The organism is Streptomyces sp. NPDC007929, assembly GCF_042959065.1.
GTDB lineage: Bacteria > Actinomycetota > Actinomycetes > Streptomycetales > Streptomycetaceae > Streptomyces.
Window position 1 is genome coordinate 112781 of record NZ_JBIBKD010000010.1, and the last position, 56477, is coordinate 169257.

Here is a 56477-nt window from a genome sequence, read left to right on the forward strand (position 1 = left end):
CGCGGCCGTCGCTGACCAGGAACGCGGCGTCCGTGCCGCCCGAGAGGTGATATCCCGTCATCAGATGCGCGAGGTGGTGCGGGACCCGGACCAGTTTGCCGGGGTCCAGGCGGTGGCCGGTGTGCTCCAGGAAGTCGGCCTCGGTCGCGGCCTCGCTGAACATCGCGTCGTGGGTTTCCGCGAGACGCCGCAGGCGCGCGAACTTCTGCTCGACGGACGCCGTGCGGTCCTCGGTGATCTCGGCGATCATCTTGTTCAGCACGTCCTGTGAGAACTGCCAGGAAAACGCGAAGGTGTCGACGTCGTCGAAGGTGATCCCGGCCGAATCCAGGCACCAGCGCATCGCGTTGACCGGGAAACTCGAGGTCTTCTTCTCCCGGTTGAGCCGCTCCTCCTCGACGGCGGCGACCAGCTTCCCGTCGATCACGAGCGCGGCCGACGAGTCATGGCCGTACAGCAGGTGACGGTCGATGCCGGTGGCGCGAAAGAGGCGTCCGAAGATTTCCGCGGACTTGCCGAATCCGTTGTAGCCCAGAACGATCATGAGGAGCTCCTTTCGCTATGGCCAGATCGTGAGGTAGTCCGAGATCACGGTGGATCGCAGGAAGCCCGCGTCGAGCTCCGCGCCGGTCAGGTCGGCGCCGCTGAGGTCCGCGCCGTCGAGGTTCGCGCCCACGAGGCGGCAGCCGTTCAGCTCGGCCAGGATGAGGTACGCCTCGCACAGATCGGCGCCTTCGAGGTTCGCGCCCCTGAGGTCCGCGGAGATCAGATACGACTCGGTCAGCACGGCGTCGGTGAAGTCCGCGTCGGCGAGTTCGGCGCCCTGGAGGTCGGCGCCGTGCAGCATCGCCTTGCGCAGATCGGGACGGAAGGGGCCCTGCGCCCGGCGCCGGCGGGCGTGCTCGTTCCAGCGCCGGGGGCCCTGGAGCAGTACGGTCTCGTCCTCGGTGGGCATGTCTCGACCTCGCGTCTACAGGGTGGTGAGCGCGGTGAGCGCCCGCTTCTCGACGTCCATCGCGGACCGTGCCGTGTCCGCCACGGCGTCCACCAGCGTCTTGAGGTCGTCGCGGGCGGGGGCGGCCCCCGCGCCCAGCAGTGCGGATCCCAGGTTCGACCAGAGCCGTCCGCTGTCGTGGAACCGGTCGGCCGCCTCTGCGTAGCGCGCTTCGCCGGTGCTGTCGGCGACCCGCGTCAGATAGCGGCCGATCATCGGGCGGAACAGCCCGCCGCCGGTGCCGAAGGACTCGATCTGCCGGCCCAGGTGCAGCAGTTGACGCGCCAGGGCGTCGGTGCGCACCACGCGGCCGGACAGGTCCACGTCCTCGACCTCGCCGTGCTTGGTCTGCGGCCAGGACGCCGCAGTCGTGGCCAGCAGTCTCATCCCGGGGATGCCCAGGTTGCGGCTGCCCGGCTTGAGGACCTCCCGGCACAGGGTGCGCACCGCCACCGGCCCCACACGCTCCAGTTGGGGAGTGCGCCGCGGCATGCCGAGGACGTAGACCTTCCAGTCCGGGTTGAGCGGCGGCGAGTTGCGGCTGGACCGGGCCGCCTGCAGCTCGGCCGCGCTCACGCGTACGAGGTCGTCGAACGCCGGATCCGACACCTCGAAGGCGTCGGTGCCGAGCGGGCGGACGACGTTGACGAAGTAGCCCCCGAAGGAGGTGCGGCCCTCGAGATTCCAGTACGGAAGCAGGCCGAGGTCGACCCGGGTCAGGACGGCGGGTGCCGCTGCGAGCAGCTCGGCGAGGCCGTCGGCGGACTTCGGCGTGTGCGCGGCGACCTCCACGCCCATCAGCCGGGCCGCTCGCAGCGGCATGATCGTCTGTTTGCCGACGACGATGTCCGGGGCGGCGCCGTTCGCCGGGAAGAACGAGAAGCCGAAACCTCCGTCCAGCCCGAACACGATCTCCTCGTCGACGTCGTAGCCGCCGGCCGCGAGGACGGCGCGTTGGCAGGCCGACTCGCAGTGGGTGCCCCGCCGGTGGGCGTAGCGGCCGGTGTCGTTCATCGCGTCACCCCTGTCCCAGTTCCATCAAGGACCGGCGCAGTGGCGGGTCCATCTTCTCCACCGCGTACCGGAACGTGTCGCGGGGCATCTCGCTGTGCCAGGTGCGCAGGAACGCGGCCACCTCGTCGGGATGGACCTCGGCGGTGACCTTGAGCAGCCAGCCCGAGCCCTTCCGCACATAGGTGTCGTCGTCGTGCATCAGCCGGACGCAGTTGTCGAGGACGTGCGTCAGCGGCAGTTCGAAGACCGTCCGGCCCACCGTGCGCCGGACGAACTTCACGACGGCCACGTTGGCGGCGCGTCTGGCCCACGGGGAGGCGGACTCGGTCCAGCTCCGGGTCCGCGGGATCAGCTCCAGGTGCCCGAGGAAGAACGGGTACAGCAGCTTCAGGCACATGTCGTCGCACTGCGCCCAGTTGGACACATAGGTCTCCAGCCAGTGCCGGCAGCGGTCCAGGAACTCCTCGCCGAGTCCGGTCCTGGCGACCTTGTGCAGGACCGCGAAGCCCAGGAGCACCTCCTCGTGGTACTCGGCGCGGGCCAGCAGTTCCTCCGCGAGGAGCAGCCGTGTCGCCGCGGGTGTGTCGCGCCGGTCCCGGAAGTAGTCGGTGGCGATCTTCGCGACCTCGGCGTTGCCGACGCCGAGGGCCCGGATCTCGTGCGGGAAGTAGCGCTGTGTGCGCACCGCGAAGTCCGGGTCGGCCCGGGCCGCGAGGGTCTTGGACAGTTCGTGCGCGGCGGTTGGAACATTGATCACTTGGTGCCGATCGTGAGTTTGAGCGGCTGGGCGGGCAGCGGCTTCGGTGCGCGTTCCAGCCGGGGCTTGCCTTGCATGACGTACTCGTACTCCTGGTGCATGTCGGCGACGGCCTGGACGGTCTCCCTCGAACGGTCCGTCAGGTTCTGCCCGCCCAGGCCCCACCACAGGTACCAGTTCTTGTGGCTGAGGTAGGCGTCACGGACGAAGTCGAGCGTGTCCCGGTCGGCGAGGATCGCCGGCTCCACGTAGAAGGCGGGGACGAACGTGCCCTGGCCCTCACTCAGGATCCCGGCCTTGACGGCCTGGCGCTGAAGCTTGGTGCCGCTGAGGATGCGGATGCCGAGGTTGGCGTAGATCTGGGCCGGGTTCAGATACTTCTCGGTGAAGCGGATCGACTCCCTCAGCGCCTCGGGCGTCTCCCCCGGCCCGCCGAGGAAGATGCAGTGGGTGTGCTCGATGGGGCTGGCGGTGAAGAGGCGGTCGATCTCCAGGACCCTGGCCATGTCGAAGCCCTTCATCAGGTCCGCCAGAGCCTCGTCGGTGAGGGCGTCGGTGCCGAGGTCCACCCGGATGCAGCCGGCCGCGTGCAGCAGTTTCACGAACTCCGGTGTGACCGCGTTGGGCGTCAGCTGGCAGTACCAGGGCACGTCGAGCTTGGCGCGGATCATCTCCTCGCACACCTCGGCGGCGTACTCCATGGGGTAGTTGAAGGTCGCGTCGACGATCTCGAACTCCCGCACGGCCGGGTTCTCCGCCATGGCCCGCTGGATCTCGCCGACGACCTCCGCCGGTTCCTTGAAGCGGTCGCCCTTGCCCTCGGTCTTGCGGATGATGCAGTAGGAGCAGAACAGCTTGCAGCCCCGTTTGGTCTGCAGGGTCTCGATGGCCGGCTGGTGGTCACGGGTGAGGTCGGAGGCCGCCGAGACGCCCTCCTCGAAGTACCGGGGGTCGTAGACGGACCGGTCGGGTTCGAGGGCGCCCAGGTCGAACGCCTGACTGGACTGGTTCTGGCAGAATTTGCCGTTGTCGTCGAGGTAGCAGAGCCCCGATATCGACTCCCGCCGTCCGCCGGACTCCAGGTAGTCCAGCAGCTGCACGACTCCGGCCTCGCCCTCACCCGCGATGCCGTAGTCGGGCTGGGCGTACTCGAAGAACGACAGCGGCTCGACCGAGAATCCGGAGCCGCCGAGGACGACGGTGGCGCTGGTGTACTTGCGCACGCACTGGACGATCTTCTCGGTCATCGGCCCGAAGAAGACCGGGTCGATGAACGTCAGGTTGTCCAGGTTGCGCACGGCGATGCCGACCACGTCGTAGGTCGCGGTGGTCAGTTTCTCCCGGACGGCCTTGAGCTCCCGGGACTCCCAGAGCAGGTCGAGGACGTCGACCTGGTGTCCGGCGTGCTTGAGCGCGGCGCTGATGTAGGCCATGCCGATGGGCAGCGCCGGCCGCGGTACCCGGATCTTGTTGGTGGAGATGAGCAGTACGCGCATGGGCCTTCACTCTCGTCAGGACTGCCAGTACGTCGCCGGCTGCAGATCGCCGCTCAGGGTGGCTTTGGCGCGGTAGCGGCGCATACGGTCCAGGTCGATCTCGACGACGCCGACGCCGGGCTCCTTGCCGAGGTCCACCATCCGTTCGTCGCCGTCGACGAAGTCGAATCGTTCGGCCTCCAGGAACAGCGGGTCCGCCAGGACCTGGCTGCGCCCCATGTAGCCGAACCCGGCGTACAGGTTGTTTCCGATGCCGGACGCGAACGCCACGACGCACTCGGCGTCCACGGCCCGGACCGGCAGGCGCATGTTCGCCACGTACGCGAACATCTCGGGTACCAGCGCGGAGCACACGATGATGTCGACCCCGCGGCGGCAGTACTCCCGCGCGACTTCGGGGAAGTTGATGTCGTAGCCCTGCATCAGGCCGATGCGCCCGAACCCGACGTCGAAGACGGGGTACTCGGACCCTCCGCTGAGGTAGCGGGCCTCCAGTTCGTGGCAGTGCACGCGCCGGTAGTGGCCGAGCAGGGTGCCCTCGGGGCCGCACAGCACCGACGTGCTGTAGTACTTGCCGTCACCGCCGCGCTCCAGCAGCCCGGCCACGATGTGCACGCCGGCCTGCCGCGCCTGCTCGCGCAGGAAGTCGGTCTCGGGCCCCGGGATGGTCACCGACACGTCCGAGACCTCCAGGATGTTGCCGGAGGTGGAGAACGCCTCGGGCAGGCAGATCAGGTCCGCTCCCTGCGCGACGGCCTCGCCGATGTAGTGCTCGGCGCGGCGCAGGTTCTGCGCCGGCTTGCCGAGCTTGGACTCCATCTGGACAACCGCGATCTTCGTCCCGGGCATCAGGTGCTCACCGGTTCGAGGGGACGTGAGGAGATCACCAGGCCGAGGTCCTCCTCGACGACCTGCCAGTCCGCAAGACCGGCTTCCTGGAGCAGTTCGGCCGCCTCGTCCCGGGTGTAGGCGGCCTGCAACGAACGCATGAACTCGTCGCCGCCCTCCTTCACGAACTGCAGGATGAAGGTGATGTGGCCCTCTTCGGCGTGCCGGTTCATGTCCTCGATGATCACGACGCCGTCGGGCTTGCAGATGCGGGCGCATTCCTTCAGCGTCTCGACCGGCCGGCGCCAGCGGTGCAGCGAGGAGAAGGAGAACACGATGTCGGCGGAGTCGTCCGGGAAGGGCATACGGCTCAGCTTGGCCATCTCGAACTCGACGTCGCCCGCGCTGTTGGCCCACACGGCCAGCGTCAGGTTGTCCTCGGCGACGTCGACGAGGTTCTGGTTCTCCTCCACGCCGGACACGGCCAGGTCCGGCAGTTTGCCGGCCACGTGGAGGGAGAGCAGGCCGGTGTTGAAGCCGACCTCGACGAGGTCGGTCATCCCCTCGCGGACGTTGGCCAGGATGCGGTCGCTGGGCCGCTTGTACGCCATCAGGGCGGAGCGGCGCATGCCGAGGTCGTAGAAGCGGACCTTGTCGATGTCGTCGTGCGGGGAGGGCTGCGGCACCCGGTCGGTCAGGTTCAGCAGTCGGGCCTCAGTGGTGGTCACAGCCGGCCTCCTCGTCCTTGGGCCGCGTGGTGAGCTGCAGGGGGATCGGCTGGCTGGAGATGAAGTTGGAGATGTCCGCTCCCAGGTGCTGCGGGTAGCGCCGGAACTCCGGCGAGTAGAACGCCTTGGAGATGTTGTCCAGGTAGTACCAGCCCTTCGGGCCGGTCACCTCGATGCCGTTCTCGTCGGCGGTGATGAGTTCCTTCTCGATGAGGTCGTCGATCTCGGCGCGGAACATCTCCATGAAGTCGACGCCGTGGATCCGGCGGAAGCGCTCCCGGTTGACCCGCCCGGCCTTGACGCCCAGCACCATCGACCGCCGGATCGACTCCGACTTGGTGATGTGCTTGCCCATGGAGATCGGCAGCCGTCCCTCCATCACCGTCTGGATGTAGCGGCCGATGTCGGGCTCGTTGAAGTACCAGTGATCGCGCAGGTGGCCGGTGGCGGTGGGGCCGAGCGGGATGATGGGGATGTCCTCGCTCCACGACGTCTCGCCGTACTTGGGCTGGAAGCCGGGCTTGGCGAAGCAGTCGCCGTAGTAGCCCAGGAAGCCGGCCTTGGAGAGCTTCTCCGCGGCGAACAGGAACATGTCGTCGACCACGGCCTTCTCCGGGACCGGCGGCAGCTTCCGGCGCTTGGTGGAGATCTGCGCGAACTCCATGTACGTGTAGAACGAGATGCAGGTGACCCCGAGTTCGATGGCGACATCGAGGCTGTGCTCCCAGCTCTCCATCGTCTGCCCGTTGATGCCGTGCATCAGGTCGATGTTGATGTTCTCGAAACCGCACCGCCGCAGCAGCCGGATGCTCTCCTTGAGCATCTCCGGGTCATTCGGGCGGCCGATGTTCTTCAGTTCCTCGGGGACGAAGGTCTGCACCCCGAGGCTGATGCGCCGTATGCCGCGCTCCAGCAGGACGGTGGCCTTGCGCTCGCTGATGTCGACCGGGGTGGTCTCGATGGAGAAGTCCGCGCCCTCCTCGACGTCGAAGCTGCTGAACATGTGGCCCAGCAGATCGTCGAGTTGGGGGGCGGTGAGCGCGGTCGGGGTGCCGCCGCCGATGTAGCCGAGGGTGATGACGTGGTCCTGGATGTAGGGCCGCTCGGCGTAGTTGGTGATCTCGGCCTTCAGCGCGTCGAGATAGGTGCGGGTCAGGTCCCGGTCGGTCTGGTGCTTGATGTACGGGCAGCTGAAGCAGAGCCGGTTGCAGAAGGGGATGTGGACGTACACGCCCATGGGTTTGCGTGTGAACACCTCCTCCTCGTTGACCGGTACGTGCTTGGTGGGGTACTGCCGCACCCACTCGCTGTCGCGCTCCGGGTACTCCTTCCAGAACGGCATGCTCGTGGTCGTGGTGGTGATGCTCATGCGATGTCCTCCGGTTCGACTTGGTCGACGATGGAACGGACGACGTCCGCCAGAGTGGGCTGGAAGTAGGAAGCGGAGCGCAGGGCGAGGCCGGCGGCGTGGGCCCGGGCGACCACCTCGGCCAGCGTGCCCTGGTGGTCGCCGTCGGTCAGGTCGAGCCGCACGCCCTGGTCGATGGTGCGGACGGCGCGGACCGCGCGGCCGGCCTGTGCCTGCTGCCCGGCCCAGTCGTGCAGCGGCGCGAGGTGCGCGTCGGTGAAGGCCTCCAGGATCAGGCTGGAGCGCTCGCCCCACCGGGTGACGGCGTCGAGCGAGGCGTCCTTGATCTGACGGCCCTGGTGGAGCACCACGACCGAGTCGGCCAGCGCGAGGAGTTCGTCGCGGTGGTGGCTGGCGAACAGCACGCCCACGCCGTCCTTCTTCAGGCTGCCCAGCAGTTCCAGCAGCGTCTCGCGCGCCGTCGGGTCCAGGCCGGTGGTCGGCTCGTCGAGGATCAGCAGGTCGGGGCGGTGCGCGACGGCACAGATGACGTGCAGCTTGCGCTGGCTGCCGCCGGAGAGGCTGCGCACGTACTGGTGGCGGTACCGCTCCAGGTCGGCCAGGGCGATCAGCTCCTCGTAGCGGCCGGGGTCGGCGCGCCGGAGCTTGAGCTGGTGCTTGACGTACGTCTCCACGCTGACGCCGTCCGGGAGGTCCTTGGCCTGCTGGACGTAGCCGATGTGGCGGCCGACCTGGCCCCAGCGGCGGGGCGGGGTGCCGCAGATGCGCACCTCGCCGCCCGAGGGGCGCAGCAGCCCGGCGACGAGCCGGATCAGCGTGGTCTTGCCTGCGCCGTTGGTGCCGATGATGGCCACGCCCTCGCCGGCGCCGACCGAGAAGGTGAGGGAGCGCAGGGCGAAGTCGGGGCTCACGCGGTGGTCGAGCCGGGTGACCGACAGGACCGGTGCCGTGGTGCTCGGGGTGTCAGCCATGGCCGATCCTCCTGCGGAAGGCCCAGGCGGCGATGGAGAGGGCCAGGAACGAGTAGGCCACCGCCAGCACGGACGCCCCGGTGGCGGAGACGTCGGGTGAGGTGGCGGCGCGGAAGATGTCGACGTGCACCGAGAGGGGGAGCCTTTCGAAGACCTCGCCCAGCTTGCCGAGGTTGTCGAGCGGGAAGAAGATCCCGGCGAAGTACATGAGCGGGATGACGATGATGTTCACGACGGCCGGGAAGGAGATCTCGTTGGTGTACGTGGCGATGAGGATGCCGAGCCCGGCGAAGGCCGTGCAGGCGGTGAAGAAGCCCAGGACGAACAGCGGCACCGACTCGATGCGGGCGTCGAAGACCCCGACGCCGAGCAGCAGCACCAGCACGAACTGGAACAGGCACTTGAGCACGACCCCGACGATCCGGGCGAGCAGGAACCCGGAGTACGACAGGGGCGAGAGGATCAGGTCCTCGATCGTGCGGCGGTTGCGGTCGATGATGACCGTGTAGCCGACGGTGTAGGTGCAGCTGAACATGATGCCGGCGCCGATGATGCCGGGGAAGACGAAGCCGAAGTAGTTGGCGGCGGTCGGTGCCGGACTCACCATCTGGTCCGTCGCCGCGCCGAACGCCAGCACCATCGACACCGACGTCAGCAGCGTCGACACCGCGAACAGGCGGTTGTCGAAGAACTGCCGCATGTCCATCACGACCAGCCCGAGCACGTCGCCGAGCCAGCCGGACTCCGGCTGCATACGTGTTGCCCTCATCAGGCGGGCCCCCCGTGGATCGTGGTCCAGGTCGAGCGCAGGTCGTCGTGGAAGGGCAGCCCGGCGCGGGTCTTGCGCCGCTGCCGCCAGTGGACGTCCGCGTGGATCACGGCCTCCTGGCCGCCCGGTCCGGCCTCGGCGAGGATGTCCGCGTCCTGGTCCTCGCGGGCGTCCTGCACCAGGCCGTCGACGATCATGCTGCGGCCGAGGTAGGTCATGTTCGCGAAGCGGTTCTCCCCCACGCCGCTGGCGAAGACCAGCGCGCACTCGTTGTCGGCGGCCCGGGCGCGGCACAGGGAGCGCAGGGGGTGGGAGAACGGCCCGAAGAGGTTGGCCACGCAGACGACGAGGTCGGCGTCCTGGGCGAGGTACTGCCGGCTCGCCTCGGGGAAGCGCAGGTCGTAGCTGACTTGCAGGCCGATCCGTCCGACCGGGGTGTCGATCACCTCGCCGGGCGAGCCGGTGGAGATGTACTCGGACTCGCCCGCCCACACACAGGCGCGGTGGTACCAGCCGAGCGGGTCGCCGCCGGGGCCGACGAGCACGGCCGCGTCGAAGACGTCCCGCCCGCTCGACAGCAGCACACCCGCGGCGACGTGCATCCCGAGGGTGCGGGCCTGCTCGGCGAGGAACTCGACGACCGGTCCGTCCTCGGTGGTGGCGTCGGTGCGCAGCGTCGGGAAGTTCAGGCCGGTGGCGAACGTCGCCGGCAGGCACGCCAGGTCGGTCTCGCGTTCGCGTGCGGTGGACAGCAGTTTGGCGGCCCGGGCCAGGTTCTCGTCCCGCTGTCCGGGCTCGATCCGCAGCTGGAGGGCGGCGAGCCGGGTGCGGGCGCCGCGGAATAGGCTCATCGGGGCGCCGCCTCGGCCGTGGCTTCCTTGCACGCCGCTTCCAGCACCGGCAGGAACTCGTCCACCATCGCGGGTGTCACATGCCGGGTGACGACCAGCCGCAGGGTTTCGCCGAACCGCTTCGACGTGGAGACGATCCAGCCCTTGGTCTCCAGCAGCTGTGAGATGCGGACCGCGTGCTCCATCCTGACGACCACGATGTTCAGCTGCGGTTCGGCGAACAGCTCGTGTCCGGCTGCGCGCAATCGGTCCGCCAGGTATTTCGTCACCTCGTAGTTGGTGCGGGTGAGGTCGAGGAAGCCGTCCCGTCCGAGGTGCTCGAGCACCGCGTAGGTGGACACGGCGGCGGCGCCCGGCCGGGTGCCGAGCAGGGTGTTGTGCACCGGCGTGTCGATGAAGAAGGAGTCGACGGCGAATCGTCCGGCGTCCTGTGCGCCGCGGAACAGGATGGCCCCGGCCGGGACGTTGGCCAGGCCGTACTTGTGCGGGTCGATGGTGATCGAGTCGACGCCGTCGACGGTGAAGTCGAACTGGGGCAGGTCGTGGCCGAGTTCACGGGCGAAGGGGATGATGAAGCCGCCGGTGGCCGCGTCCACGTGCAGGTGGACATCGCGTCCCGACACCACCGGCCCGATCTCGTCGACCGCGTCGACCACGCCGAACTCGCTGCTGCCCGCGGTCGCGACGACCGCGACGGTGTGCTCGCCGAGGTGCCGGGCCACCTCGGCGGCCGGCAGCCGCAGGGAGTCGTCGACCGGCACGACCACCGGGGTCAGTCCCAGCAGGCCGAAGACCTTGGTGAACGAGAAGTGCACGGTGCTGCTGACGACGACTTCGGGCCGGTCGGTCAGTCGTCCCCGGGCACGCGCCGACTCACGGGCCACGAGCATCGCGATGAGGTTCGCCTCGGTGCCACCGGACACCAGGCTCCCCGACCCGCCGGGGTTGCCCAGCAGGTCGAGCAGCAGCTCGACGACCTTGCGCTCGATCCGTTTGGTGCCGCGGAAGATGCGCACGTCGCCGAGGTTGGTGTGGGCCGCGGCGGTCGCCATCTCGACGCCGAGGGGGTGGGGGTCGGTGCAGATGGAGTTGAGCACCCTGCTCCAGGGCACGTCGTCGGCCATCTCCGTGGCGATCCGCCGCCGGACGTCGGCGGCGGAGGCACCGGTGTCGCGCATCTCAACTCACCTGCGCCGTCAGGTCGGTGTACAGCTCCGTGCGGCGCGCCCACAGCCCGAACCAGAGGGTCTGCTGGAAGCGCAGGTCGGGTTCGCGCAGGTGCCGGATCCTCTCGACGTCCCAGGGCGCCTCGATGACACCCTCGTCGGTGCCCGCCTCGGCGACGAAGCCCTCGGGCGCGGCCACGGCGCTGCCCCCGCCGCAGCGCTCGCTCAGCGAGCCGGCGAAGGCGACCGCGACGGTGTTGAGGGTCGCGATGCCCCACACCGCCGCGCGCTGCGAGGCCTGTTGCCTGCCGTCGAGGGACCCGGCGACCAGCAGCAGCTCGGCGCCGGCCAGGCAGGCGATGCGCGGCGGTTCGACCAGCCAGAAGTCGGGGCCGAGGAGGATCCCGACCCGGCCGAACGGCGTCTCGACGACGGGGAAGTCGTCCCCGGTGCCGGTCGTCCCGTCGGGCAGGACGGGGCGCTCCACACGGGCGCGTTCCGCGCCGGTCGGATCCAGGAGCCTGGTCACCTGCGTCAGCCCGCCGCCCGGCCGGGTCTCCGCCCACGAGCCGGTGAGCACGTAGGTGCCGCGGGTCCGGGCCAGTGCCGTCAGGCGGTCCAGGCACCGCTCGCGCAGGTGCCGGGGCAGCTCCCGGACGTCGCCGCCGCTGGTGAACGCGTTCTCGGGCAGGACGACGAACGACGCCTCGTCGGTCACCCGGCTGTCGAGGTCGTCGAGTACGGCGGAGGCCGTCGCCTCGGGGGTCGCCCGGCGGGGGTGCTGCGCTACGAAGATGGTCACGAACGAGTCCCCTCATGTGTGCTGGTAGCGGCGGCGGGCCTGCCCCGGTCCGGGCCGCCGCCCCCGGTCAGGCTGGCCCGCAGCTCGGCGGCGAGGTCCCGGTCCGCTCCGGCGTACGGGGTGAGCAGCGCCTGGTAGGCGTGGGGCCTGCGCAGTTGCTGCCAGCGGCGGCCGTCGCCGTCCGCGGGCTCCTCGATGTCGACGACGAGGGTCTCCGGCTCGTCGCTGCCGGCCTGCGCGAGCACGCCCTCGGGGCTGGCGACCAGGCTGGTTCCGGCGAAGTGGATCTCCACGATCCGGTCGCCGCGTTTGCCGCGGACGACGCCGACCGAGCTGGCGTAGACGATGTTGACGTCGTTCAGGTACGCCGCCGTGCGCAGGGCGTTGACCATGAGCGGCTGGTTCTGGCCCAGTGTGCCGCCCGGTACGAAGATCGTGCGTGCACCGGCCAGCGCCAGCATCCGGACGACCTCGGGGATCCAGAAGTCGGAGCACACGGCGATGCCGATCTGCCCGAACTCGGTCGACAGCACGCCGAGCGCGTCGGTCTGGCGGCACACCACCATCTCGTTGCCGAAGGGGTGTGCCTTGACGGCGCGTCCGGTGATGACGCCCTGCCGGCCGATGAGCAGGGACGTGTTGCGGTACATGCCGTCCTGGAGGTCCTCGACCAGCGAGCCCAGCAGGATGTGGGTGTTGAGCTTGCGGGCCAGGGACTGGAAGCCGTCGACGATCGGCCCCGGTATCGGGGTGTCGGTGAGTCCCTTCAGCCCGTCCTGCCCGGGCATGTACCACGGCGGGCCGAGCAGGAACTCGGGAAAGCACACCAGGTCGATGTCGCCGGCCGCGCAGGCGTCCTCGATCGCCTGGTAGGCGTTGCGCAGGCCGTCTTCGTGATCGTCGACCCACTGGGTCTGTACTACCGCTACCCTCATGCGTCTTGTCTCCTCGGGGTGCCACCGGGTGGATGGGCCGCGGCGATCGCGTGCCGCGGCGGGGTGCGGGTCATGACGGTGCGGTACTCCAGTCCGGTACGCCGACGATCGTGACCTCGGCCCGGACGCCGAGCGCCTCGTCGATGCCGCCGCGGATCGCGCGCCGCATCGCGTCCGTGTCCACCGCGTCGGAGTCGGCCACGGCGCAGGTCACGTGGAAGGCGCCGGCCCGGACGGCGCAGGCGAAGGGCGGTGCGAGCCTGCGGTGGCCGAACACGATCCGCTCCACGTCCAGCGCCGTGACCAGCCCGTCCGGTCCGCGTACCGCCGAGGCCATGCCGCCGAGCGGCACCATGACCCGGCTCGGGGAACCGCAGTCGCAGCGGCGGTCCGCCGGCCACAGCTCGACGGCCTCACCGGTGGGTGAGCCGTCCAGGATCAGCTCGCCGCGCGGCCCGCCGCGGACCTCCGCCCGCAGCCGGTGGTCGCACAGATGCAGTGCGCCCAGATCGCAGGCGACGGCGACCGTCGGTGTCGACGGCGTCCCGTACAGCGCGGAGGTCCTCGCCGCCCAGGCGGCGCCGATGCGGTCGAGGCGCTCGGCGGAGCAGGCCTCCCCCACGCTGACGATGGTCCGGACCGTGGAGTCCGCCGGGCGCTTGCCCAGGGACGCCGCGAGACCCGCGAGCTCCGCGGCGAAGCTCGGCGAGCACACCAGGGCGGTCACCTCGTACTGCTCGATCAGCCCGAGCAGCCGCGGCATCGGGCAGATGGTCCCGCTGGTCCCGACGCTGATCACCGAGGCGCCGACCATCTCGATCACGCGGTCCACCTCGGCGCCGATGAACGACAGTTCGTACGGCACGGCCGAGACGACGACGTCGTCCTCGGTCAGCAGCCGGCCCAGTGCCAGGGTCAGGTCGATCTGGTTGCGGATCCACTCCTCACGGGTCAGCACGATCGGCTGTGATCCGCCGGAGGGGTCGGCCCGCTCGCCGTACCGCGCAGGCGGGGCGTCGCGGCCGTCCACCGTGGTGCGGGGGTCCCGGGTGAGCAGTTCCAGGAACTGTTCGTAGTGCGTCGCGAGGGGTGTGGTCGTGGTCACCTGGCCTCCGCTTCCCGGGCGAACCGGCGCCACCCGTATTCGTCGAGAGCGCTGTCGCCCCGTTCGGCCCGCAGCAGGGGCCGGCGGTCGGTGCCGCCCTCCATGTCGACGCTGACGACCGTCGCCAGGACGAACTCGTGGTCGCCGATCCGGTACGTCGACTTCAGGCTGCAGTCGATGGTGCCCACGGCGCCGGAGAGGCGCGGGCAGCCGTTGGTGGAGGGCGTCCACGCCAGGGCGTCGAAGCGGTTGTCCGGCCGGCCCTGTGAGAAGGCGTCGGACACCTCGTGCTGGTCCTCGCCGAGGATGTTGACGCAGAACCGGCCGGTCTCGGCGATGGCGTTCCAGCTGGTGCTGCCCGAGCGCACCAGGAAGCCGATCAGGGCGAGTTCGTCGGAGACGACGGTCAGGGAGCCGATCACCAGTCCGTACGGTGTCGGCCCGTTCCGTTCGGACTGCCGTGCCGTACCGGCGACCACCGTGACGGCCCTCGGCAGCAGCTCGCCGATGATCCCGAGGTCCGGTGCCGTACTCGGCCGAGCGGGTGCGGCGGGTTCGGGCAGGGGTGTCGCCGCGGCGGGTTCGTCGCGCAGCCGGCGCAGGAACCGGCCGGTGACGCTCTCCGTGTTGTCCGCGAGGTCCTCCGGTGTCCCGCTGTGCACCACCCGGCCGCCCTCGCCGCCGGCGCCGGGGCCCAGGTCGATCACCCAGTCGGCGATGCTGATCACCTTCAGGTCGTGCTCGATGACCACGATGGTGTTGCCGGTGGAGATCAGGCGCTCGAAGAGGGCCAGGAGGTGGCGGATGTCGGCGGCGTGCAGGCCGCGCGTCGGCTCGTCGAAGATGAACAGCGTGCGGCTGCGGCGCTGTTTGAGCAGTTCGCCGGCCAGGTTGAGCCGCTGCGCCTCGCCGCCGGACAGGGTGGTCGTCGAGCAGCCGAGTTGCAGATAGCCGAGGCCGAACTCGTGGAGCACGCCGAGTGCTTGTACGACCTTGGGGCTGCTGGTGGCGTCGAACCAGTCGAGTGCGTCCTCGACGGTCATCGACAGCACGTCGTGGATGTTCTTGCCGCCGAGGCGCACTTCGAGGACGTGCTCCTGGAACCGCCGGCCCTCGCACTCGGGGCAGACGATGAACTCGCTCTTGAACAGGGTCATCTCGATCTCGGCCAGCCCGAGCCCCTTGCAGGCCTCGCACCGTCCACCGGCGACGTTCGGGCTGAACTCGCCTCGTCCGAGGCCCCGTTCGACCGCGTCGGCGCCGGCCGCGAAGGCGTCGCGGATGTGGTCGCTGATGCCGATGTAGGTGACGAGGGTGCTGCGGCTGGAGCGGCCGATCGGCCGCTGCTCGACGTAGATGACGTCGTCCAGGGCGTCGGCTCCCCGGATGCCGGTGCTCGTGTCCGTCGCGCCCGCCGCCCGCTGGGCGATGGCCCGGGAGACCGCCGTGTGGATGCCGGCCACCAGGGAGCTCTTGCCCGCGCCGGACACACCGGAGACGCAGGTGAGCCCGCCGAGCGGGAAGGTCGCGGTCTGGTCGACCACGTTGTTGCGGGTGATGCCGCGCACGTCGAGCCAGGTGGCGTCGGCGAGTGCGGCCCGCGCCCGGGTCGGCCCGCCGGAGCGCATCGCGGTCGCCGTCGGTGAGTCGCCGGAGTTCAGCAGGTCGGCGAAGCGGCCCTCGAAGACGAGCTCGCCACCGCGTGAACCGGCCCCGGGTCCCAGTTCGACGATCCAGTCGGCGGCACGGATCACCGACTCGTCGTGCTCGATGACGATGACGGTGTTCCCGAGATCGCGCAGCCGCCGCAGCGAGGTGAGGATCTTGCCGGTGTCGGCCTCGTGCAGACCGGCGGTCGGTTCGTCCAGGACGTACATGACGCCGGTCAGGTCGCTGGCCAGGTGCTGCGCGAGCAGCAGCCGTTGCAGTTCGCCGCCGGAGAGGGTGACGACCGGCCGTCGCAGTTGCAGGTGCCCGAGGCCGACGTCGTCGATGTTCGCGCTCTGTTTGACGATCGCGGAGGCGAGTTCACGCACCTGCGCGGGCACGGCGCCGGAGGCGAGTCCGTCGCGCAACCGGGTGATGGAGCCCGACAGTTCGTCGCTCTGGAAGTCGTGGAAGGTGTGCCCGGCCACGGTCGCCCTGAGCGACTCGGGGCGCAGCCGTCCGCCGCCGCAGCCGGGGCAGACTTCCCGCCCGAGGTAGTTGGTGAAGGCGTTCTTGCGGGCGGCCGACGACGCGTTGCGGTAGGCGCGCTCCAGGAAGCCCAGGATGCCCTCGAAGCGGAAGTCGTTGGTGACCTTGCGGATCTTGAGCGTGTAGATCGTGTCCGAGCCGTGCAGCACGCGTTCGGTCTGCTCCGGGCTGAGCTTCTCGAACGGCAGGGAGAGGTCCAGGCCGATGTCCGCGGCCATCGCCTCGAAGGCCTTGCGCACGTTGGGGACGGCGAAGGTCCCCGGGTCGGCTCCGTCCCAGATCTCGGTGAGCGTCTTCGACCGGTCCGGGATGATCTTGTCCAGTGCGAAGCCGACGAGTTCGCCGATGCCGTCGCACTGGAGGCACTTGCCCTCCTTACGGTTCGGGCTGAAGTGTTTCGCGGAGTGCGGTTCGGCGAAGCAGCCGCAGTCGTCGCAGAACAGGTCCGGGCCGGTCGGGCCGAGACAGGCCGGGCACACCGGCCGCGAACCGGCGCCGAACAGCAGCCGGTACAGCCCGTCGAGGCCGGTGAGGGTGCCGACGGTCGAGCGGGGGTTGGAGTAGCCGCCGTCGCGCTGGCGCAGGGCCACCGGTGGCTGGGTCCCGGCGATCCGGTCGAACTGGTAGTCGCCGTCACCCATGTCGAGGGACTTGCTGGACAGGGCGCCCAGGTAGAGCGTCTTGGAGTGTTCGAAGAGGGTGTCGATGACCAGGGACGACTTGCCCGACCCCGAGACGCCCGCGGCGACGACCAGCTTGCCCTTGGGGAAGGAGACGTCGACCGACTTGAGGTTGTGGGTCGTGACGCCTTCGAGCCGGATGCTGTCGAGACTCATGGGGTGTCGTTCCGCCCTTCGGCCAGGTCGCGGGCCTGGGTTTCGCAGCGTCGCAGGTCGGGATAGCGGGCATAGAGCATCGAGCGGACCCGGGCGGGGTCGCCGCGGTTCCACGTCTCGTAGAGCTCCTGGCGCATCCCGAAGCGGTCGACGGCGAGATCGGCGGCCAGACGGAAGATCCGGGACTTCTCGTCCACGCTCGTCTCGCGCCCGCACATGTAGGTGTCCAGCACCGCGCGCAGCTCGGAGGTGCCCAGATCGGCCTCCGAGGGCTGCATGATCAGGCCCGAGGCGCCGATCTGCCGGATGATCTCCGAGCCCCGCGTCGAGAAGCGTCCGGCGACCGCGTCGAGCGCCGCCGTCGAGCCGGGGGCGAGCAGGCCCGAGGAGGTGGGCCGGCTCTCGGCGTCGATCGCGGCCAGGCCGAGCCGGACGATCTCGACGTACGAGGTGAGCTCGCCGAGGAGGTCGGTGACCTGCCGGAACGTGTCTACGCCGATCGCCTGGGCGAGCAGTGACGCGACCCCGAGCATGGTGCGCAGCCGGTGGTAGTAGCGCACCTGGCCGGTGTAGAGCGACCATTTGTTCAGCTCGCCGAATCCGCGGACGGCGGCCTGGGAGTCGTCGAGCAGGAAGACCCGGTCCATCGGGATGAACACGTCGTCGAACACCAGCATGGCGTCCTGCTCGTCGTAGCGCGAGGCGAGGCCGCCGGAGCCCTCGGCGTACGACGTGCGGCACAGGACGCGCAGGCCCGGCGTGGCGAGCGGAGCGGCGAACCAGCAGACGTAACTGGGGTCCTCGCGCAGGTAGTTGGCGGGTGAGAGGTAGATGAGCACCTCGTGCGCGTACGGCGCCAGGGTGGCGATCTGTTTGGCTCCCCGCACGACGATGCCGTCGGCGCCGCGCCGCACCACCCGCAGGCCCAGTTCCGGCCGGTCGGCGGGGGTGGCGGAGCGGTCGATCTGCGGGTCGCCCAGCCCGTGGGTCAGCGTGAGGTCGTTCTCCCGGCAGTAGTGGTAGTAGTTCTCCGCGTTGCGCCCGAACTCGGGGTCGACCTCGGCCAGTTGGAAGCGGTAGTCGTACAGGCCGACCACGACGTTCGACATGAAGTCGGGTATCCGGGAGAGCTGGCCGTAGGAGGCCTCGGCCCATCGGTGGGAGTTGGCCCATTTGCGGGCGAGGTCGTCCCGGTCGGCCGGTGCCAGGTACGACAGGCTGACGTGCCGGCCGGAGGTGTCCGACCGGTGGAGCATCTCGGCCACGCGGTCGGGCCGGTGCTGGGCGTCGTAAAGGCCGGCCAGCGTGGACAGCATGGGCCGGAACCCCGGGTCGCCGGTCACGTCGACCCGGCGTCCCTCGCACCAGACCTCCCGCTCGTCCTTGAGGCTGGAGATGTACTCGTCCCCTCGCCAGGCGCCGCCGGAGGTGCCCGGCAGGAGGGCCGTGTCGTCGGTGGGCTTGTCCGAGGCTGTGGATCCTGTGGTGGTCACCGTCCGCGCTCCTACGGGTTCCGCTCGGCCGCACCGGACCGGAACGGCTGGTAGCTCTGCTCTTGCACCTGGGGGAAGTACTCGCGTGTCGCCTCGCCGACGACCCGCATCAGCTCGGAGTCCAGGGAGCTGGGGTCGGTGATGAGCTTGACCATGGGCGAGTCCGGCACGGCGTTCGTCAGGGGCGTGCGGCGTGCCCGGTGGATCGTGGCCAGGGAGTGCTGGGCGTTGGCCGCGTCGCGCATCTTGTAGACCGCCTGCGGCCCGTCCGGGATGCCGATCATGGATTTGGTGCCGCCGCTGCCCAGGCAGTTGCGGGGCATGTGCAGATGCTCGTGGCGCCACTGCTGGTGGGCGGAGTGCAGCTTGAACGCCTGGTCGACCACGGTGTGCCGGAGCCAGCCTTCCGGGTCGTCGTGGCGGCGTGTGTCGATGTCCCGGACGGTCTCCTCCAGCGATGCCCCGCCGAGCGAGTCCAGCCAGGCTTCGAGGTCGTTCCACATGTGCTTGAACAGGTCCCGGAACATGTGCTGCTTGATCGACAGCGAGTGCGTACCGCTCGCGGGGCCCAGATTGGTCCGGAACTCGTGGTACTCCCCGGTGGCCAGGTGTTCGGCCATCACCCGCTGTGCGTCGACCACCGGGTCGAGCAGTTCCCGGCAGGCCGCGAGGTGCTGTGCCGCCCGGCTCAGCTCCGAGGCGCGGATGGCCCGGATCGCCACCTCCAGGTGGTCGTTCGCCTCGGCGCAGAGGATCTCCGGGACCTGGTGGAGGGCGACGAACTCGCCGTGCAGGGTGTCCGCGTTCAGCTCGGTCGCGGCGACCGCGCGTGCCAGTGTCTCCGCGGAGATCAGCTCGTCGGTGCTCCGGCTCACCCCGATGGGCACGGCGGTGAGGTCGCTCTCCCACTTGGTGGCGTCGTGGCAGCCGACCCGGATGCCGTGCAGCAGGCGGTAGAGCGAGTCGTCGATGCTCCGGGTGGCGATGGTGGTCCGGGTCAGCTCGGGTGCGCCGGCCAGCAGCGAGCCCTTGGCGACGTCCTCGAGGCCGCGGAGCGCGTCGACATAGGCCGCGTAACCGGCGGACTCGGAGATGCTCACGGCCGTGGCCCCCGCGGACACGCCGGCTCCGTAGATGCCGCGGGCACCGAACATCACCGTGCCGAGCCCGCGCAGCAGCCGGTGGAACCCGACGGCCCACTGGACGTAGCGGGAGGCGGTGGGGATGTCGTCGGCCAGCAGGCGGGCCTGGGTCCGGTTCGCCAGCCGTGCCAGGTTGAGCAGACACACCTCGGAGGCCTGGAGGACGGCGCACACGGTCGAGTCGTACGTGCCCTCCTCGACTCCTCGTGCGGCTCGCGCCTCGCCGAGCAGGTCGATGCGGTGCAACTGGTCGTAGCTCTCGGCCACCGGCCCCAGTGCGGTCATCTGCCGTCGGCCGGCGCACATGTCGGTTGTTACTGGATCGTCCAGGCTTGACATTGCGCCATCACTCCCCGCTGGGTGCCGCTGAGTACCGGATCGATTCGGTGGGGCAGGATTCGAATGCGTCGAGGACCCGTTCCAGCTCGTCGGGTGTCTCGGGCTGTTTGCACACGTAGTGGACGTCGTTGTCGAGGTCCGCGTCGAAGTTGTCGGGTGCCAGGTCGTTGCAGAGCTTGCAGTCGATGCAGGTGTCGTCGATCTCGAAGCGCCCGTCGATCGGAATGCGCGTGGGAAGCGGCAGTTCAACCCTCACCGGCGGCCCCTCCTCCCCCGTAGGCACTGAAGTTGCGCATCGTCGGTTTGGCGGAGGTTCGCAGCGCCGTCTCGAACCGTTCGGTGTCCAGGACGCGGAACCGGGTGGGTGCGCCGAGGCGGTCACGGACCGCCGCCTCGATCGATTTCCGCGTCGCGTCGTCGGAGCCGGACGGCGGCAGGGCGATCTCCAGGGCGTCGCCCTCGATGTCGAAGGCGAAGTAGTACGGCTCGGTGGTCATGGCGCCCAGGACGATGTCCTCGACCTCAAGTTGGGAGGTCCAGCGCTTCCCGAGCGGGATCCGGTCGCCGATCCGGCCGCGGTGCTGCAACCGGCGCAGCGGGGAGCCGCAGGCGCACGGCGCCGCCTCGATCCGGCACACGTCGCCGGTGCGGTAGCGCAGCAGCGGCATGGCCCGGGCGGCCAGCGTCGTCACGGCCAGCTCGCCGACGGTGCCGTCCGGCAGCCGCTCGCCGGTTCCGGGGTCGACCACCTCGAAGAACGTCCGGGTCTCGACCAGGTGCAGTTCCCGCTCACGGCAGAACATGGCCAGGGTGTTGGTCTCGGTCATGCCGAACATCGAGTACGCGACGGCGTCCCACTGGTCGGCCAGGCGCCGCTTCTTGGCCGGTGAGGCGCCCTCCCCCGCTGTGAGGATCTTCGAGACGGCGAGGTCGCGCCGCGGGTCGATGCCGCGACGGCGGGCGATCTCGCCGAGGAACAGGGCGCGCGTGCCGGAGCACACCAGGGTGGTGGCGCCGGACCGCAGCAGGGCGTCGACCATCCGGTCCGGGGTGCAGGAGGGCGAGGCCGCGCCGAGCGGCACGATGGTGCAGCCGAGGACCTCGATGGCGCGGTCCAGGTCCTGGCCCACCCCGGCGAGTTCGTAGGGGACGGCGATGGCCGCGACGTCCCGCTCGTCCAGGACGGCGGCGAGCAGCCCGGCGACGGTGAGGTTGTTCTCCAGCCAGTCCGCCATCGTGAAGAACGCGGCGATGGGGCGCCCGTTGCCGGTGCCGGAGCTCTCGTCGAACCGGATCACCTCCCGCCGGGGCACGGCGAGCATGCCGAGCGGGTACGCGGCGGCGAGGTGTTCACGCGTCGTGAACGGAAGGGCCTCGAAGGCGTGCGGGCGGCCCTGCGCGACGGCTCGGGCGGCCGCGGCCGGGACGTGGGCGGCGTAGAAGGGTGAGTTGCGGCAGGCGTGCTCCACGGTCGCTGCGAGCGCCTCCGCGGCCCAGGCGTCGAGCGCCTGCCGGTCCAGTGAGGTGACGGCGGCGACCTTGCGCGCGAGGTCGACGCGGGAGGCGAGGGTGTCGCGCAGTGTGCCGCGCGGGTCGTGGCCGGTGGGCCGGGCGAGGGTGGTCATCGGGACGCCTCCTCCAGCCTCGCCATGGCCGTCCGCTCCTCGGCCGCCAGGGCGCTGACGATGGCGGCGGCGTCCTCGAGTGCGCGTGGGGCGCCGGCCTCGTCGGCGTCGCGCAGCAGGTTCGCCACGTCCGTCCAGCGCTTGGCGATACGGCGGTACTCGACGGCGAGTTCGTCGTAGGCCGCGACGCCGGTCAGTTCGTGCGCTTCCTCCAGGAACTGCGCCCACAGTGTCCGGAAGAGCCCGCCGCCGGTGCCGCCCTCCTCCATGCTGGTGCCGACGGCGCTCATCGCCGCCACGGGACGGTCGAGCTTGTCGTGCCACCCGCGCATCAGGGAGCCGGCCTTGGCGATCCCCTTGAAGCCCATGTTGGTGATGGGCGGGCTCAGGAAGTCCTGTGCGGCGGCCAGGATCGAGGCCCTGCATGCCTTGGCGAGGATCGACTCGTCGTATCCGCCGGGGTCGACCCGGACCGACAGGTGGCGTGAGGACATCGGCCCCTTGGCGGCGCGGGCCCGGGCCATGCTCTCCCGTGATGTCGACTGCACGCCGAGCGCGCGGGTCTCGACGACGACGAACCTGTCGTCCTCGTAGCCGATGCAGGCGACGTAGTGTGCGGCGAAGTGGTGGTTCTCCCGCGCGTAGTCGAGGTGGTAGCGGTCGAGTTTGAGGCCCACCACGTCGCCGTCGTCGAGCGCCTCGATCAGTGTGGCCTCGGCCTTCGCCGGTGAGGACGTCTCCTGGGCCCGCAGCTCCAGGGAGAGGGCGTCCGCCACGTTGCGCATGAGGTGGTCGGGTTTGACCCGGCCGGCGAGGAACGGGCTCGGCATCTGCTTCGAGTGCCAGTACAGGAACGACAGCCCTTGTCCCAGCCCGAAGATCAGCGGCTCGCTCAGCTCGATGTCGTGGTTGCGGAGCATGTTGAGCAGTGCCGTGGATTCGCAGTGTTCGCCGGAGTGCGGCGAGATCTCAATGACCGCCATCGCCGTGCCCCGTTCCGCCGCGCGGTGCCTCGTAGACGATCTCGAGCACGGATCCGCTGTCGTTGTTGCGCAGGTGCCCGTAGGTGTGGCCGAGTTCGTCCGCCTCGGTGAACGCGATGTTCTCGAGGTGGTCGACGTCCCGGTCGAGGACGTCCAGGAGGTAGCGGACGTCGGTGTCGGTGTGGACGTCGATGGCGACGTGCGACATGAGCCGTCCGCGCTCGCCGGCCGGGCGGTCCGCCCAGGGGCCGAAGCGGCGGCAGGCGAACATCTCGATGACCCGTCCGTCGGCGAGGGTGATCGAGTTCCACCATCCCGGAGTGCCGTACTGCCGGGGCGAGATGTACGACGGTCCCATCTCGACGGCTGTGATCTCGCCGGACGCCCGCAGGTCGTGCAGGTGGGCGTTCCACCCGAAGACCTCGTCGTCGTTGTCGTAGTCGCCCATGTAGACGCCGACGTGGTTGACCCCGGCGAACTTCTCGGTGACGTGGCCGGGCGCGTAGCCGCACCAGGCCGACAGGTACTGCCCGCAGTCGAGGTCCCGCCAGGTGCTCGATGTCGTGAGGAGCTCCTCCCAGGCCCGGCCGAAGGCGGCGCGGTCGGGGAAGCGCCCGTCGCGCGTGGCGGTGATGGCCGGAGAACTTCCCGCGAGTGCGTTCATGGCGCTTCCTTCCTGCCCGTGATGACGATCCCCATCTGCACTTCCGTCACGACGGCCGTGTCGAGCGCGGTGCCGCGCAGCAGTTCCTCGATCTCGCCCTTGACGTACGAGGACCGGATCGAGGTGCGAAAGCCCGGGCGCATGTCGGCCGCGATGTTCGCCTTCATGAACTGGAACGTCGTCCGGTCCACGTCCCGGCGCAGATCGGAGACGCAGTACCGGCCGCCCGGCTTGAGCACGCGGTGCATCTCCGACAGGGCGGTCGCCGGGTCCGCCCATTCGTGCAGTGAGGACGCGCTGATGACGTGGTCGAAGCGGCCGTCCTCGAACGGCAGGGCCAGGACGGTGCCGCATTCGTAGGCGCATCGCCCGGCGACGCCGTAGCCGCTCGCGTTGCTGCCGGCCCGGCGGAGCATCGCCGGTGAGATGTCGAGGCCGACGAGCCGGGCGGAGTCCTCGGCCTGGGTGAGCCATTCCAGGCCCAGGTAGCCGGGGCCGCATCCCAGTTCCAGGACCTCGCCGGAGGTGATCTCCGCCGCGAGGATGTCGTCGATCTTCTCCTGGAGCCAGCCGTTGTCCCGGATGTGGCGCTGCATCTCGTCGTATTTGAGGGCCAGTTCGTCGCCCTGGAGGCCCTCGTCGGTCTCCGGCACCCGGGCGGCGACGGTGCCTCGCGCGCTAGCCACGGTCCGGCCCCAGCCGCCGTATTCCCACTGCTACACCTCTCATCGTCGCGCTCCCCATGTGCACGTCGGAACGGTCGTTGCCCGTCAGGAGATTGACCGAGGATCTGAGCGATTCGTCGATCGAGGACTCGCCCGGATACCACCAGCCGGCGTCCGCCATCACGACGTTCGGTGCGACGGAGTCGGAGATCTTGACCGTCATGCGCACCCCGCGCGCGGCGGCCCGCGTGAAGAGGTCCACCTCGTCCCCGTCGCGCAGCCCTTCCCGCTCGGCGGTGTCCGGATGGACGGTCACCCGCGCCGTGCTCTGGCTGCGCGCGGTGGTCGGGAGTTGGTGGAACTCGGTGTTGTAGAACTGCCGCGGATGGGCGCTGGTCATCAGGTACGGCAGGGCCGGGTCCGGCTCCGGCGGCTGCCGGTGGACCGGGAACGGCTCGTAGCCCATGGCCCGCAGCCCGTGGTTCATCAGGTTCACGCGTCCGGACCGGGTGCCGAATCCGCCGTCGCGGTACTTGCGGTACCGCTTGTCGTTGCGGATGTAGCCGATCTTCGTGAACTGTTCCCAGGTGAGGTCGATGCCGGCGAGCTTGGCGTCGAGGGCGGCTTCCAGCGAGGGGTAGAAGTGCTCGCCCAGGCCCAGCCGTTCGGCGAGCTGGAGGATGATCTCTTCGTCGGAGCGGCAGCCGTCGACCGTGGCGAGCTTCTGCCGGGCCGCGATGTAGGAGTTGAACTCGACGATCTGGTCCCGCTCCAGCCAGCTCGACGTCGGCAGGACGATGTCGGCGTGGCGGGCGGTCGGCGTCATGAACAGGTCGCACACGACGAGCAGGTCCAGCTTGCTCAGCGCCTCGCGGACCAGCGCGGTGTTCTCGTGCGAGGCGAGCATGTTGCTGCCGAAGACCAGCATCGAGGTGATCGGGTACGGCGACCCGGTCACGATGGCCTCGTGCAGGTCTCCCGGCGCGACCCAGCCGGACATCGAAAGGATCTTGTGCTGTGCGCCGCCGATCCGCTTCCTGGCCTGTTCCTCGGGGAGCAGGTCCGAGCGGGGGAAGGCGCGCCGGCCCTCGATCGGCATCGGCTCCCAGATCACGTCGCCGCCGGGGGCGTCGATGTTGCCGCAGATCGCGGCGAGGATGGCGATGGCGCGGTGGGTGTCGAAGGAGTTCTCGTTCTGCGACAGACCGGTGCCGGCCTCGATGCACGCGCGTGAGGCGAGGGCGTAGGAGCGGGTGGCCTCGTGGATGAGGTCGGGGGTGAGTCCGGTGATCCGCGCGACCCGCTCGAGGTCGTACGCCTTCACATGGGCGGCGAGTTCGTCGAATCCGGAGGTGTGCGCGGTGACGAAGTCGTGGTCGTACCAGCCCTCGTCGATGACGGTCTTGATCATGCCGAGGGCCAGTGCGCAGTCGGTGCCGGGCTGGATCGGCAGGTGCAGGGCGGAGCGGGCGGCGGTCCGGGTGCGGCGGGGGTCGACGGTGATGACGCGGCTGCCGCGTTCGACGGCTCGCAGCAGCTTCACGCCGATCACGCCGTCGGAGTGGGTGCTGGGCTTGTTGCTGCCCCAGAGCAGCACGACTTCGGGGTCGCCCTCGTAGTCGCAGAAGGTGAAGGCGCCGTAGGTCATGATCGACGCCATGACCCGTGGGTAGAAGCACACATGGGCCGGGCCGGTCACGTTCGGCGTCCCGATGGCGTTGGCGAGCCGGAACACCCATTCCTGGTAGTTGCGGTCGGTGCCCTGGCCGAGGACGACGGACTCGGGTCCGTGCCGGCGGATCGTCGCGGTGAGTTCACCGGCGATCCGGTCGAGGGCGGCGTCCCAGCCGATCGGCTCGAACGTCCCCGAGCCGCGTGGGCCGGTGCGTACCAGCGGCGTCGTCAGCCGGTCCGGGCTGCGCAGCAGGTCGAGTGAGGCCTTGCCCTTGATGCAGAAGTAGCCCTCGCTCGTGGGATTGTCCGGGTCCCCGTGGATGTCGGTGGGGACGCCGTCCGTGAGTTCGACGATGGCGCCGCATCCGCCGTGGCACATACGGCAGACGGACCTGGCCCTGGTGATCGTCAAGCCGGCTCACCCGCCCGTTTGGCTGCCGGGACGAGCAGCCCTTCGAAGGCGGCCTGCTCGGCGTCGGCGATCGCGTCCATCAGGGTTGCCAGGGCTTGCAGTTGCCGTCGCCCGCCGTGCGGCCCCGGGTAGGCCATCAGCAGTTCGATGGCCTGGTCCCACTGGCGTCGGACCGCGGTGAAGTCCTCGACGAACGGGTCGAGTTCGGGGTCGTCGCAGCGCTGCCGGGCCTCCCGCAGGAACTCCCCGTAGAGGGTGCGGAAGTTCGCTCCGCCGGTTCCCGCGAAGCGCCAGAAGCGCCCGACGCCCGGCACCGTCTCGTCGGGGGCGGCGAGGGTGTCGCTCCACTCGGCGATCTCGGAGGCGGCCCGCCGCATGGCGCGTAGACCGTATCGGGGTCCGCGGTCCTCGGTCATCCGCTGTGCGGTGAGCCGGATGGCGTTCCAGATCTGTTCACGCAGGACCGCGTCGGGGTCCGTGGTCAGACGCTCCGGCAGATCCTCGACGTAGAGGTGCAGGTGGGGCGACGGCATGAAGCCCTCGTCGGAGGCGCGGGCCCGGCGCAGCGACTCCGCCGGAAGGGTCTGCGCCCCTCCTTGCTGGTCGGTGTCGACGACGTGGGCGAGGGAGTCGTCGAGCCCGTACACCGCGATGTAGTGCGAGGCGAAGTGGCTGCGGGACGAGAAGTAGTCGAGGTGGAAGATGTCGACGGACACTCCCACGACGTGTCCCGCGGCCAGCAGTCGCGTCGCCTCGGCGGAAGCGGTTTCGGGGTCGGGTGAGCGCGCTTCGCGCAAGGTCACGCCCAGGGCGGCGCAGGCGTTGCGGGACAGCTGGGCGGGCTCGATCCGGCCGGTGAGCATCGGCGCGCCGCGACCGGGCTCGGGGGCGTCCCAGTACTGGAAGTCGATCCCTTGGCCGAGGCCGAACAGCATGGCTTCGGAAATGCCGGCGCCGGCATGATGGAGCATGTTGCGCAGGGTGGTCGTCTCGCAATGAACGCCGAGCTGGGGCTGAAATGTCGCCAAGCGCATATGGCTTCCCAATCGCATGGTGCGAAGATGCCGTGAACGAGGGTGCGGCTATGCGTCGAGCAGGACTTCGTTGTATCCCTGCAGATCGAGGAATCCGGAGCCGCTGGCCAGGACCACGATCACCGGTTCGGCGTTCTCCGCGTCGGCCTTCGCCACGACGTCCAGGGCCGCGGCGACCGCGTGCGCGGCCTCGGGGGCGAGCAGCAGGCCTTCGGTCCGCAGCAGCAGCCTGCCGGCCTCCAGCGCTGTCCGCTGGTCGAAGGCGACGGCGTCCAGGACGCCCTTGTGCCGCAACAGGCTGACCAGGGCGGAGCTGTGGTGGTTGCGCAGGCCGCCGACGTGGTTGGGCGGCGGGATGAAGCTCTCGCCCATCGTGTAGCCGAGCACCTCGGGCGTGTAGCCGCCCAGGTCGGTGCGGCCGTACTCGTAGACGCCCTGGGTGAGACGGGGTGCCGCCGTGGATTCCGCGGCGAGGAAGCGGAGGTCGGCACCGTCGGCTTTGGCCCGCAGGTGCGGGCCGATGAGACCGCAGAGGTTGCTGCCGCCACCGGAGCACGCGATGAGGTGGTCGCCGCGCCCGTCGACGCCCAGGTCTTCGCCGTGGACTTCCCTGAGCTGCTGTGCGACCTCGAGTCCGAGCAGCGTCTGGTGGAGGTAGACGTGGGGCATTCCGCTGCCGGCGAGGTAGGCGGCGGAGGGGTTGTCCAGGGTGTGCTCGATCGCGTCGCTGATCGCGGTGCCGAGGCTGCCGGGGTGGTCCGGCCGCTCGCCGAGGATCCTGCGTCCGATCGCCGTGTGGTTCGACGGCGAGGGCCGGACGGTGGCCCCCAGGAGTTCCATGTAGTGGCGCCGGTAGGGCTTCTGCTCCAGCGAGCACCTGACCATGAAGATCTCGGCCCGCAGGCCGAACATCTTCGCCGCGAGCGCGACGCTCATCCCCCACTGCCCCGCCCCGGTCTCGGTGACGAGGGTGGTGCGCCCCTCCTCGGCCGCGTAGTACGCCTGGGCGATGGCGGTGTTCAGCTTGAAACTGCCGGTGGGGAGGACGTCTTCACGCTTGAGGTAGATCCTCGCGCCGGTGCCGAGGTGCTTCTCGAGCTGGTGCGCCCGGTGCAGCGGGGTCGGCCGGCCGCATTGCCGCAGCCGTTCCGCGACCGGTTCCGGTATGGCGATCCATTGTTCGTCCGAACTGTTCTGCTCGATGAGGACGCGCGGCCTGATGCCGACCGCTATTTCCGCGGCCGTGGGGCTTCCGGAATCCCTGACTTCGGGCATGGGGCCCGGCAGATCCGTCAGGAAGTTGTACCAATGGGTCGGCATACCCGGTAATGATGAACCGTCACCGGCAATACGTCGAGGCACGGGTGAATTCTCGCGCCCGACTTGGCCTGGACTATACGAAGTCACGTTCCCCCCGCACCCCGCTTCAAAATTGTGTGAGCCAGCGTACAAACCGTTCGAGCACCGCGCAACCGTTTGAAACCAAGTCGCACATTCAACAAATATCGCGGACTTCAGAAAGGCTTTTCTCACGGGCAGGCCGCGAAATACACGAGATGATCTCGGCGGAATCAAGCGGAGGCGACGAATCCGAGCCATCGCCAACGGTGTTCGGCGAAGCGGCCGGACAGCTATGCGTCAGCTTCCCGGGAATTGATCCGTTCCGTCAATGATTCCGCCAGGAGCTGCCAGCTCTCGGCATGGTGCCGCGCCAGCTCGGCGATCAGAGGTGCGCAGTGGATCGGGATGCTGCCGGCCATCGCCGCCCAGTCGTGCGGCTGCGTGGCCGAGGGGTCCAGGGTACGCAGCAGTTTCCGGCCGACCTCGGTGAACCGGAGGGAGGGGTCGGCGCGCAGACGCCGGACGGCCAGCGACAGGTCCGCGTTCGGGTTCGCGTTCCCGGCCTTGGGGCGTCTCACGAGCCCGGGGTGGCCGGCTCCGGCCCCCGCCCTGTTCGCGGTTTCGGCGCACGCCTCGGCCCTGACCCCGGCCTCCCGGGCCGGCCCGGCGCCCGGCCGGTCCTTCGGCGGTGGCTCTTCCGGCCGTGCCGGCAGCGCGCCGCGCGCCCGCTTGCGCGCGTCCTTCGCCGTGGTGAGTGAGATGCCCGCGGCACGGGCGACCTCCTGCGCGGAGGCGCCGGGGTGCGTGGCGAGGTACTCCAGCGCGCGACGGCGCCCTTCGGCCGCCGCGAGGGGGTAGGCCACCCCGTCACGCCCGACGCGCATCGCGGTCGGGTGCGGAAGTTCCGCACCCGACCGGCGCCTGAGCGCCGCGATGGTCTTGTCCGACAGGCCCACTACGCCCGCCAGCCGCCGATTGGACCACTCCGGGAAGTCGGCGAGCATGTGCAGGGCCGCGGCTTTGCGGTCGGCGAGGGAGAGCGGCAGTCCGTGATTGCTGTTCAGCTTGACCGCCAGCACAAAGGCCTCGCGCTCGTCTCCGTTGAAGAGCACGGCACTGATGTGTGTGGCGCCGCTGTTCTCCACCGCCCGGAGCCGGTGCACTCCGTCGATGACGGTCATCGTCTTCCGGTGGATGACGATCGGCGGCAGTTCGGAGCACACTTCGGCGAGTGCGTTGATGTGCCGTGGATCCTCCCCGACGGTGCGGAGTGAGCCCACGACCATGATGCTGCTGATGGGTACGCGGGTGATCTCCGATAAACGTCCGCCCAGATGCGGATCGGGGCGGTGTAAGTGCTGTTGTACCGGCCTCTGCACCGATGTGGAGATGTGGTCCATCACTCTTCCCCTTCAGGCAGCGCGGCGTATCGCGGGCCGAGGAGAGGAGCAGCCTTCATGGTCCATCGGAAACGTGAACAACATCGAGTCTCCCCCGTGACGCAATGCCCAGAACCGACTCCCGAACCCTGTCAGGAGGATCGGATCGGTGCAAGACTTCTGTCACGCCGTCCTGTTGACGAAGCGTGGCCCTTTCTTGATCGCCGATCGGGCGGCGACCGGAGTGCAAAGCTCCTCCGGCGCGGAATGATCGGCTCCTCGCGAGCGGACGGAATTGTCCGCGCAGCTTGACGCATGATCTGCCTTCTTCTTGCCCAGGAGGCAACCGGTTTGCTTGGCCTGCGTGAAGCGCAAAGAAGAGATCATGGAAAACAAGTTCAAAATTCGACCATTACTCGGCCCACTTGTGGCTCTCCGGGTGAATTCACATACCACGGGGGCTGACGACAAGTACCGGGGCGTCGTACCCGGACCGAGCACCCGTGCGCCCTGTCGGCGCCCTCCCGTTTCGGTACGGGAGGGCGCACGGTCGAGCGTATGGGGGTCGGCTGGGAAGCGTGTGAGGGTCGCGGGGACGGCACGGACTGCCCGAACGGGGAGGTGCTCGACGCGGAGGCCGAGGGCCCCGGTGCGAGGAGTGCCGTCACCACTGGGAGTTGGACGCGACGGAGCCGGAACGCAGAGGGGTGGCGGACGAGGGGCCTACGCGGCCGCTGGGCACGCCCGGCGAGGCCGGTCATGGCAGCGCCGCGTAGAGCCGCCCGTCACCACCGTGCGCTCCCGGCACGGTCGCCGGTCAGTGGTCGGAGTAGCTGAAGTCCCCCACGGTCCAGGCACTGATGTCCTCGATCGCGACGCGGAACATGCCGCCGGTCTCCGGGATTCCCACGGTGCCCTGCAGGATCCGCGCGACATGGAAGTGCAGATGTGTGGGCGGCCCGTCCTTCTTCTTGGGGCTGTGGAAGGCGGCGGAGAACTCACTCAGGCGGGCGGAGTCGGTCAGCACCTCCGACACCCGCTGCCGCCACATGGCTTCGGGAGCCAGTCGACCGGTGATGACGGCACCACCGGTGACCACGGTCAGCGACATCTGGCTGCTCTGCCCGGACTCCACGCGGGCGGCGATGTCAACGATCAGCTCGTCAGGCTTCGACATGAGAGCGAATTCTATGCGCCGGGCCACCGGGGTGACTCGGGTGGTGGCCCCGACGGGCCGGAAGGGGGCTTTTCCGGTGATCTTCTCTCGGTGCCGCACGTCCCGCCTGCCGCGGCGGGTACGTCGTCTGCGCACAGGAACACCCTGCGCACAGGACCACGTCGAGAAACAGGAGGCAGCCGATGTACGCGGTGATGCGACGGTACGAGGAAGTGACCGACCCCGCCGAGGCCGGGCGCCGGGTGAACGAGGAGTTCCTGCCTCTGGTGCGCCAGGTCCCGGGGTTCGTGGCCTACTACTGGGTCGATGCCGGGGGCGGGGTGATGGTGTCGACGAGCGTCTTCCAGGACCGGTCCGGCGCCGAGGAGTCGACCGCCAGAGCGAAGGACTTCGTCCGGGACCGCCTCGCCGCGCTGCTGCCCCAGCCGCCTCAGGTCACCGCAGGCGAGGTCGTGGCCGCGTCGTAGGGGCCGCGTTGCCGGGACTGAGGCGGGGGCGCGTCAGCTCGTGGTGAGCATGCCCTCGCGCAGCCGGGCCAGGCAGCGCGAGAGCAGGCGGGAGACGTGCATCTGGGAGACGCCGAGGCGTTCGCCGATCTGAGCCTGGGTCAGTTCTTCCACGAAGCGCATCTGAATGATCTGCCGGTCGCGTTCGTCGAGCGCCGCGATCATCGGGGCGAGGGCGTGGAAGTCCTCCACGAGTTCCAGGGCCCGGTCGTCGGCGCCGATGAAGTCCGCCAGGGCCGTCTCGCCGTCCTCACTGCCGCCGATGGCCGCGTCCAGGGACGTGGAGTTGTAGCCGTTGGAGGCCAGACGGGCCTCCCTGACCTCGTCCTCGGGCAGGCTCATCAGCTCCGACAGTTCCTTCACCGTCGGCGTGCGCCCCAGGCGGCTGCGGAGTTCCTCGGTGGCGCGGGCGAGCTGGACGCGGGCCTCCTGCAGTCGGCGCGGGACGTGCACCGCCCACGTGGTGTCGCGGAAGAACCGCTTGATCTCGCCGACGATGTAGGGGATGGCGAAGGAGGTGAACTCCACCTCCCGGGTCAGCTCGAACCGGTCGATGGCCTTGATCAGGCCGATCATGCCGACCTGGACGATGTCCTCCATCTCCTCCGGCCCACGGCTGCGGAAGCGCCCCGCGGCGAAGCGGACCAGGGACATGTTCATCTCGATCAGCGTGTTCCGCGCGTACTGGTACTCGTGCGTGCCCTCCTCCAGCGTCGCGAGCTGGTCGAAGAACAGACGCGTCAGCTGCCGGGCGTCCTTCGGCGCCACTCGCGTCGGATCGGCGACCTCCGGCAGGCCGTCCACGCTCATGTCCGTCTTCGCCGCGGTCACTGTCGCCACGATGCTTCCCTCCCCTGTCACTGCACGGTGCCGGCCTCCCGTGGGCTGACGAACCCGCGTGTACCCCGGCATGGGCGCACCATGCCCCCGCCGCACGATCCGGAGTGAAGTCACCTACTTGTGGTCAGCCGACGATCTGTGCGCCGCAGCCCCTTCCCTTGTCATGCACTCGTCTGAGATCTTGCGTCGACCCATTCGACCCACGGCCCGGCGGGCAGCACCCCTTGCCCCGGGCTCTCGGAGGATGCTGTGACAACCCCCCGCATGTCCCCCCGCACATCCCGTCGCCGTCTCAGACGGTCGCTGCTGTCCGTCGCCGCCGCCGGAGCGGCCCTCGCGCTCGCCACGCCCGCCGGAGCGACCGACGCCGACACCGGCCTTCCGCCCGGCTCGGCCGCGGGCCGCGCCACCGCACCCGCCAAGACCTCCGCCGTGCCCGCCGAGACGGCCGCCGGGTGGGTGGCGGGAACCCGCTCCTACCTCGTCATCACCGCCCCCGGCGACACCTCCGCCGCTCGCAGCGCCGTCGCGGCGAACGGCGGTTCGGTCTTCGCCCACTACGACGCGATCGGCGTCGTGGTCGCCCACTCCTCGTCGGCCGGCTTCGCCACCGCGATGCGCTCCGTCGCGGGCGTGCAGAAGGTGGGTGCGACCCGCACCTCGGACGTGCCCGCCGACGCCTACTCCCCCACCCTGCCGAGCGCTCCCGGGCAGTCGTCCACCACGCTGACCGAGACCGCGCGGTGGGACATGACCCGGATCAAAGCCGACAAGGCCTGGGCCGTCAGCACCGGCTCGCCGTCCGTCACGGTGGGCGTCCTCGACACCGGTGTGGACGACCGGCACCAGGACATCGCGCCCAACTTCGACGCCGCGGACTCCGTCTCCTGCGCCTACGGCAAGGCCGACACCCGGGCCGGCGCCTGGCGCGACGTCGGCAGTCACGGCACACACGTCGCGGGCACCATCGCCGCCGCCAAGAACGGCAAGGGCGTGGTCGGGGTCGCGCCCGGCGTGAAGATCGCCTCCGTGCGCGTGGCGGAGCCGAGTACGAGCCTGTTCTTCGCCGAGAACACCATCTGCGGATTCATGTGGGCCGGTGACCACGGCTTCGACGTCACCAACAACAGCTATTACACGGACCCCTGGATGTTCAACTGCCCCGACGACCCGGACCAGGCGGCCATCATCGAGGGTGTGCGCCGGGCGCAGGAGTACGCGGAGGGCAAGGGCTCGCTCCAGGTCGCGGCGGCGGGCAACTCCAACTACGACCTGGCCAACAAGCGCAGCGACAGCTCCAGCCCGAACGACTCCACCCCCGTCAACCGCACCATCACCAACGCCTGCATCGACATCCCGACGGAGCTGCCGGGCGTGGTGACCGTCGCGGCGATGGGCAACGGGAACATCAAGGCGTCGTACTCCAACCTCGGCCGGGACATCATCGACGTCGCGGCGCCTGGCGGCGACGGGGCGTACGGCGTCTACTCCACCCTCCCCGGCGGCAAGTACGGCAACATGAACGGCACGTCAATGGCGTCGCCGCACGTCGCCGGTGTCGCCGCGCTGCTGAAGAGCGCCGATCCCACCGCCACCCCCGCCGATCTGCGCGCGCGGCTGGGAACCCAGGCCACGGACATCGCGTGCCCCTCCGACGGCCGCTGCACCGGCACCACGGCGAGGAACGCCTTCTTCGGTGAGGGTCAGGTCGACGCGCTGAAGGCCGTCGGTGGCGGCACCCCGCCGCCCGGCCGGTACTTCGAGAACACCACCGACGTCGCCGTCGCCGACAACGCCACCGTGGAGTCGCCGATCACCGTGACCGGAGTGACGGGCAACGCCCCGTCCGCGCTGAAGGTCGGCGTGGACGTCAAGCACACCTACCGGGGCGACCTGGTGCTGTCCCTCGTCGCGCCCGACGGCTCGGTCTACCCCCTGGAGGACTTCGCAGGCGGTGACAGCGGGGACGACGTGGTGAAGACGTACACGGTGGACGCCTCGTCCGAGACCGCGGCCGGTACGTGGAAGCTGCGGGTCCGCGACAGCGCGGCGCAGGACACCGGGCGGATCGACTCCTGGAACCTCACCTTCTAGCGGGAGGCCGCCGGCGAGTCCCTGAACTCCTCGCGGTGAGGCACTGACGCCGCCGCACCGCGAGGAGCGGGACCACGGATGCCCGGCGTCCTCACCACGTCACGGGCAGCTCCAGGGGGAAGCGCCGGATGGTCCCGGTGTCCCAGCGCACCTCCTCGGCCGGTACGGCCAGCCGCAGTTGAGGGAGCCGGGTGAACAGCACGCCGATCGCGGTCCTGAGCTCCGCGACGGCGAGGGTGCTGGCGACGCAGTGATGTCCGCCCCAGCCGAACGTCATATGAGGGTGGGACGCACGGTCGACGTCGAGGACGTCGGGGTCCACGAACACCTTCGGGTCCCGGTTGGCCGCCAGATAGGAGACGTGCACGTAGTCACCGGCGCGGATGAGCACCCCCTCCACCTCCACGTCCTCCAGTGCGACGCGCGGGATGCCGACGCCCTTGCGGAAGGGGATGTGCCGCAGGAGTTCGTCCAGCAGCCGGGGAAGCTGTTCGGGACTGCGCCGCAGCCGTTCGTGGAGTTCGGGGCGGGTCAGCAGGGTGTAGGCGATGTTGCTGATCTGGCAGGTGGCCGTGTCGTTGCCACTGAGGATGAGGGTCAGTGCCAGTACGGCCAGTTCGTCGTCGCTCAGTGGCTCCTCCCCCTGCTCCGCGGCGGCCATGGTGGTGATGAGGTCGCTGCCGCCGTCCTTGCGGCGTTCGGCGACCAGCGCGGTGAAGTAGGCGCGCAGGTGCTGCTTGGCCTCGGCCGCCGTCTGCCGGGCCTCGGGCGCGGTGGTCAGCATCTGCTGGGTGCGGCGCAGCATGAGCGGCCGGTCCTCGTCGGGTACGTCGAGCAGCGCGCAGATGGTGTGGTTGGGCAGCGGCTCGGACAGGGCACGGGCCAGGTCGGCCGGCGGGCCCTGCTCGACCATCTCGTCCACGAGCCGGTGGGCCACCTCCTCGATGGCCGGGGTCATGCGTTTCACGCTGCTCTGGGTGAAGGCCCGGGCGGCGGCGTGGCGCAGCCGGGTGCCGCGCGGCGGGTCCATGACGTTGATCGATTCCGGGGAGACGATCGGCTCGGGGGTCATCCGGGGGTAGTCCCGGCCGACGATGGCGGCCCGGCTGAACCTGGGGTCGGTCGTCACCTGCCGTACGCCGTCGAAGGTGGTGACCAGCCACGCCTCCGCCTCGCCGTAGGAGAGCCGGATCCGGCTGACCGGGCCGCCGGCCATGAGCTGGGCGAGGGACGGGTCGAACTCGAGTTGCTCGCTGTAGTCGAAGGGGCAGGCGGCGGTGTGAGCCATGGGTGCTCCTGAGCTCGTGCGGTGGTGCGGCCATGTGGGCGGAACCGGTGGGCTCAGGCCACGGCCGCCCCGCCCACGGGGGACATTTCGCATAGTGCGGCAGAGCGCCGCTCCATGCATCCAGTGCCGGGGCAGACGGCAGAAAGCGGGGAGACGTGCCCGATCCCATTTCTCGGACCTCACGGCAGCCGGACGTCGACGTGCTGGTCGTCGGCGGCGGGCCGACCGGCCTCACCCTCGCGTGCGACCTGGCCAGGCGGGGTGTGCGCACCCATGTCATCGAGGCGGGCGAGGGGCTGCCCGCCGGTTCCCGGGGCAAGAGCCTTCAGGCCCGCACGCTGGAGGCGTTCGACGACCTCGGCGTCATCGACGCGGTGCGGGCCGCCGGTTCCCCGTTCCCGCCCATGCAGACCTGGCGGGACGGCGAGCGCGGGGGCGAGTGGTGGCTGATCGAACCCGACCCGCAGGCCCCGGTGTCGCGGCAGCCACAGCAGTGGCTGGTCCCCCAGTGGCGTACGCAGGAGATCCTGCGCGATCGGCTGCTCGAACTGGGCGGAACCCTGGAGTGCGGCTCCCGGCTCGTGTCCCTGACGCAGACGGACACGCATGTGACGGCCGAGGTGGCGCGGTCCGACGGCGGCCGCCGCCTGATGACGGTGCCTTATCTGGTGGGCGCCGACGGCGGTCACAGCGCGGTGCGCGAGTCCCTCGGCATCGCCATGAAGGGCGAGGACCGCGGGCTGCGCCCGGCGGTGGTGGCGGACGTACGGGTGCGGGGCCTGGACCGTGACCACTGGCACGTCTGGCCCAAGGACCCGCCGGGTGAGCTGCTGCTGTGCCCCCTGCCGGGAACCGACGACTTCCAGCTGAACGCCAAGATCACGGGAGACGAGTTCACCGCGACCGCCGAGACCGTGCGCGACCTGCTCGCCGCGCGGACCCATCTGCCCCCGGACGCCGTGACCGAGGTGGTGTGGAGTTCCTTCTACCGGCCGCGCACCGCGCTGGCCGAACGCTTCCGCCAGGGGCGGGTCTTCCTCGCCGGGGACGCCGCCCACCTGCACCCGCCCGGCGGGGGCCAGGGGCTGAACATCGGAGTGCAGGACGCCTGCAACCTCGGCTGGAAGCTCGGCCAGGTCATCGGCCGCGGAGCCCCGGCCGCGCTGCTGGACAGCTACGAGGCCGAGCGCCGGCCCGCCGCGGAAGACGTGCTGAACCTCAGCACCCGGCTGTACCGGGCCGGCCGCAAACCCCAGGACGGCAAGCAGTCACGCCTCCGCGGGAAGGTCTGTCACCTGCTGTCGGCGCACTACCGCGACAGCGAACTGTCGACCGAGGCCCGCGCACCGCGTTCCGAGACGGGTGTGCGGGCCGGTGACCGGGCGCCGGACCTCCCGTGCGTCACCGCCGACGGCCCCTGCCCGAATCTCTTCGGCCTGCTACGCGGCCCGGACTTCACCCTGCTGGCGGTGAACTGCGCGCCGCCGCGCGCGACACCGGGTGTCCGCACCCAGCACGTGACGGGCGGGCCGCTCGCGGAGGAACTCGGCACCGGGCTGTTCCTCATCCGCCCCGACCACCACATCGGTCTGGCCGCCGACCGTCCCGAGGAGGTGGACCGCTACCTGGCACGGGTCGGCCTGCGGAGCAGCTAGAGCGCCGTGGTGCCCGGCCTCAGCACAGGACGCGCAGGGCGCCGGGCAGCACCCTGGCCGTGACCGGGAGGGCGGCCTCGATCTCGCCGTCCGCGCCGTAGGGGAGGTCCCGGTCGGCCTCGATGCGTATCTCCCGGCCGCGCAGGACCCGCACCTGGGGGCGGTGGATGTGGGCGCCGGTGTCGAGTTCCCTCATCAGCGTGAAGAACAGCCGGCGCGGCGCGTCGCGGATCATCACGACATCGAGGAGGCCGTCGTCCAGCTCGGCCTCCGGAGCGATGCGGCGCGCGGAGCCGTAGTAGCTGGAGTTGGCGGCCACCACGGTGTAGCCGGTGCAGGTGTGCTCCTGGCCGTCGACGGTGATCCGGTAGCCGACAGGGCGCCAGGTGCTGATCGCGCGCAGGGCACCGGCGTAGTAGGAGGCCGAACCGCGCAGCAGCCGGGAGCGGTTGGCGTGGAGGTTGGCCAGCGCGTCGACGCCCGCGTAGACGCTGCCGAGCACGACGGTGCCGGCGTGGACGGAGGAGGTGACCTCGATGGTGTCCACGGCGCGGGGTGTGCCGTGCAGCAGCACCCGTGCCACGCCCTCGGGGTCACCGGGCAGGCCCAGGGCGCGGGCGAAGTCGTTGCCGCGCCCGGCCGGGACCATGCCGAACAGTGCGCCGGTGCCGCTGAGGGCGCCGCCGATGGATCCGGTGATGCCGTCACCGCCGACGGCGAGCACGACCCGGCCTCGTTCCCCGGCGTGCCGGGCGAGTTCGCGGGCGTGGGCGAGGCTGCGGCTGTACTCGGTCTCCAGCTCGGCGCCCGCCTCCCGCAGCAGACGGGCGACCTTCAGCAGCGCCGCAGCGCTGGTGGCTCCGCCCGCTGTGGGGTTGACGACGGCGGTGAACTGTCGCATCGATGTGCCTCCGGGCTGACGGGTGGTGCCGGGCTGTCGTCTGGTGGGGGTGGTGCGTGCGAGCGGCGCGTGGCGCCGCGGTCAGTCGGCCGGCAGCAGAACGCCGGGGTTCAGCAGGCCGTCCGGGTCCAGCCGCCGCTTGACGGCAACCAGTGCCTCGACACCCAGGTCCGTGGCCTCCCGGACGTACCAGTCGCGGTGGTCGGTGCCGACCGCGTGGTGGTGGGTGATGGTGCCGCCGGCGGAGAGGATCGCGTCGTTCGCGGCGTGCTTGGCGCGCGTCCAGTGCGCCACGGGGTCCGCGCCCTGGGCGGAGACGACGGTGAAGTACAGCGAGGCGCCGTTCTCGTAGACGTGCGAGATGTGGCACATGACCAGGGGTGGGGTGCCGTTCTCGGTGAGGGTGGCGGTCAGCGCGTCGCGGACGCCCGCGTACAGGCCGGGCAACCGGGACCAGTAGGCGGCGGTCTCCAGCGTCTCGGCGAACGCGCCCGCTTCGAGGAGCGAGTCCCGCAGATACGGCGCCGAGTAGCGGCCGTGCGCCCAGCGCTGTCCCGGTTCGTCGCCCGCGAACTCGCCGCCGCAGTCGGTGAGTACGGCCGCGGCGGCCGCCCGGCGCTGTGCGGTGTCCTCCTCGGTGCCCTCGAAGCCGACGACGGCGAGGCATCCCGCGCTCCGCTGCCCGGCGGCGGAGCCGATGGCCTCGGGCTGGGCCAGGCCGATCAGTGTCTCGGTCTCGTCGGAGAGCCGCAGCACGGTGGGGCGCGGGCCGTCCTGGGCGAGTCGGCGCAGGGCGGTGCTGCCCGCGTCGAAGGAGGCGAAGCGCCACCCCTCGTAGCGGCGGGTCCGAGGGACGGGCCGGACGCGGACGGTGACCGAGGTGATGACGCCGAAGGCGCCCTCCGAACCGAGCAGCAGCTGCCGCAGGTCGGGGCCGGCGGCCGAGCGGGGCGCACGGCCGGTGTCGAGAGTGCCTTCCGGCGTGGCGAGGGTGAGGCCGAGGACCATCTCGTCGAAGCGGCCGTAGCCGGCGGAGGCCTGGCCGCTGGAGCGGGTCGCGGCGAAGCCGCCGATGCTGGCCCATTCGTAGGACTGCGGGAAGTGGCCGAGGGTGAAGCCGTGTTCGGCCAGGAGCGCCTCGGCCTCGGGGGCGCGCAGACCGGCCTGGAGGGTGGCGGTCCGGGAGACGGGGTCGAGGTCGAGCAGGCGGTTCAGATGGCGCAGGTCCAGGGCGACGAAGGGCGCCTTGCCGGTGGGGGCGAGGCCTCCGACGACGGAGGTGCCGCCGCCGAACGGGACAAGGGCGAGGCGGTGTTCGGCGCAGACCCGGAGTACGGCCAGGACCTCGTCATGGCCGCGCGGGAGGGCCACGGCGGCCGGGGCGTCGGCGGTGTCACCGGCGCGCAGGCGCAGCAGGTCCGGGGTGGACTTGCCGCGGGTGTGCCGGACGCGGCTCTCGGTGTCGGTGCGGACGTCGTCCGCCCGGTCGCCGAGCGCGGTGCGCAGCGCGTGCAGGGCGGCGCCGTCGAGGGCGGGCGTGGAGATCTCGATCTCCTCCAGCCGTGCTGATGCCGTGGGCTGCGGCGTGACGCCGAGCCAGTCGCGCAGCAGCCCGGTCACGGTGTCCGGCAGCGGCGTCGCCCTGGCCGGGTCTCCCCAGCCGTTCCACAGCATGTCCATGCCTGTCGTCCTCACCGGTCGTCGGGGTTGCCGCCGGAGCGGCGTCGGGGTTGCCGCTGGAGCGGCGTCGGGGTTGCCGCTGGAGCGGCGTCTGGCGTTACACTGTTACACATGACGCCTAATCGTCACAACAGCTCGGCCCAGCCGAACTCCGCCGACAACGACGCGGTGCTCGACGCCGTCCGCGACTGCGTCCTCGCCGTCGGGGTCCGGCGGACGACCATGACCGACGTGGCCCGTCGCGCGGGCCTGTCGCGGATGACGCTCTACCGCCGCTGGCCCGACGTCCGCTCCCTCGTCGGCGACCTCATGACGCGCGAGTGGATCGCCGTCGCGACCGGGTCCATGCCCGAGAGACGGCCGGAGCTGGGCACCCGCCCGCCGCTGATCGACGGCCTGGTCGCGGGGGTGGAGGCGTTCCGCGCCCACCCGCTCTTCCAGAAGATCGTCGACGTGGATCCCGAACTGCTCCTGCCCTATGTGCTGGACCGGCGCGGCGCGAGCCAGGAAGCCCTCCTGGCGCTGCTCGCCGCCGCGCTGCGCGAGGGGCACGCCGACGGTTCGGTGCGTGCGGCCCCTGCCGAACGCCAGGCCCGGACCGTGCTGCTGATCCTGCAGTCCTTCGCGCTGTCCCTGCGCACCATGACCGACGAGGACGACACCGAGCTCACCGCCGCGGCCTTTCTGGCCGAACTGCGCACCGTTCTGGAGAGGACCCTCACCCCATGAGCCAGACCGTCGTCCGGGCCGCCGGGGCCTCCCTGTCCGCAGCCCGGCGCACCCGCGAACTGGCCGAGGCGACCGACGGCCGCGTGGTGGACGTGCTGGTCGTGGGCCTCGGCGCGACCGGTGCGGGAGCGGCCCTCGACGCCGCCGCCCGCGGTCTGGACGTCGTCGCCGTCGACGCCCACGACCTCGCCTTCGGCACCTCGCGCTGGAGCTCCAAGCTCGTCCACGGAGGGCTGCGCTACCTGGCCTCGGCACAGTTCGACGTCGCCCACGAGAGCGCGGTCGAACGCGGTGTGCTGATGGAGCGCACGGCGCCCCACCTGGTGCGTGCCCAGCCGTTCGTCCTGCCCCTGACCGGACTCGTCTCGCGCGGCCAGGCCGCCCTGGCCTGGGCCGGCTTCCGGGCCGGCGACGCCCTGCGGCTGTCGGCCCGTACGGCGCGCGCCACGCTGCCCGCCCCACGTCGGCTGTCGCCCGTGGAGACCCGGCACCTGGCCCCGGCACTGCGTTCCGGCGGGCTGCGGGGCGGGCTGCTGTCGTGGGACGGACGGCTCACCGACGACGCCCGTCTGGTGACCGCCCTCGCCCGTACGGCCGCCGCGCGCGACGCCCGCGTGCTGACCCGGGTCCGGGCCCTGGAGATCACCGCGTCCGGTGCCCGCGTTCGGGACGAACTCACCGGCGAGGAGGGCGAGATCCGGGCCCGTGCGGTGATCAACGCGTCGGGTGTGTGGGCCGGGGACCTCGTGGACGGCATCCGGATCCGGCCCTCGCGCGGCACCCACCTCGTCCTGCGTTCGGAGCACCTCGGCCCGCTCCCCGCAGGCCTGCACATCCCCGTCCCCGGCGAGACCAACCGTTTCGTCCTCGTCCTGCCCCAGGACGACGGCCGGGTCTACGTCGGGCTCACCGACGAACCCCTCGACGAACCCGTCCCCGACGTCCCCGAGGCGCCCGAGACCGACATCGGCTTCCTGCTCGACGTCCTCGGATCCGTACTGGACGTCCCGGTCCGCCGCACCGACGTCGTCGGCGCGTTCGCCGGGCTGCGCCCCCTGCTGGACACGAGCGGGACGGACCGGCCCGGCGCCCCCTCGCGCACCGCCGACATCTCCCGCCGGCACGCGGTGCTGACCTCACCGGACGGCGTGGTCAGCGTGGTCGGCGGCAAGCTCACCACCTACCGCCGGATGGCCGAGGACGCCGTGGACGCCGCGGTCGCGGCACGCGGCCTGGCCGCCGGTCCCTCCCCCACCGCCGCACTTCCGCTGGTGGGCGCCGCGGCCCCCCGGACCCTCGGGGCGCTGCGCGCGCCCCGCCGCCTCGTCCAGCGCTACGGCACCGAGGCACCGGCGGTGCACGCCCTGGCCGAGCGGGACCCGCGGCTGGGCGAGCCCGTCGTCCCGGGGCACCCCGTCACCGGCGCCGAAGTGCTGTGGGCCCTGCGGCACGAGGGCGCCCTGGACGAGGCCGATCTGCTGGACCGGCGCACACGCATCGGACTGGTCCCGGCGGACCGGGCCGGGGCACTGGCGGCCGTGCGCGGACTGGTCGGTGACTTCGGCTCGGCTCCGTGACAGGAGGTCCGCGTGCGACCGAGCCCGGGCCCTGAGCCCGGCCGTCTTCCAGCTTCGCTTCACAAAGCGCCGGCCGGCGTGGCGGTCGTCACTCGCCCCACCTATGCCGCAGGCCGTCAGCGCGGGCGCCCGATGGTCCGGAAGGTGACGCGGCCCGATGGCGAGTTCTGTCCGGCGCCGGGCCGCGGGTGGGCCGGTGCAGTCTTCGCCGTGTCCGGTGCCCGCCGCCTCACCCACGGCGGGTGAAACCGCGTGCACCCGGTGCCACCCGGTGTGCGGCCCGCCCTCGGGCTCCGGTTCCGGCGACTCCCGCGGCACGGCCCCTCAGCGCATGAGGGAGGCGGCCGCCCGGCGCTCACCCCCCGCGGGGGAGGCCGCCCCCGGCCCAACGGCGCACGCTGGCCGGGACTCCGCTGCTCCACCCCGTAGGCCTTGAGAAACAGAGGCGCACGACGACAAAAGTGAGGCGCACGATGACCGCGACACCCACCGAACCGTCACACCGGGCGAGGGACGACTGGGCCACCGGCCTGACCGCCTTCGCGGCCGTGATGCTCTTCCTGGTCGGGCTGCTCGACCTCTTCCGGGGCATCATGGCCATCGCCGAGGACGACATCTTCGTCACGACCCGCAACTACGTCTTCGAGTACGACCTGACCGGCTGGGGCTGGATCCACCTCGCCCTCGGCGTGGTCGCCATGGTCGTCAGCATGGGGCTGCTCAGGACCGCGATGTGGGCCCGTGTCGTCGGCGTCGCCATCGCCGGGCTCGTCATCATCGCCAACTTCCTGTCCCTGCCGCAGTACCCGGTGTGGTCGATCGTGATGATCGCGCTGTCGGGCTTCATCATCTGGGCCTTGTGCGTCGTACCGCGCGAGAACCTGCTCGAGCCGTCCGAGGACGGTTCGTGGCGCGCCCCCGACGACGCGTACCGTCCCACGGTCACGCCTCGCCCTCCGCGCTGAGGACCCCAGGGGTGACTTCCGGGGCCGCCCGGTCCGCCGTGCGGCCGGGCGGGAAGGCTGGGATGCTGAGGGTGGAAGCGCTGCCCATGACGTGGCCCTGACCCGACAGGGGTGATGAGCGCCGTGTCGGATCTTCCTGCGCGTGCTCAAGAATCCGCGGTTCCCCTTCTCCCGCCGTTGTCGCACACGGACCCCCTGGGCAATCCGTTCCTGCGCACACGGTTCGCCCTGCCGGCCAGGCCCCGCACGTATCTGCGGCGCCGGCGGCTCGTCGACCACCTCGACCAGGCCTTCACGACACCGCTGACCCTCCTCGACGGACCGGCCGGAGCCGGCAAGACCCTGCTGGCCGTCGAGTGGGCCTCCCGGCAGAGCCCCCCTGTCGCCTGGCTCTCCTTCGACGACGGGGACAACCGCCCCGGCTTGTTCTGGTCCTACGTGCTGCAAGCCCTGCGCGTCAGCGGCGCCGCACCCTCCGCCGCCGTCGGGGCACCGGTCAACGCCTCCCGGGTGGGCCGCAGACTGCTGGCCACCCTCGCCTCCGAACTGAACGAGCGCGAACGGCCCGTGCTCCTGGTGCTCGACGAATACGACCGCGTGGCCGACACGAAGATCGCGGAGCAGCTGGAGTTCGTCCTGCACCACGCCGGCCGGGGGCTGCGCCTGGTCCTGGTCACCCGCACCGAACCCCTGCTCCCCCTGCACCGCTACCGGGCGGTCGGCGAACTGACGGAGATCCGCTCCGCCGAACTGGCCTTCACTCCCGAGGAGGCCGCCGCACTGCTGGACCTGCACGGGGTGAGCGTCCCGGTGCAGGCGGCACGGAACCTGGTCGACCGCACCCGGGGCTGGGCCGCCGGGCTCAGCCTGTCCGCCCTGGCCGCCCGCGAGAGCGCGGATCCCGAGCTGTATCTCAAGGAGTTCGAGGCGGACCGCAGCACGGTCGCGGACTTCCTGCTGGCCGAGGTCCTCAAGCGGCAGACGCGCGAGACCCAGGACCTCCTGCTGCGCGTGAGCGTACTGGACCGCTTCTGCCCCGATCTGGCCAACGCGCTGACCCAGCGCATCGACGCCGAGCCGCTCCTCGCCGGACTGCACCGCGAGAACGCGTTCGTCGAACGGCTCGGGCACTCCTGGTACCAGCTCCATCCGCTGTTCCGGGAGATCCTGCGGGCTCATCTGCGGGTCCGGCTGCCCGGGCTGGAACCGGAACTGCACCGACGGGCCGCACGCTGGCTACGCCGTCACGGCCACCTGCCGGAGACACTCGCCCACAGTGCCGCCGCCGACGACTGGGACCTCGCCGCCGGTGCCCTCGTGGACGACCTCGCGATCGGACGGCTCTTCACCGGTCCGAACGCGCACGACCTGGCGCAGTTGTTCTCCCGGATGGGGCCCGAGGCGAGAAGCCCGGCCACGGACCTCGTGCGCGCCGCCCACGACCTGTCCCACCACGACCTCGATCACGGCCTGGCGAGCCTGCGCCACGCCGAGGAACGGCTCGCCGAGGACGACCGCGACCTCGCGGCGGCGCGCCTGAGCTGTGCGCTGCTGGAAGCCCTGGCCGCCCGGCTCACCGGGTGTCCCCCGCAGGTGGAGAAGGCCGCCGAAATGGCCGCTGAACTGCGGCAGGAGGTACCGGCGCACCTGCTGGACAAGCATCCCGAACTCACCGCCCTGCTGCTGACCCACGTGGGCTCGACGCTGCTGTGGGCCGGGCGCTTCGAGGATGCGCGCGCCGTGCTGACCACCGTGGCCGGTGCTCCCGGCGGGCCGTCGACCGAGGCACCCCGGGAGGAGGCGATGGGGCACCTGGCGCTGCTCGACTACCTCAACGGCTGGCCCGGCCGGGCGGAGCGCAAGGCCCTGGCGGCGGTCCCCGAGGCGGACCGCCCCGGTCCGTCCCAGCCGAGCGGCTCCGTGATCGGGCGACTGGTCCTGGCCGCCGTGGCGGTCGACCGCGACGAGCTGGACCGGGCCCAGGCCCTCATGGACCGTACGGACGACGGTCCCTTCGACGCGCGTGATCCGGTGACGGTGGCGGGCCGTGCCCTCGTCACGGCTCGGCTCCTGATGGCCCGGGGGAAGATGCGGGCCGCGGTCGAGGCGGCGGCCCCGGCCGTCCCCGCCGTCGTGGCCTCCCCGTGGGCGGCGAGCCAGGAGGCACTCGTGACCTCGGCCGCCCATCTGGCGTCGGGGCGGCCCGACCGGGCCACCGAGGCGCTGCGGGCGGTCTCCGGCGAGCAGCCCGTGTGCGCCGTGGAGGCCGCGTCGATCCAGCTCGCCGCACGACGGACCGCGGCGGCCTTCGACCTGCTCGACGGCATCCACGCCGAGGACCGCACCGGCCCCGCCGTGACCGTGCGGGCGGCGCTGGTCAGGGCCCGGGCCGCCGACGTGGCGGGAGATCCGGCGACCGCCCGCAAGCTCCTGGCCCAGGCGCTCCTCGACGCCCGGCGCGAACGGCTGCGGCGTCCGTTCCTGGACGCCGGAGCGTGGATCCGGCCCCACCTGGCCACGACACCGCTGCACGATCTGGCGGCGGGCTGGCTGCTGCCCGCTCCCCCGCAGCCCCGCGAGCGGCCGGGGCCGCCGTCGCCGCCCGCGCCGCTCGTGGTGGTGGAGCTGAGCGCGCGTGAGCACGACGTCCTGGAACGGGTGGCCCGGATGATGTCGACGGAGGAGATCGCCGCGGACCTCTGCCTGTCGGTGAACACGGTGAAGACCCACCTCAAGAGCGTGTACCGGAAGCTGGCGGTGAACCGGCGCGGCGAAGCGGTCCGCCGCGCCCGCGACCTGCGGATGCTGTGAGCCCGCGCCGGTGCGGGAGTCCGGCTCCGAGCCTCTCCCCCCTCCCGGGTGAGGCGGGCGGCGCGCGCTTCGGGGTGTGATGTGGGCAGCCGGCGCGTGCGCCGGTGCACGTCCGGGACCTCCCGGCCGTACCGGGCCGACTCGGCGAGGTGGACACCGTGAAACGCTGGCGGGCGCTGATCGTCCTCCAGGCCGGTATCACCTTCGTCCCGACCGATCAGGTGCGCTCGGCGGCCCAGCGCGCCGGGCTGCCGCCGTCCGAGGTCGAAGCCGTCGCGGACTCCTACGCCTCGGCGCAGTTGCAGGGGCTCAAGGCGGCGATCCTGGCCACCGGCGGCATCGCCCTGGCCAGTTTCCTCGTCACACCGCACCTGCCGACCGCCCGGCAGGGCCGGCCGCGGGAGCGGAGCCCCGACGCCTCGGCCGCGCAGACCGAGCCGACACTCTGAGGCCACAGGGGGCCCCTCATGTCCAGGACGACACCCGCCCCGGCCGACCGAGGCAGGCGCCGGGGCCGCGCGGACTACACGGGCGGCGTCTATGGTTCGATGCTCGCGGCCTCCGTGGTGGTCGGCGCCGGCTCCCTGGGGTCGTTCCCGCGGGCCGAGATGGTCGTGCTGCTGCTCCTCACCGGGGTGGTGTTCTGGATCGCGCACGTGCACGCCCAGTTGTTCGGGGCGCGCCTGGCCCAGCGGACTCCGGACCGCCGCCTCGTGATGGACGTGTGCCGTGACGAGTGGCCCATCGTCAAGGCCGCGGTCCCGCCGGCGGCCGCGGTGGCGGTCAGTCCGCTCCTGGGGCTGGACGTCCGCGGGGCGCTCTGGCTGGCCCTGGGTGTGGCCGTGGCCGGCCAGGTCGGCTGGTCGGTGGCCGCGGCGCGGCGCGCCGGTGCGTCGCCGCGGCTCATGGCCGTCACCGCGTCGGTCAACCTGCTGCTCGGCCTGCTCATCGTCGCCGTGAAGATCGTGCTCAAGCACTGATCCCGGCGTCGGGTACCGGCCGGTTCACCTGCTCCGGGTGAGGTTCGGGGCGGCACGGAGGCGGACGATGACGCATAGGGCGCCGTCCGCCTGTCCCCGGAGCCGTGGGAGGACAAGTCCGTGCGCTACGAGATCCGCGTCGAGGGACACCTGTCCGAGACCCTGGCCAAGGCCTTTCCGGAGCTGGGCCATGTGGTGATGGCCGGTCAGACGGTCCTGTTCGGCCCCGTCGTGGACGACGCGCATCTGTTCGGACTGCTGGCACGCTGCCAGTCGCTGGGACTGCGGGTCGTGGAGATGCGGCCGGTACCGGAGTAGGGCGAGGGTCCTGGGGCGTACGGGGCGAGGAGGCTCCCGTCCCACCGCCGCGGCGACGGTTCACCCGCACAAGGAGGAGTCATGACCATGTCGCATGGTCCGGCATCGTTCCCCGGGCGGGAGCAGCACTCCGACGGAGCCTCCCTCCTGGCGACGGGCGACTCCGCGTACGGCCTCGCGCGGCTGGGCCGTTCCTGGACCTGGCTCCTGGCCTCGGCCGTGGCGACGCTCGTACCGGGCGTGCTGCTCCTGGTCTGGCCGGAGGCGACCCTGCACGTCGTGGCCGTCCTCATCGGGCTGTACCTGCTGGTGAGCGGGATGTTCCGGTTCGTGTCCGTGTTCGGCCGGGAGGAGCAGGGGGAACGGCTTCCTGCGCTGATCCTCGCCGTGCTCTACGTCCTGGCCGGGGTGCTGTGCCTGCGCAACCCGTTGCAGACGATCGCCGCGCTCTCACTGGTCGTCGGGGTCGTCTGGCTGGTGTCCGGGATCCTCACCCTCTACACGGCCATCGCCGCCAAGGACCTGCCCCACCGCGGCGTCGTCCTGGGTGCGGCGGCGCTCGGCATCATCGCGGGCATCGTGGTGCTCGCCCTGCCCTCGGAGTCGGCCCGCGCCCTGACCCGTCTGCTCGGCCTGTGGCTGGTCCTGCTGGCCCTGGCCGAGGCGGCGGTCGCCCTCGCATGGCGGACCGCGCTCCGCAAGGCGCTCGCCCTGGGGCCGCGCACCCCCACGGGGTCGGCTTGACCCCGCTCACGACGCTCCGGGGGCGCACCCATGGCCCCGGCCTCGTCCCCGGACTCACCCGCGCCGGGTGACGCCGGTCGTGGCCTGCCGGTCCACCCTGGACGCAGCGCGCGCCGGCGGCCCGGCGAGCACCGGGAACGGAGGAAGACATGAGCGCATCCACGTATCTTGCCTACGACTACCCCCTGCTGAGCGTCTTCTGGAGCATGCTCCTGTTCTTCCTGTGGATCATGTGGTTCGTGCTGCTCTTCCGTGTGGTGGTCGACATCTTCCGGGACGACGACATGAGCGGCTGGGCGAAGGCGGGCTGGCTGGTGCTCACCGTCCTGCTGCCCTTCCTGGGCGTCTTCCTCTACGTGATCGCCCGCGGGAAGGGCATGGGACGCCGTGAGATCGCGCAGGCCCGGGCGCAGCAGGAGGCCTTCGACGCGCGCGTCCGGCAGGCCGCGGGCACCGAGGGCCGGACCAGCAGCGTCGACGAACTCGCCAGGCTGTCGGAGATCCGCGAGCGCGGCGCCATCACGGACGACGAGTTCCGCAAGGCGAAGGAGCTCGTGCTGAGTGGCCACGCCCCGGCCGGCTCCCACACCTCCGACCGTTGAGCCCCCGCTGACCCACGCGCCGGCGATGCGTGCCCCGTACAGTGAAGTGACGGCCCCTTCGCCCGCACCCCTCGTACGGGAGCACCCATGCACCACCCGTCCGGCGCCCCCGACGACGACTCCGGCGCGCTGTTCGGACTCGACGCCCTCACGCCCGGACCGGACGCCACCGCGCAGCGCCCCTCCTTCCGCACCTCGGACACGGCGCGCCGGCTGCTGCCCGTGCGCGAGATCTACGCCGAGCCGGCGGCGGCCGAGTCGCCCCGCGGGAGGCAGATCAGCGCCCGGTTCCCCGACGCACGGGTGACGACGGTGGAGTCGCACTGGCGTCTGCCCGGGCTGCACGGCAACCGGGGGAACATCGAGCGCTGGGTGCGCATCAAGGGGGAGACGCTGGTCCTGGGCGAGAGGAAGACCCTCACCACCCGCCCCAACGGACGATCGGCGGACTGGATCGCCCCCGGCGCCTCCAACGGCTGCGCGATGGCCTGCGCCTACTGCTATGTGCCCCGCCGCAAGGGGTACGCCAACCCCATCACCGTCTTCACCAACATCGACCGGATCGTCGCCCACATCGCCCGGCATGTGGCACGGCAGGGGCGCAAGCCCGAGCCGAACCAGTGCGACGCGGAGTCTTGGGTGTACGACATCGGGGAGAACGGCGACTGCTCGGTGGACGCGCTGATCAGCGACAACACCGCGGATCTGGTGCACGCCTTCCGGCAGTGGCCGACCGCCAAGGCGTCCTTCGCCACCAAGTTCGTCAATCCCGATCTGCTGGCCCTCGACCCGCGTGGCCGCACCCGCATCCGCTTCTCGCTGATGCCGCCGGACGACGCCCGGCTCCTCGACCTACGCACCTCGCCCGTCGCCGAGCGCATCGGCGCCGCGGCCGACTTCCTGGACGCCGGGTACGAAGTGCACTTCAACCTCTCCCCCGTGGTCGTCCGCCCCGGCTGGGAGGCGGCCTGGGCCGAGTTGCTCACCCACCTCGACGACGCCCTGCCCCAGCGGGTGAAGCGGCAGGCGGCGGCCGAGGTGATCATGCTGACCCACAACCGGGACCTGCACGAGGTCAACCTCGGCTGGCACCCCCGCGCCGAGGACGTCCTGTGGCGCCCGGAACTCCAGCAGGCCAAGCGCTCCGAGAACGGCGCCCTCAACCTCCGCTACCGCAACGACGTCAAGGGCGAGGCGGTGGCGGCCCTGCGTACCCTGATCGACCGTCACGCGCCCTGGCTGCGCGTGCGCTACGCCTTCTGAGTGCGTCTGGCTGCCCGCCCACTCCTGCGGTGACGCGGGGGCGCGGCCGTACGTCGCCCGAATGCCGGTGAGGCGAGCGGCCGCCGAGCGGGCACTCAGTCCTACATGAGTGATCACCACGAAGGACCGGACGCGGCGCACCGCCGTCCACCCGGCATGACCGACGCCACCGTCCGGGCCCTGGGCGCCCTGTCCAAGGCACTGGAGACGACCGAGCGCGCACGCGGCCACCTGTACGCCTTCCACCAGCTGACGGGCGGGGCCGACTTCGAGCTGGACCGCGCGTTCGACCTCCTGCACGAGGCCGGCCACCCGCAGTGGGCGGAACGGATCCGCAGCGAGATCACCGGCCGCAATGTCATTCCCGGGCACTGGACCTTCCAGATCATCGAGGCGTACGACGCCACCTACTACGAGCCGTTCAAAGCCACGGAACGGGAGGCACGCCAGGAACTGGCCGACGGCCGGGACCACCTGTACGAGGCCGAGCTCAAGGAAGAGCGCCGCACCGGTGGGCACCCCGATCACACGGCCCGGCCCGACGCTCCGCCGCAGAGCTGACAGGCCCGTTCGGAGCGCCGTCGAAAGGGCCACGCCGCCGGATGGCCCATCGCAACGGTTCACGACCTTCATGGACATAACCTGCCCGGTATGAACAAATGCCATATCGCATATCTGGCGTGCGCCGCGGCACTGCTCGGGACGGGCCTCGGGGCCGCTCCGTCGGCCGCCGGCCACAAGGTCCATCTGGTGAAACCCGGGGAGTCGATCCAGAAGGCGGTGGACAACGCCCTGCCTGGTGACACCGTGCTGCTGGCGCACGGCACCCACCACGGAAGCGTCGACGTGACCACGCCCGGACTGACCCTGCGGGGCATGGGCCGCGGCACGGTGCTCGTACCGGAGACCGGCGCGGGCGCCACCACCCTTCCCGCCCCCACCCTTCCCGCGGGCACGGCGGGCGCCGCGAGGGCCACCGGCAGCTGTGCCGCGGCCGGCAACGGCATCTGTGTCACGGGCACGAAGGAACACGGCGTCGACGGCGTCACCATCGCGTCCCTGACGGTGACCGGCTTCGTCAAGACGGGCGTTCACGCCTTCGAGGCCGACAGGCTGACGGTGCGCAACGTCACCGCGGTCCGCAACGGGGTGTGGGGCATCGCCACGGAGCGCTCGGCCCGTGGCGTGTTCCGCGGCAACACCGCCCGGGACAACGGCGACGCGGGCCTCTTCCTCGCCAACACGGTGAAGGAGGAGGAAGGCGCCAGCGACACCGGGGGAACGGTGGTCGAGCGCAACCGGCTGGAGGGCAACCGGATCGGCGTCACCATCCGCCGGCTGCGCAACCTGACCGTCGCGGGCAACCACCTCACGGGCAACTGCGCGGCGGTCTTCGTCGTCGGCGACGAGAACAAGCCGAAGGCCGGCCTCGTGACCGTGCGCGAGAACCGCATCGAGCGCAACAACAAGTCCTGCCCGAAGACCGCCCGGCTGGACGCCCTGCAGGGATCCGGCATCGTCCTGACGGGCACCGAGGACAACCTGATCACCCAGAACGTCATCAGGGACAACGTCGGCACGTCCCCGCTCTCCGGCGGCATCGTCGTGTTCAAGAGCTTCGTCGGCACACCCAGCGAGCGGAACCGGATCAGCGACAACCTGCTCGAGGGCAACTCCCCGGCCGACCTGGTCAACACGGACCCCGGCGAGGGCAACACCTTCCAGGGCAACTCCTGCCTGACGTCCAAGCCCGCGGGTCTGTGCTGACCGGCGTACCCCGTCCCATCAGCCCTCGTACTCGATCCCAGTGGAAAGGCGGCACATGACGACCACTCAGCCCGCTCCTCCGCCGTCCATGCGGCTGCGGGAACTCGCGTTCGGGGCGGCGTGTGCCGCCGCCCTGCGTGCGGCCGCCCGGCTGGGCGTCGCCGACGCGGTCGGTGACCGGCCCATGGCCGTGGAGGACATCGCGGCCGCGGTGAAGACCGAACCCGGCCCGCTCAGACGGCTCCTGCGGGCCCTGTCCTGTTACGGCGTGTTCGCCGAACGCCCGGACGGCTCGTTCGCGCACACCGACGTCTCGCGGCTGCTGCGCGAGGACGACCCCCACAGCCTGCGTGCCATCACACTGTGGTGCACCGAGCCGTGGACCTGGGACGTCTGGCCGAAGCTCGACGAGGCGGTGCGCACCGGCCGCAACGTGGTGGAGGACCTGTACGGCAAGGAGTTCTTCCCCTACCTCAACGAGGACGCCCCCGAGTCGGCGGACGTCTTCAACCGCGCCATGACGACCTCCAGCGTGCAGTCGGCGCAGGACGTCGCCGCGTTCCTGGACCTCACGGGATGCGCCTCGGTCGCCGACATCGGCGGTGGCCAGGGGCACGTGGTGGCGAGCCTGCTGGACAAGTACCCGGACCTGCGCGGGACGCTGCTCGACCTGCCCCGGGTGGTGGAGAACGCCGTGCCGCGCCTGCGTGCGGGCGGCGATCTCGCGGACCGCGCGCAGGTGGTGCCGGGCGACGTCCGGACGGCCGTCCCGGTGAAGGCCGACGTCTACGTCATCAAGAACATCCTGGAGTGGGACGACGAGAGCACCGTCCGCACCCTGCGCAACGTCCGTGCGGCCGGCGGTCCCGGGACGCGGGTGGTGGTCATCGAGAACCTCGTCGACGACTCGCCCTCCATGCGGTTCAGCACCGCGATGGACCTGCTGCTCCTCCTCAACGTCGGCGGGGCCAAGCACACCCGCCAGAGCATGGTGGACCGGCTCACCGAAGCCGGCCTGGTCATCGACGACATCAGTCCGGTCAATCCCTATCTGCACGCCTTCGACTGCCACATCCCCGGCTGATCCGAGCGCGTCCCGAGGGGCCCGGTGATCCCGGGCCCCGTCGACGCGCACAGACCGACGGCCGCCGGGTCCGCGACCTGCGGACCCGGCGGCCGTGCTGTGCCGGCGGCGGTCAGCCGGCCGGCTCGCGCTCCCAGAGGTAGAAGCGCTGCGCCATGGCGTCCTTCGGGGAACGCCAGGTGTCGGGGTCGTACGCGCTGACGTACGCGGACAGGCGCTCGCTGACGTCCCGGAACTCGGGATGGCCGGTGATCCTGGCGATGGCCGGCCCGGGGTCGCGCTCGGCCTCGATCAGGTGCATGTACACGTCGCCGAACTGGAAGAGGCTGCGCCGGGTCACGCCGACGAGGTGCGGCAGCTCCCCGCGGTCGGACTCGGCGAACACCTTGGCGATGTCGGGCGCCGACCCGGGGGCCATCCGGGCGACGATCAGGGCTTGGTGCATGGGTGTTCTCCGTCCGGCTCAGCCGGTCGGACCGGCATGTGCACCGCGTTCCGCGGCGATCTTCTCGACGCGGTCGCGGATGAGGGCCATCTGCACCTTGGAGTTCCGGTTGATGTTGTCCGTCATCCACTCGTCGTCGACCGGGGCGTCCGGCTTCATCGCGAAGTCCTGCGTCCAGACCATCCGCGTGCCGGCCGGTACCTCCTCGTACCGCCAGAGGATGTTCATGTGGTCGAAGGGACCCGTCTCGACGCGGCGGGCCTTGACGGTGAGCTTTTCGCGGTCGGGCTCGCGCTCGGAGACCCAGCTCCAGACGGTGCCGTTCTCGTCCGGGTGCATCGTCAGCCGGAAGGTCGTCCGGTGGCCCTCCCGGGAGATGATCTCGACGGAGGCGTACTCGCTGAACAACCGCGGCCAGTTCTCCAGGTCGTTGGTCACCTCCCAGACCAGGTCCAGGGGTGCGGCGATGGTGATCTCGTTCTCTGTGTGTCCGGTCATGTCACGCTCCTGCCAGAAGGGCGCCGTTGACGAGGTCGAGGAACTGCCGGGGCGTCTTGGAGCGCTCGGCGTCGGTGGGCATCGGCGTGCCGTACCGGTTCTCCAGCTCGCCCACGATGCCCAGCAGGCCCAGCGAGTCGACGCCGAGCTGCTCGAAGGCCGTCTCGTCGCGGCGGAGTTCCTCCGGGGTGACGGTGACACCGGTGCACTTCTTCATGAGTTCGGCGAGTTCTTCCACCGAGATGCGGTCGTTCATGCCAGGTACCTTCCTTGCCTGTTCCGCGGCGCCTCAGGACGAGGAGCCGGTGGCGCCGTGCCGCAGCACCAGCGCCGAGTTCGACCCCATGAGCCCGCGGCTGAGCACGAGCGCCGTGCGTACCTCGGCGGTACGGGCCCGGCCTGTCACGAGGTCGAGGTCGTGGCAGATGTCGAAGACGTTGGGGGTGGGCGGGATCAGACCGTGCTCCATCGAGAGCACCGCCGCCGCGACGTCCATCAGCGGCGCCGCGCAGTAGCCCCGGCCGATGCCGGTCTTCGGCGCGGTGACCGGCACCCGGGTGCCGTGGGCCCCCAGGGCGTCGGCGATGGCCAGCGCCTCGGCCCGGTCCGCCCGCGGGATGCCGAGGGCGTCGGCGAAGACCACGTCGATCTCCTCGGGCGCGCAGTCGGCCTCCGCAAGGGCGCCCCGGACGGCCTGGGCGAGCCCTTGCCCGGACTCCTCCCAGCGGGAGGCTCCCGTGAAGGTCGCCGCGTGTCCGGCGAGGTGGGCCCGTACGGGCGCGCCCCGTTCGAGGGCCGTGCTCTCCGTCTCCACCACGACCATGGCGCCGCCCTCGGCGGGCACGAATCCGCAGGCCGCGGAGGTGAACGGACGATAGGCACGGGTCGGGTCGTCCACCGTGCTGAGTTCCTCGTAGCCGAGTTGGCAGACCACCGAGTAGGGCGCGATCGGTGCCTCGGTCGCACCGGCCACGATCACGTCGGTGCCGCGCCGTACGGCGCGTGCCGCGTGGGCGAGGGCGTCCAGGCCGCCGGCCTCGTCGGCCGCGACGACCGAGCAGGGGCCCTTGAAGCCGCGGCGGATGGAGATCTGGCCGGTGCTGGCGGCGTAGAACCAGGCGATGGACTGGTAGGGGCCGACGAAGCGGCTGCCCTTGCCCCACAGTTGCTGGAGTTCGCGCTGCCCGAACTCGCCGCCGCCGGAGCCGGCCGCGGTGACCACGCCCACGGAGAACGGCACCTCGTCGGTCACGGACCGCGGGAGCCGGGCGTCGTCCAGCGCGAGGTCGGCCGCGGCCATCGCGAAGTGCGTGAACCGGTCGGTCTGGACGAGGAAGCGCTCCTCGATCGCGGCCGACGGGTCGAAGTCGCGGACCTGGCCCGCCACCCGCAGGGGCAGTCGCTCGCAGCCCTCCCGGGTGACGCGGTCCAGGACGCTGATGCCTTCCCGGGTGGACTTCCAGAAGGTTTCGGTACTGGTTCCGTTGGGCGCGACCACACCGATTCCCGTGACGGCCGCGCGCCGTGGACGAGGCTCGCTCATCGTGACTTCTCCCTCGGCCGGTTCATGACCACCGCGGACTGGAACCCGCCGAATCCGCTGCCCACCGAGAGCACGCTGTCGAGTTTGCGCTCGCGGGCCACGCGGGGTACGTAGTCCAGGTCGCACTCGGGGTCGGGGGTCTCGTAGTTCGCGGTCGGCGGTACCACCTGGTGGGTCAGGGCCAGCACACAGGCGACGAGTTCGATCGCCCCGATGGCGCCCAGGGAGTGGCCCACCATCGACTTGATGGAACTCATGGGGGTCTGGTAGGCGTGCGGTCCCAGGACTCGTTTGACCGCGGCGGTCTCATGGCGGTCGTTCTGCTTGGTGCCCGAGCCGTGCGCGTTGACGTAGTCGATCGTGGTGGGGTCGAGTCGCGCGTGGTCGAGGGCCTCCTCGATGGCGCGGGCCATTTCCACGCCCTCGCTGGTGAGGCCGGTCATGTGGTAGGCGTTGCCGAAGGTGGCGTAGCCGCCGATCTCGCAGTACACGCGGGCGCCGCGAGCCCTGGCGTGTTCCAGCTCCTCCAGGACGAGTACGGCGCCGCCCTCGCCCATGACGAAGCCGTTGCGGTCGGCGTCGAAGGGGCGCGAGGCGTGGGCCGGGTCGTCGTTGTTCGGGGAGGTGGCCTTGATGGCGTCGAAGCAGGCCATGGTGATGGGGGAGATCGGCGAGTCCGAGGCGCCGGCTATGCAGATGTCGGCGCGGCCCTCCTGGACGGTGTGGAAGGCGTATCCGACCGCGTCGAGGCCGGAGGTGCAGCCCGTGGAGACGGTCTGCACCGGGCCGCGCGCCGCGAACCGCTCCGCCACCGTCGAGGCGAGCGAGCCGGGCGTGAAGGCGCGGTGCAGGTCGGGGCCGGCCTCCCGGTGGTCCACGTCCCAGCGCTGCCCGTGGTGGCTGACCAGGACGTAGTCGTTCTCCAGCCGGGTGGTGCCGCCGACCGCCGTGCCGAGTGAGACGCCGACCCGCCACGGGTCCTCGGCGTCGAGGTCGAGACCGGAGTCCCGGACCGCTTCGTCTCCCGCGACCAGGGCGAACTGGATGTAGCGGTCGCTCCGCCGCACCTCGTGCTCGTCCAGTCCGTGGGCGGCAGGGTCGAAGTCGCACTCGGCGGCGATCTGCGAGCGCAGCCCGGACGGGTCGAAGAACGTGATGGCCCGGGTCGCCGTGCGTCCGTCCGCCAGGAGGTTCCAGAAGGCCGGCACACCTATGCCGCCGGGAGCGACGACACCTATGCCGGTGACCGCCACGCGCCTGGTCATGACCGGACCTGACGTCGTTCGGCCTCCGCTCCCACCACCGCGGACCGGACGTCGGTCTCCTCGGTGTCGACGTGGCCCAGCGGCGGACTCGGGGCCAGGGGGCCGAGGTGGAAGACCAGCCGGGCCTCCACGTTGCCGACGTTGCGGAAGCGGTGGCGCATGTTGACCGGGATGAGC

53 protein-coding genes and 1 pseudogene (2 of these 54 running past the window's edge) are annotated in these 56477 nt (G+C 70.9%); 16 read left to right on the plus strand and 38 right to left on the minus strand.

Annotated elements, in window-relative coordinates; genetic code table 11:
- From ACFZDE_RS30585 to ACFZDE_RS30720, 28 genes are all read right to left on the minus strand, one after another.
- Positions 1-544, minus strand: the start of a protein-coding gene (locus ACFZDE_RS30585; protein WP_391205284.1) for a carbamoyltransferase C-terminal domain-containing protein. 1235 nt of this gene lie to the left of the window's left edge; only the first 544 of its 1779 coding nucleotides appear in the window; it begins with the start codon at positions 542-544; its stop codon lies beyond the left edge, outside the window.
- Between the two features lie 15 nt (positions 545-559).
- Positions 560-955: a pentapeptide repeat-containing protein gene (locus ACFZDE_RS30590; protein ID WP_391205287.1), complete on the minus strand. Its 396-nt coding sequence runs from the start codon at positions 953-955 to the stop codon at positions 560-562.
- 15 nt (positions 956-970) lie between these two features.
- Complete coding sequence (locus ACFZDE_RS30595; protein ID WP_391205290.1) at positions 971-2008, minus strand: DUF4872 domain-containing protein; 1038 nt, start codon at positions 2006-2008, stop codon at positions 971-973.
- A gap of 4 nt (positions 2009-2012) precedes the next feature.
- Positions 2013-2765: a DNA alkylation repair protein gene (locus tag ACFZDE_RS30600; RefSeq protein WP_391205293.1), complete on the minus strand. Its 753-nt coding sequence runs from the start codon at positions 2763-2765 to the stop codon at positions 2013-2015.
- Complete coding sequence (locus tag ACFZDE_RS30605; protein ID WP_391205296.1) at positions 2762-4261, minus strand: radical SAM protein; 1500 nt, start codon at positions 4259-4261, stop codon at positions 2762-2764. The genes ACFZDE_RS30600 and ACFZDE_RS30605 overlap by 4 nt, the downstream gene beginning before the upstream one ends.
- 15 nt (positions 4262-4276) lie before the next feature.
- A complete protein-coding gene (locus tag ACFZDE_RS30610; RefSeq protein WP_391205299.1) occupies positions 4277-5110 on the minus strand; it encodes a nitrilase-related carbon-nitrogen hydrolase in 834 nt (277 codons plus the stop codon).
- Positions 5110-5817 carry a methyltransferase domain-containing protein gene (locus ACFZDE_RS30615; RefSeq protein WP_391001683.1) on the minus strand — a complete coding sequence of 236 codons (708 nt, stop codon included), beginning with the start codon at positions 5815-5817 and terminating at the stop codon, positions 5110-5112. Before ACFZDE_RS30615 ends, ACFZDE_RS30610 begins: the two co-directional genes overlap by 1 nt.
- Complete coding sequence (locus ACFZDE_RS30620; RefSeq protein WP_391001681.1) at positions 5804-7186, minus strand: radical SAM protein; 1383 nt, start codon at positions 7184-7186, stop codon at positions 5804-5806. Before ACFZDE_RS30620 ends, ACFZDE_RS30615 begins: the two co-directional genes overlap by 14 nt.
- Positions 7183-8157: an ATP-binding cassette domain-containing protein gene (locus tag ACFZDE_RS30625; RefSeq protein WP_391205302.1), complete on the minus strand. Its 975-nt coding sequence runs from the start codon at positions 8155-8157 to the stop codon at positions 7183-7185. The genes ACFZDE_RS30620 and ACFZDE_RS30625 overlap by 4 nt, the downstream gene beginning before the upstream one ends.
- On the minus strand, positions 8150-8911 hold the full coding sequence (locus ACFZDE_RS30630; RefSeq protein ID WP_391205305.1) for an ABC transporter permease: 762 nt from the start codon (positions 8909-8911) through the stop codon (positions 8150-8152). The genes ACFZDE_RS30625 and ACFZDE_RS30630 overlap by 8 nt, the downstream gene beginning before the upstream one ends.
- Positions 8912-8925: 14 nt before the next feature.
- Entirely contained in the window at positions 8926-9777 is an 852-nt protein-coding gene (locus ACFZDE_RS30635) for a nitrilase-related carbon-nitrogen hydrolase (protein ID WP_391205308.1), read from the minus strand.
- Positions 9774-10955, minus strand: a complete 1182-nt coding sequence (mfnA, locus tag ACFZDE_RS30640; protein WP_391205312.1) for a tyrosine decarboxylase MfnA — start codon at positions 10953-10955, stop codon at positions 9774-9776. Before mfnA ends, ACFZDE_RS30635 begins: the two co-directional genes overlap by 4 nt.
- A 1-nt stretch (position 10956) precedes the next feature.
- Positions 10957-11745: a nitrilase-related carbon-nitrogen hydrolase gene (locus tag ACFZDE_RS30645; RefSeq protein ID WP_391205315.1), complete on the minus strand. Its 789-nt coding sequence runs from the start codon at positions 11743-11745 to the stop codon at positions 10957-10959.
- Positions 11742-12680, minus strand: coding sequence for a nitrilase-related carbon-nitrogen hydrolase (locus ACFZDE_RS30650; RefSeq protein WP_391205318.1), 939 nt, complete (start codon positions 12678-12680; stop codon positions 11742-11744). The genes ACFZDE_RS30645 and ACFZDE_RS30650 overlap by 4 nt, the downstream gene beginning before the upstream one ends.
- A 70-nt stretch (positions 12681-12750) precedes the next feature.
- Positions 12751-13785 carry a hypothetical protein gene (locus ACFZDE_RS30655; protein WP_391205321.1) on the minus strand — a complete coding sequence of 345 codons (1035 nt, stop codon included), beginning with the start codon at positions 13783-13785 and terminating at the stop codon, positions 12751-12753.
- Entirely contained in the window at positions 13782-16817 is a 3036-nt protein-coding gene (locus tag ACFZDE_RS30660; protein ID WP_391205324.1) for a flavin reductase, read from the minus strand. The genes ACFZDE_RS30655 and ACFZDE_RS30660 overlap by 4 nt, the downstream gene beginning before the upstream one ends.
- The gene (locus ACFZDE_RS30665; RefSeq protein WP_391205327.1) at positions 16814-18310 is read right to left on the minus strand and encodes a 4-hydroxyphenylacetate 3-hydroxylase N-terminal domain-containing protein; all 1497 of its coding nucleotides are present in this window, start codon (positions 18308-18310) and stop codon (positions 16814-16816) included. The genes ACFZDE_RS30660 and ACFZDE_RS30665 overlap by 4 nt, the downstream gene beginning before the upstream one ends.
- A gap of 11 nt (positions 18311-18321) precedes the next feature.
- Positions 18322-19791: a hypothetical protein gene (locus ACFZDE_RS30670; protein WP_391205330.1), complete on the minus strand. Its 1470-nt coding sequence runs from the start codon at positions 19789-19791 to the stop codon at positions 18322-18324.
- 7 nt (positions 19792-19798) lie between these two features.
- Positions 19799-20047, minus strand: a complete 249-nt coding sequence (locus ACFZDE_RS30675; RefSeq protein WP_306933277.1) for a ferredoxin — start codon at positions 20045-20047, stop codon at positions 19799-19801.
- Complete coding sequence (locus tag ACFZDE_RS30680; RefSeq protein ID WP_391205334.1) at positions 20037-21416, minus strand: AMP-binding protein; 1380 nt, start codon at positions 21414-21416, stop codon at positions 20037-20039. Before ACFZDE_RS30680 ends, ACFZDE_RS30675 begins: the two co-directional genes overlap by 11 nt.
- Positions 21413-22399, minus strand: coding sequence for a DUF4872 domain-containing protein (locus ACFZDE_RS30685; protein ID WP_391205337.1), 987 nt, complete (start codon positions 22397-22399; stop codon positions 21413-21415). Before ACFZDE_RS30685 ends, ACFZDE_RS30680 begins: the two co-directional genes overlap by 4 nt.
- The gene (locus ACFZDE_RS30690; RefSeq protein WP_391205340.1) at positions 22386-23063 is read right to left on the minus strand and encodes a hypothetical protein; all 678 of its coding nucleotides are present in this window, start codon (positions 23061-23063) and stop codon (positions 22386-22388) included. Before ACFZDE_RS30690 ends, ACFZDE_RS30685 begins: the two co-directional genes overlap by 14 nt.
- Positions 23060-23749 carry a methyltransferase domain-containing protein gene (locus ACFZDE_RS30695; RefSeq protein WP_391001652.1) on the minus strand — a complete coding sequence of 230 codons (690 nt, stop codon included), beginning with the start codon at positions 23747-23749 and terminating at the stop codon, positions 23060-23062. Before ACFZDE_RS30695 ends, ACFZDE_RS30690 begins: the two co-directional genes overlap by 4 nt.
- Complete coding sequence (locus ACFZDE_RS30700; protein WP_391205343.1) at positions 23742-25814, minus strand: molybdopterin-dependent oxidoreductase; 2073 nt, start codon at positions 25812-25814, stop codon at positions 23742-23744. Before ACFZDE_RS30700 ends, ACFZDE_RS30695 begins: the two co-directional genes overlap by 8 nt.
- Positions 25811-26866, minus strand: a complete 1056-nt coding sequence (locus tag ACFZDE_RS30705) for a BtrH N-terminal domain-containing protein (RefSeq protein WP_391205346.1) — start codon at positions 26864-26866, stop codon at positions 25811-25813. Before ACFZDE_RS30705 ends, ACFZDE_RS30700 begins: the two co-directional genes overlap by 4 nt.
- A 30-nt stretch (positions 26867-26896) precedes the next feature.
- On the minus strand, positions 26897-28168 hold the full coding sequence (locus tag ACFZDE_RS30710; protein ID WP_391205349.1) for a TrpB-like pyridoxal phosphate-dependent enzyme: 1272 nt from the start codon (positions 28166-28168) through the stop codon (positions 26897-26899).
- 311 nt (positions 28169-28479) lie between these two features.
- Positions 28480-29589 (minus strand): ParB N-terminal domain-containing protein, encoded by a 1110-nt coding sequence (locus ACFZDE_RS30715; RefSeq protein WP_391205352.1) that lies wholly within the window; start codon positions 29587-29589, stop codon positions 28480-28482.
- Between the two features lie 796 nt (positions 29590-30385).
- The gene (locus tag ACFZDE_RS30720) at positions 30386-30745 is read right to left on the minus strand and encodes a hypothetical protein (RefSeq protein WP_391205355.1); all 360 of its coding nucleotides are present in this window, start codon (positions 30743-30745) and stop codon (positions 30386-30388) included.
- Between the two features lie 182 nt (positions 30746-30927).
- Here ACFZDE_RS30720 and ACFZDE_RS30725 point away from each other — a divergent pair, with 182 nt between their 5' ends.
- A complete protein-coding gene (locus tag ACFZDE_RS30725; protein WP_391205358.1) occupies positions 30928-31212 on the plus strand; it encodes a hypothetical protein in 285 nt (94 codons plus the stop codon).
- Positions 31213-31245: 33 nt separating this feature from the next.
- Here ACFZDE_RS30725 and ACFZDE_RS30730 read toward each other — a convergent pair whose 3' ends face one another.
- Positions 31246-32091 (minus strand): SigB/SigF/SigG family RNA polymerase sigma factor, encoded by an 846-nt coding sequence (locus ACFZDE_RS30730; RefSeq protein WP_391001638.1) that lies wholly within the window; start codon positions 32089-32091, stop codon positions 31246-31248.
- Positions 32092-32355: 264 nt separating this feature from the next.
- Here ACFZDE_RS30730 and ACFZDE_RS30735 point away from each other — a divergent pair, with 264 nt between their 5' ends.
- The gene (locus ACFZDE_RS30735) at positions 32356-34185 is read left to right on the plus strand and encodes a S8 family serine peptidase (RefSeq protein ID WP_391205361.1); all 1830 of its coding nucleotides are present in this window, start codon (positions 32356-32358) and stop codon (positions 34183-34185) included.
- Positions 34186-34276: 91 nt separating this feature from the next.
- Here ACFZDE_RS30735 and ACFZDE_RS30740 read toward each other — a convergent pair whose 3' ends face one another.
- A complete protein-coding gene (locus tag ACFZDE_RS30740) occupies positions 34277-35473 on the minus strand; it encodes a cytochrome P450 (protein WP_391205364.1) in 1197 nt (398 codons plus the stop codon).
- A 155-nt stretch (positions 35474-35628) separates the two neighbouring features.
- On the opposite strand from ACFZDE_RS30740, the gene ACFZDE_RS30745 reads away from it, so the two are divergent.
- A complete protein-coding gene (locus ACFZDE_RS30745; protein ID WP_391205367.1) occupies positions 35629-37128 on the plus strand; it encodes an FAD-dependent oxidoreductase in 1500 nt (499 codons plus the stop codon).
- Between the two features lie 19 nt (positions 37129-37147).
- Here the strand turns inward: ACFZDE_RS30745 and ACFZDE_RS30750 are convergent, their stop codons facing one another.
- Together ACFZDE_RS30750 and ACFZDE_RS30755 are read right to left on the minus strand one after the other, a co-directional pair.
- Positions 37148-38029, minus strand: coding sequence for a YegS/Rv2252/BmrU family lipid kinase (locus tag ACFZDE_RS30750; protein ID WP_391205370.1), 882 nt, complete (start codon positions 38027-38029; stop codon positions 37148-37150).
- Positions 38030-38110: 81 nt separating this feature from the next.
- Positions 38111-39709: an FAD-linked oxidase C-terminal domain-containing protein gene (locus ACFZDE_RS30755; RefSeq protein ID WP_391205373.1), complete on the minus strand. Its 1599-nt coding sequence runs from the start codon at positions 39707-39709 to the stop codon at positions 38111-38113.
- 111 nt (positions 39710-39820) lie between these two features.
- On the opposite strand from ACFZDE_RS30755, the gene ACFZDE_RS30760 reads away from it, so the two are divergent.
- The 13 genes and pseudogenes from ACFZDE_RS30760 to ACFZDE_RS30820 all read left to right on the plus strand — a co-directional run bounded on the left by ACFZDE_RS30760 (position 39821) and on the right by ACFZDE_RS30820 (position 52549).
- Complete coding sequence (locus tag ACFZDE_RS30760; RefSeq protein ID WP_391001626.1) at positions 39821-40438, plus strand: TetR family transcriptional regulator; 618 nt, start codon at positions 39821-39823, stop codon at positions 40436-40438.
- Positions 40435-42015, plus strand: a complete 1581-nt coding sequence (locus ACFZDE_RS30765; protein ID WP_391205377.1) for an FAD-dependent oxidoreductase — start codon at positions 40435-40437, stop codon at positions 42013-42015. Before ACFZDE_RS30760 ends, ACFZDE_RS30765 begins: the two co-directional genes overlap by 4 nt.
- A 473-nt stretch (positions 42016-42488) precedes the next feature.
- A complete protein-coding gene (locus tag ACFZDE_RS30770; protein ID WP_391001622.1) occupies positions 42489-42980 on the plus strand; it encodes a hypothetical protein in 492 nt (163 codons plus the stop codon).
- Between the two features lie 114 nt (positions 42981-43094).
- A complete protein-coding gene (locus ACFZDE_RS30775; RefSeq protein WP_391205381.1) occupies positions 43095-45791 on the plus strand; it encodes a LuxR C-terminal-related transcriptional regulator in 2697 nt (898 codons plus the stop codon).
- A gap of 179 nt (positions 45792-45970) precedes the next feature.
- Positions 45971-46240: pseudogene (locus ACFZDE_RS30780) on the plus strand (MFS transporter); the annotation flags it as partial.
- Between the two features lie 18 nt (positions 46241-46258).
- Positions 46259-46771 (plus strand): hypothetical protein, encoded by a 513-nt coding sequence (locus ACFZDE_RS30785; RefSeq protein WP_391001616.1) that lies wholly within the window; start codon positions 46259-46261, stop codon positions 46769-46771.
- Between the two features lie 120 nt (positions 46772-46891).
- A complete protein-coding gene (locus ACFZDE_RS30790; RefSeq protein ID WP_266461806.1) occupies positions 46892-47089 on the plus strand; it encodes a hypothetical protein in 198 nt (65 codons plus the stop codon).
- 81 nt (positions 47090-47170) lie between these two features.
- Complete coding sequence (locus ACFZDE_RS30795) at positions 47171-47833, plus strand: DUF308 domain-containing protein (protein WP_391205384.1); 663 nt, start codon at positions 47171-47173, stop codon at positions 47831-47833.
- Positions 47834-47982: 149 nt separating this feature from the next.
- Entirely contained in the window at positions 47983-48435 is a 453-nt protein-coding gene (locus ACFZDE_RS30800; RefSeq protein ID WP_391001611.1) for a PLDc N-terminal domain-containing protein, read from the plus strand.
- An 87-nt stretch (positions 48436-48522) separates the two neighbouring features.
- Positions 48523-49698, plus strand: coding sequence for a spore photoproduct lyase family protein (locus tag ACFZDE_RS30805; RefSeq protein WP_391205387.1), 1176 nt, complete (start codon positions 48523-48525; stop codon positions 49696-49698).
- A 105-nt stretch (positions 49699-49803) separates the two neighbouring features.
- Entirely contained in the window at positions 49804-50259 is a 456-nt protein-coding gene (locus ACFZDE_RS30810) for a hypothetical protein (RefSeq protein ID WP_391001608.1), read from the plus strand.
- Between the two features lie 90 nt (positions 50260-50349).
- Positions 50350-51465: a right-handed parallel beta-helix repeat-containing protein gene (locus ACFZDE_RS30815; protein ID WP_391205390.1), complete on the plus strand. Its 1116-nt coding sequence runs from the start codon at positions 50350-50352 to the stop codon at positions 51463-51465.
- Between the two features lie 55 nt (positions 51466-51520).
- Complete coding sequence (locus tag ACFZDE_RS30820; protein WP_391205393.1) at positions 51521-52549, plus strand: methyltransferase; 1029 nt, start codon at positions 51521-51523, stop codon at positions 52547-52549.
- Between the two features lie 112 nt (positions 52550-52661).
- Here the strand turns inward: ACFZDE_RS30820 and ACFZDE_RS30825 are convergent, their stop codons facing one another.
- The 6 genes in view from ACFZDE_RS30825 to ACFZDE_RS30850 are tightly spaced (at most 33 nt apart) and all read right to left on the minus strand, a layout consistent with a single transcriptional unit that may run on beyond the window.
- A complete protein-coding gene (locus ACFZDE_RS30825; protein WP_391001603.1) occupies positions 52662-52994 on the minus strand; it encodes a TcmI family type II polyketide cyclase in 333 nt (110 codons plus the stop codon).
- An 18-nt stretch (positions 52995-53012) separates the two neighbouring features.
- The gene (locus ACFZDE_RS30830) at positions 53013-53492 is read right to left on the minus strand and encodes an SRPBCC family protein (RefSeq protein WP_391001601.1); all 480 of its coding nucleotides are present in this window, start codon (positions 53490-53492) and stop codon (positions 53013-53015) included.
- Between the two features lies 1 nt (position 53493).
- Positions 53494-53748, minus strand: a complete 255-nt coding sequence (locus ACFZDE_RS30835; RefSeq protein ID WP_391001599.1) for a phosphopantetheine-binding protein — start codon at positions 53746-53748, stop codon at positions 53494-53496.
- A gap of 33 nt (positions 53749-53781) precedes the next feature.
- Entirely contained in the window at positions 53782-55035 is a 1254-nt protein-coding gene (locus ACFZDE_RS30840) for a beta-ketoacyl synthase N-terminal-like domain-containing protein (protein WP_391205396.1), read from the minus strand.
- Positions 55032-56300, minus strand: a complete 1269-nt coding sequence (locus ACFZDE_RS30845; protein ID WP_391001595.1) for a beta-ketoacyl-ACP synthase II — start codon at positions 56298-56300, stop codon at positions 55032-55034. The genes ACFZDE_RS30840 and ACFZDE_RS30845 overlap by 4 nt, the downstream gene beginning before the upstream one ends.
- On the minus strand, positions 56297-56477 hold the 3' end of the coding sequence (locus ACFZDE_RS30850) for a cupin domain-containing protein (protein ID WP_391205399.1). 260 nt of this gene lie beyond the right edge of the window; 181 of the gene's 441 nt are visible here — the last part of the coding sequence; its start codon lies off the right edge, out of view; the stop codon is at positions 56297-56299. Before ACFZDE_RS30850 ends, ACFZDE_RS30845 begins: the two co-directional genes overlap by 4 nt.

Coding starts and splice junctions, on each gene's coding strand:
- ACFZDE_RS30590 (WP_391205287.1), bottom strand. CDS start 955: ATGCCCACCGAGGACGAGACCGTACTGCTCCAGGGCCCCCGGCGCTGG.
- ACFZDE_RS30595 (WP_391205290.1), bottom strand. CDS start 2,008: ATGAACGACACCGGCCGCTACGCCCACCGGCGGGGCACCCACTGCGAG.
- ACFZDE_RS30605 (WP_391205296.1), bottom strand. CDS start 4,261: ATGCGCGTACTGCTCATCTCCACCAACAAGATCCGGGTACCGCGGCCG.
- ACFZDE_RS30610 (WP_391205299.1), bottom strand. CDS start 5,110: ATGCCCGGGACGAAGATCGCGGTTGTCCAGATGGAGTCCAAGCTCGGC.
- ACFZDE_RS30620 (WP_391001681.1), bottom strand. CDS start 7,186: ATGAGCATCACCACCACGACCACGAGCATGCCGTTCTGGAAGGAGTAC.
- ACFZDE_RS30625 (WP_391205302.1), bottom strand. CDS start 8,157: ATGGCTGACACCCCGAGCACCACGGCACCGGTCCTGTCGGTCACCCGG.
- ACFZDE_RS30630 (WP_391205305.1), bottom strand. CDS start 8,911: ATGCAGCCGGAGTCCGGCTGGCTCGGCGACGTGCTCGGGCTGGTCGTG.
- ACFZDE_RS30635 (WP_391205308.1), bottom strand. CDS start 9,777: ATGAGCCTATTCCGCGGCGCCCGCACCCGGCTCGCCGCCCTCCAGCTG.
- mfnA (WP_391205312.1), bottom strand. CDS start 10,955: ATGCGCGACACCGGTGCCTCCGCCGCCGACGTCCGGCGGCGGATCGCC.
- ACFZDE_RS30650 (WP_391205318.1), bottom strand. CDS start 12,680: ATGAGGGTAGCGGTAGTACAGACCCAGTGGGTCGACGATCACGAAGAC.
- ACFZDE_RS30660 (WP_391205324.1), bottom strand. CDS start 16,817: ATGAGTCTCGACAGCATCCGGCTCGAAGGCGTCACGACCCACAACCTC.
- ACFZDE_RS30670 (WP_391205330.1), bottom strand. CDS start 19,791: ATGTCAAGCCTGGACGATCCAGTAACAACCGACATGTGCGCCGGCCGA.
- ACFZDE_RS30680 (WP_391205334.1), bottom strand. CDS start 21,416: ATGACCACCCTCGCCCGGCCCACCGGCCACGACCCGCGCGGCACACTG.
- ACFZDE_RS30685 (WP_391205337.1), bottom strand. CDS start 22,399: ATGGCGGTCATTGAGATCTCGCCGCACTCCGGCGAACACTGCGAATCC.
- ACFZDE_RS30690 (WP_391205340.1), bottom strand. CDS start 23,063: ATGAACGCACTCGCGGGAAGTTCTCCGGCCATCACCGCCACGCGCGAC.
- ACFZDE_RS30705 (WP_391205346.1), bottom strand. CDS start 26,866: ATGCGATTGGGAAGCCATATGCGCTTGGCGACATTTCAGCCCCAGCTC.
- ACFZDE_RS30710 (WP_391205349.1), bottom strand. CDS start 28,168: ATGCCGACCCATTGGTACAACTTCCTGACGGATCTGCCGGGCCCCATG.
- ACFZDE_RS30715 (WP_391205352.1), bottom strand. CDS start 29,589: ATGGACCACATCTCCACATCGGTGCAGAGGCCGGTACAACAGCACTTA.
- ACFZDE_RS30720 (WP_391205355.1), bottom strand. CDS start 30,745: ATGTCGAAGCCTGACGAGCTGATCGTTGACATCGCCGCCCGCGTGGAG.
- ACFZDE_RS30725 (WP_391205358.1), top strand. CDS start 30,928: ATGTACGCGGTGATGCGACGGTACGAGGAAGTGACCGACCCCGCCGAG.
- ACFZDE_RS30735 (WP_391205361.1), top strand. CDS start 32,356: ATGTCCCCCCGCACATCCCGTCGCCGTCTCAGACGGTCGCTGCTGTCC.
- ACFZDE_RS30740 (WP_391205364.1), bottom strand. CDS start 35,473: ATGGCTCACACCGCCGCCTGCCCCTTCGACTACAGCGAGCAACTCGAG.
- ACFZDE_RS30750 (WP_391205370.1), bottom strand. CDS start 38,029: ATGCGACAGTTCACCGCCGTCGTCAACCCCACAGCGGGCGGAGCCACC.
- ACFZDE_RS30755 (WP_391205373.1), bottom strand. CDS start 39,709: ATGGACATGCTGTGGAACGGCTGGGGAGACCCGGCCAGGGCGACGCCG.
- ACFZDE_RS30760 (WP_391001626.1), top strand. CDS start 39,821: ATGACGCCTAATCGTCACAACAGCTCGGCCCAGCCGAACTCCGCCGAC.
- ACFZDE_RS30765 (WP_391205377.1), top strand. CDS start 40,435: ATGAGCCAGACCGTCGTCCGGGCCGCCGGGGCCTCCCTGTCCGCAGCC.
- ACFZDE_RS30770 (WP_391001622.1), top strand. CDS start 42,489: ATGACCGCGACACCCACCGAACCGTCACACCGGGCGAGGGACGACTGG.
- ACFZDE_RS30775 (WP_391205381.1), top strand. CDS start 43,095: ATGAGCGCCGTGTCGGATCTTCCTGCGCGTGCTCAAGAATCCGCGGTT.
- ACFZDE_RS30785 (WP_391001616.1), top strand. CDS start 46,259: ATGTCCAGGACGACACCCGCCCCGGCCGACCGAGGCAGGCGCCGGGGC.
- ACFZDE_RS30795 (WP_391205384.1), top strand. CDS start 47,171: ATGACCATGTCGCATGGTCCGGCATCGTTCCCCGGGCGGGAGCAGCAC.
- ACFZDE_RS30800 (WP_391001611.1), top strand. CDS start 47,983: ATGAGCGCATCCACGTATCTTGCCTACGACTACCCCCTGCTGAGCGTC.
- ACFZDE_RS30805 (WP_391205387.1), top strand. CDS start 48,523: ATGCACCACCCGTCCGGCGCCCCCGACGACGACTCCGGCGCGCTGTTC.
- ACFZDE_RS30810 (WP_391001608.1), top strand. CDS start 49,804: ATGAGTGATCACCACGAAGGACCGGACGCGGCGCACCGCCGTCCACCC.
- ACFZDE_RS30815 (WP_391205390.1), top strand. CDS start 50,350: ATGAACAAATGCCATATCGCATATCTGGCGTGCGCCGCGGCACTGCTC.
- ACFZDE_RS30820 (WP_391205393.1), top strand. CDS start 51,521: ATGACGACCACTCAGCCCGCTCCTCCGCCGTCCATGCGGCTGCGGGAA.
- ACFZDE_RS30825 (WP_391001603.1), bottom strand. CDS start 52,994: ATGCACCAAGCCCTGATCGTCGCCCGGATGGCCCCCGGGTCGGCGCCC.
- ACFZDE_RS30830 (WP_391001601.1), bottom strand. CDS start 53,492: ATGACCGGACACACAGAGAACGAGATCACCATCGCCGCACCCCTGGAC.
- ACFZDE_RS30835 (WP_391001599.1), bottom strand. CDS start 53,748: ATGAACGACCGCATCTCGGTGGAAGAACTCGCCGAACTCATGAAGAAG.
- ACFZDE_RS30840 (WP_391205396.1), bottom strand. CDS start 55,035: ATGAGCGAGCCTCGTCCACGGCGCGCGGCCGTCACGGGAATCGGTGTG.
- ACFZDE_RS30845 (WP_391001595.1), bottom strand. CDS start 56,300: ATGACCAGGCGCGTGGCGGTCACCGGCATAGGTGTCGTCGCTCCCGGC.